This is a genomic window from Streptomyces sp. R818, from assembly GCF_056172735.1.
This window is the reverse complement of sequence record NZ_JAOCNE010000001.1, coordinates 1-57,671: the sequence shown is the minus strand read 5'-3', so window position 1 is coordinate 57,671 and position 57,671 is coordinate 1. Positions and strand designations below refer to the sequence as shown.

The window sequence follows — 57,671 nt, the reverse complement described above, 5'->3', positions numbered from 1 at the left end:
GGCGCGCAGCGCGGACGCGAACTCGGCTTCCCCACCGCCAACGTCGAGACCCTGCCGCACACGGCGATCCCCGCGGACGGGGTCTACGCCGGCTGGCTGCACGCCGACGGCGAGGCGATGCCCGCCGCGATCTCGGTCGGGACCAACCCGCAGTTCGACGGCGCCGAGCGCACCGTCGAGGCGTACGCCATCGACCGCACCGGGCTCGACCTGTACGGCCTGCACGTCGCCGTGGACTTCCTCGCCTACGTACGCGGCATGGCGAAGTTCGACTCCTTGGAGGAGCTCATCGAGGCCATCGCGAACGACGTGAAGCGCTCGCGTGAGCTCATCGAAGGGTATGAGGCGTAGGTCACACCCGGATCTTCCGGATCCATGTCACGAACGGGCCCGCCCGTCTCGTCTGGTCGGTGAAAGCAGCAAGCAGCAAGCAGCACTCACCCCAGCACAGGGAGCCCGTCATGGAAGCTCGTCTCAACATGTTCGCCAGCAAGTCGGCCATGGGGTTCGTGAAGCGGCTCGTCGCGGCGGGCATGACCCTCACGGACTCGGGCCTGCCGGCCGCGACCCAGGAGCTGGTGAAGATCCGCGCCAGCCAGATCAACGGCTGCTCGGGCTGTCTCGACATGCACACCAAGGAGGCCGCGGCCGCCGGGGAGACGGCGCTGCGGCTCCATCTGATCGCGGCCTGGCGCGAGGCCACCGTCTTCACCGAGGCCGAGCGGGCCGCCCTCGAGGTGACCGAGCAGGGCACTCGTCTCGCCGACGGGGCCGGGGGTGTCACGGACGAGGCGTGGGCCGCCGCCGCGAAGCACTATGACGAGGATCAGCTCGGGGCCTTGGTCTGCCTCATCGCCAGCATCAACGCGTTCAACCGCTTGAACGTGCTGACGCGGCAGCCGGCGGGAGGGTACGAGGTCGGCCAGGCGGCGGCGTTCCACAACGCCTGAGCCACGTAGTAGCAGCCGTCTCCATCCGCGGGCCGGCGGTGGCTGGTCGCGCAGTTCCCCGCGCCCCTGAAGGCGTGCGCTGCGCGCAGCCTGTTGTGGTTTCGTCGTGGGCTGCGGCCCGGTGGGGGCTGGTCGCGCAGTTCCCCGCGCCCCTGAAGGCGTGCGCTGCGCGCAGCCTTCACCTGGGGGTCCGCTCAACGCAAGCCTCCCCCGAAGGTCCGCGGGGCGCAGGCTCTCTTCTGGAGGTCCGTTCAGGGCCGCTGCCCCTGGAGGTGGCGCACGTAGTGCGCACCTTCAGGGGCGCGGGGAACTGCGCGAGCAACCACGACGAGAGCCGCGCTCGAAGGCGACGCGAAGGGGCAGACGCTCAGGGGCGCGGGGAACTGCGCGACCAGCCACACACGAGCGGAGGCCGCCACACAACCGGACGGGGCAGAGCCTAAGGCGAACCCTCGGCCCCACGCGCCCGAGCCCAATGACAAGCCACCTGCGCCCCGCCACCCCCCGACAACACACCCAGATCCACGGACCGGCAAGCATCGGCGACGCCAACCCGTTCGGCCTCACCACTGGCCAGCACCTGGCACCGCGCATGAAACCGGCACCCACCCGGAATCCGCGACGGATCCGGCGGCTCCCCGGTGAGCACCACAGGTTCACCCGGCGCCTCCGGCAGCACCGACAACAGCGCCTGCGTGTACGGATGCCGCGGCGAGGTCAGCACCTCCTCCACGGCCCCCGTCTCGACGATCCGCCCGAGGTACATCACGGCCACCCGGTCCGCGATGTTCCACGCCAGACCCAGGTCGTGCGTGACGACCAGCGCGGACAGCCCCAACTCGTCGCGGAGCCGCAGCAGAAGCGCCAGAATCTCACCCCGCACGGACGCGTCCAGCGAGGCGACCGGCTCGTCCGCCACGATCAGCTCCGGTTCCAGGACCAGCGCCCCCGCGATGACGACCCGCTGCCGCTGCCCGCCGGACAACTCGTGCGGATACCGCAGGAAGAACCGCTCGGGCGGCCGAAGCCCGGCCCGGGACAGCGCCCCGGCGACGGCCTCGCGCTCGTCACCGCCGTACCCGTGAATCCGTAGGCCCTCCGCGACCGCGTCGTACACGGTGTGCCGCGGATTGAGCGACCCGCTCGGGTCCTGCAGCACCAACTGCACCCGCTTGCGGTACGCCTTGAGCGCGCGGGACGCGTAGTCCAGCGGCTCACCGGAGAACGTGACCCGCCCCGCCGTCGGCCGCTCAAGGCCGAGCAGCGTGCGCGCCAGGCTCGTCTTGCCGCAGCCGGACTCGCCGACGAGGGCGACGATCTCGCCGGGCGCGATGTCGAGGTCGACCCCGTCCACGGCCCGCGCCTCGGCGGCGCCGCGCCGCCCGGGGAACGTCACCTTCAACTGCTCAGCGGACAACAGGGTCCGGGTCTCCGTCACAACCTGCCCCGTCATGCCGTGGTGCTCCTTGCCTCGTCCAAGCCCGGCGCACCGGAGTCGCCCGCTACGTGTACACAGGCCGCCCGGCGCCCGTCTCCCGCGTCCCGCAGCGGCTGGTCCTCCACCGCGCACACATCGATCGCGCGCGGGCAGCGCGGATGGAACGTGCAGCCGGACGGCAGCGCCGACGGATCCGGCGGATCGCCCGGCAGCCCGCGCGGCGCGAACCGTGACGCCGGGTCGCCGATGGTCGGGAACGCCGCCGAGAGGGCGTTGCCGTACGGGTGCAGCGCGTTCTCGTAGACCTCGGCCGCCGGGCCCTCCTCGACGACGCGGCCCGCGTACATGACGGCGAGCCGGTCGCAGGTGTCGGAGAGGACCGCCAGGTCATGACTGATCATGATGAGGCCGACCTCCTGCTCCGCCACCAACTGCTCGATCAGCCGCAGGATCTGGGCCTGGATCATCACGTCCAGGGCCGTCGTCGGCTCGTCCGCGATGATCAGCTCCGGCTCGCAGGCGAGCGCCATCGCGATCATCACGCGCTGGCGCTGCCCGCCGGACAGTTCGTGCGGGTACGCGGCCGCGCGCGCCGCCGGAAGCCCTACGTGTTCGAGCAGCTCGGCGACCTTCTTCTTGGCGCCCGCCTGCGTCGCCTTCTTGTGCAGCAGGATCGGCTCGGCGATCTGGTCGCCGATGCGGTGCACGGCGTTGAGCGAGTGCATCGCGCCCTGGAAGACGATGGAGGCCCCGGCCCAGCGCACCGCGCGGACCCGGCCCCATTTCATCGTCAGGATGTCCTCGCCGTTGAGGAGGATCTCGCCGGTGACCTTGGTCCCGGCGGGAAGCAGTCGCAGCAGCGCCAGCGCGAGTGTCGACTTGCCGCACCCCGACTCGCCCGCGATGCCGAGCTTGCTGCCCGCCTCGACGGTCAGGTCCACGCCGCGCACGGCCCGCGCCCCGCCCGCGTACGTCACCGTCAGGTCGTTCACCTGGAGCAGCGTCATGACCGGGCCCCCAGTTTCGGGTTCAGGACGGACTCGATGGCGCGCCCGCACAGGGTGAAGGCGAGCGCCACGACCGCGATGGCGATGCCGGGCGGCGCCAGGTACCACCAGTCGCCGGCGCTGACCGCGCCCGCCTCGCGCGCGTCCTGCAACATGCCGCCCCAGGACGTGATCGTCGGGTCGGAGAGGCCGAGGAAGGCGAGGGTCGCCTCCGTCAGGATCGCGGACGAGATGATCATCGTCGTCTGGGCGAGGACGAGCGGCATCACGTTCGGCAGCACGTGCCGGGTCATGATGTGCCCGTGTCCGCCGCCGAGCGCGCGCGAGCGTTCGATGTACGGGCGCGACTCCACGGCCAGGGTCTGGGCACGCACGAGCCGGGCCGTCGTCGGCCACGTCGTCACGCCGATCGCGATGATCACCGTCCACATGGAGCGGTCCATCACCGTGGCGAGCGCGATGGCGAGGACCAGCGTCGGCATCACCAGGAACCAGTCCGTGATCCGCATGAGCACGGTCGCGTACCAGCCGCGGAAGTGGCCCGCGACGATCCCGATGACCGTGCCGATCGCCACGCACAGGAACGCGGCGAGCAGGCCGACGGTGAGCGAGACCCGGGCCCCGTACACCAGGAGCGCGAGCACGCTGCGGCCGAACTGGTCGGTGCCGAGCGGGAATTCACCGCTCGGCCCTTCGAGGGGGCCGCCGGGAGCGTCCGTCACGTTCTGCGAGTCCGCGCCGACCAGGACCGGCGCGAACACCGCGATGAGAGCGATCAGGACCAGCAGGCCGAGGCCCCAGAGGCCGCTGCGGTGCGCGCGGTACGCGCGCCAGAAGCGCGCGAGGGACTGACGCTTGCGGGCCCGTGCGAGCGCCCGCGGATTGCCCGTCTTGCTCACGGGCGCGGTCTCGGTCGTCATCGGCCCACCCTCGGGTCGAGCAGCGGATAGAGGATGTCGGCGAGGGTGTTCGCGAGGATCACCGCGGTCGCGAAGACGAAGAACAGGCCCTGGACGAGCGGCAGGTCGGGCACGGAAAGGGCCGAGTAGAACAGCCCGCCGAGGCCCGGCCAGGAGAAGACCGTCTCGACGAGGATCTGCCCGGCGACCACATGCCCGAGGTTGACGAACATCAGCGTGAACGTCGGCAGCATCGCGTTCGGTACCGCGTGCTTGCGGCGCACGACGTCGTCCCGCAGCCCCTTGGCGCGCGCCGTCGTCAGATAGTCGCTGCCCATCTCATCGAGCAGCGAGGAGCGCATGACCAGCAGCGTCTGCGCGTATCCGACCGCCACGAGTGTGATCACGGGCAGGATCAGATGATGGGCGACGTCAATGACGTACGCGAATCCTGTCTCGCCGCCCGATTCCAGGCCGCCGGTCGGGAACATGCCGGGGATCGGCCCGATGCCCACCGAGAAGACGATGATCAGGAGCAGGCCCAGCCAGAACGACGGGACCGAGTACAGGGTCAGCGCGAACGCCGTGTTGAAGCGGTCGCTGCGCGAACCGTTGCGCCATGCCGTGCGCGTGCCCAGCCAGATGCCGAGCAGCGAGTACAGCACGTACGCCGTGCCGGTAAGGAGCAGCGTCGCCGGGAGCGCGTCGGTGATCTTGTCGATGACCGGCGTGTGGAACTGGTACGAGATGCCGAAGTCGCCGGTGAGCGCGTCCCCGATGTACGACGTGAACTGCTTCCACATCGGCTGGTCGAGGCCGAACTGGTGGCGCAGGTTCTCCAGCTGCTGCTCGGAGACCCGCTTGCCGCCGGTCATCTGCTTGACCGGGTCGCTCGGGATGAGACGGAAGAGGAAGAAGCTGGTGACGAGGACGGCGAAGAGCGAGACGATCGCGCCCGCGATCTTCGCCGCCGCGTATCGGAGATAGGCCGCGGTGTTGCGGGCCCGTGGGCCGTGGGCGCCCGACGTCGCCCCGGCCGGAGAGGCCGGGGAGCCGTCGGACGCGTCCGCGGACTGCACGAGCGCAGGAGTGCTGTCAGCTGTCATGGGTCATGCGAACTCTCGTTACTCGTGCGGGTGTCGACCGTCTGCGCGGGGCTGCCTACTCGCGGTCGTCCGCCGTGGTCCTCCGCCGCATGGCGAAGAAGACGCCGCCGCCGATGACGACGAGCGCGGCTACGACGATCCCGATCACGATGCCGGTGGAGGAACCGGACGAGTCCGAGTCGCCGCTCGACGCCGACGCGGGCTCCGCCGACCACCAGCTCCAGTAGCCGTCCTGGCCGTAGATGTTGCCGGCCGCGGTGGGCATCGTCTGGATGGACTTGATCTGGTCCGTGCGGTACGCCTCGACGGCGTTCGGGTACGCCATGACATTCATGTACCCGGAGTCGTACAGCCACGACTCCATCTGCTTGACGTAACCGGCGCGCTTGGCGGGGTCGTACTCGGCGAGCTGCTTGTTGTACAGGTCGTCGTACGTCTTGTCGCAGATGCCGTTGTCGGTCGCCGCCGTCTCGCGTGCCTTCGTGGGCAGGGCGTCGCAGGTGTGGATGCCGAGGACGAAGTCCGGGTCCGGGTTGACCGACCAGCCGTCGAAGGCGACGTCGTACTCACCCGCGTACCAGGGCACCGAGACGTCGTCGACGCAGTTCAGCTTGAGGCCGACGCCGATCTTGCCCCACCACTCCTTCAGGTACTTGCCGACCGCCTTGTCGTTCGGGTCGGTGGCGTGGCACAGCATCCGCAGGTTGATCGGCTTGCCGTCCTTGCCGATCCGCTTGCCGTCCTTGAGCGGGTAACCCGCGTCGTCGAGCATCTTGCCCGCGTCCGTGGCGTCGTACGTCAGCTCCTGGCTGCCGGTCGGCTCCCAGAAGTACTCCTTGAAGCGCGGCGGGATGTACCCGGCGCCCTGCACGGCGTGGCCCTGGAAGACCTTGTCGACGATGGCCTTGGTGTCGACCGCGCGGAACAGCGCCTGGCGCACCTTCTGGTCGAGCAGCGCCTTGTTGCCGTCGCCGAACTTCTCGCCGTCCTTGGTCTGCCACCCCGGGTTGACCGCGATCGCGTAGAAGCGGCGGCCCGGGCCCTCGTTGACCTTGATGTTCTTCTCGCCCTTGAGGGACGCCGCCTGCGCGGGCGTCAGGGCGGGGGAACCGGCGACGAAGGAGACCTCGCCCTTGCGCAGCGCCGCGACCGCCGCGTCCTGGTCCTTGTACGTCTTGAAGACCAGCTCGTCGAACTGCGGCGTCTTCGACTTCCGCCAGAAGTCCTTGTTGACCTTCAGCTTCACGTACTGGTCGGTCTTGTAGTCGGTCAGCACGAACGGGCCGTTGCCGACGATCGGGAACGTCTCGTCGTTGTTGAACTTCGCGTAGTCCTTGACGTCCTTCCAGATGTGCTCGGGCACGATCGGGACGTCGAGCGCCGTCATCGTCGCCTGCGGCTTCTTCAGCTTGATGACGAGCTGCGTGTCGCTCGGCGCGGTGACCTTCTCGAAGTTGCCGACGAACGAGCCGTTGGCCGTCGCCGCGCCCTCGTCGGTCATCATCTTGTTGAACGTGAAGGCCGCGTCCTTGGCCGTCGCCTTCTGGCCGTCGGACCACTTCGAGTTCGACCGGATGGTGTACGTCCACGTCAACTTGTCGGCCGAGGACTCCCACTTCGTGGCGAACCCCGGGACGACGTGGTTGTCCTTCGGGTCGTAGTTGGTCAGGTACTCGTACATCAGGCGGTGGATGCTGGTGCTGACGAGGCGCTGGGCCAGGAACGGGCTCAGCGAGTCCACGCTCTGCGCGAGCGCCACCGTGAGGGTCTTCTTACCGCCGTCGGCCTTCGCCTCGGCCTGCTGGGGCGCCGGGTTGAGCGGCGTGGCCAGGCCCGCGGTCAGGGTGAACGCAGCGGCTCCGGCCGCGAGGAGCACCCGGGCGCCGCGGCGGACGGGGCGGGCCGTTCTGTCGTACGTGTCTGGCTGAGCCTGTGTATCCATCGGTCGGGGACCTCACGCATCGCTCGCACTGGCGGTTCTCGGGTGGAATGAAGTGTTGGTCTATCAGCGGCAGTTGACGCACGTCAACGGCAGGTGAACCCCATGTGGCCTGCGGAAATAACGAGTTGACCAGAATTTCACGCCCATTGGTCGAGACCTGTGACGCTTTGCAGGCCAGGGGATGGCGCCCAGTTGGGGACGGTACGCGTACGTACCCGCCGGTAAACGGTGGTACACGCGAAAGGCCCGCACCGTTGCACGGTGCGGGCCTGGGACGGAGGTGCCGTCTACTGCTGCGGAGGCTGCTGCTGCCAGTTCGGGGGCGGACCGGGCTGCTGCGGGGGCGGCGGCCCCTGCTGCCAGCCCGGCTGCGGACCCGGCTGCTGCGGCTGGCCCGGCGCCCCCTGCGGCGGATAGGGCGCGGGCGGCTGCTGACCCGGGTAGGGCGGCTGCGCGGGCGCTCCCTGCGGCGGGTACGGCTGCTGCTGGCCCGGGTACGGCTGCTCCGGGTACGGCTGCTGGCCGCCCGGCATCGGCGGGGCCATGGTGGGCGGCGGGTTGCCGTCCGAGGTCCACAGGCCCTGCTGCTGCTGGGCGCGCGAGAAGTCCTCGGCGACCATCGCGGAGAGGTTGAAGTACGCCTCCCGCACCTTCGGCCGCATCATGTCGAGGTCGACCTCGGCGCCCGCCGCCAGGTGCTCGTCGAACGGGACCACGACGACGCCGCGGCAGCGCGTCTCGAAGTGGCTGACGATGTCCTCCACCTTGATCATCTTGCCGGTCTCGCGGACCCCCGAGATGACCGTGATCGAGCGCGAGACCAGGTCGGCGTAGCCGTGCGCGGAGAGCCAGTCCAGCGTCGTACTGGCGCTGGACGCACCGTCCACCGACGGCGTCGAGATGATGATCAACTGGTCGGCGAGGTCGAGGACGCCGCGCATCGCGGAGTACAGCAGGCCCGTGCCCGAGTCGGTCAGGATGATCGGGTACTGCTTGCCGAGCACGTCGATGGCGCTGCGGTAGTCCTCGTCGTTGAACGTCGTCGAGACCGCCGGGTCCACGTCGTTGGCGATGATCTCCAGGCCGGACGGCGCCTGCGAGGTGAACCGGCGGATGTCCATGTACGAGTGCAGATGCGGGATCGACTGCACCAGGTCACGGATGGTCGCGCCGGTCTCGCGGCGCACACGGCGGCCGAGCGTGCCCGCGTCCGGGTTGGCGTCGATCGCGAGGATCTTGTCCTGCCGCTCGGTCGCGAGCGTCGCGCCGAGCGCCGTCGTCGTGGTCGTCTTGCCGACGCCGCCCTTGAGGCTGATCACGGCGATCCGGTAGCAGGACAGGACCGGCGTACGGATCAGCTCCAGCTTCCGCTGCCGCTCGGCCTCCTCCTTCTTGCCGCCGAGCTTGAAGCGCGCGTTGCCACCGCCGGGGCGGGTGCTCTTCGCCTTCTGCTTCTTGTTGTTGAGCAGCCGGTCGGCCGACAGCTCCACGGCCGCCGTGTAACCGAGCGGCGCGCCGCCGACGTTCGTGGGCTGCCGCTGGTCGTGCTGCACGGGCTGCGGCCAGGCGGCGCCCGTACGGGGGTCCGTGGCGGCGGGCGGCTGGGGGGCGCCGTACGGGGGCTGGGCGCCGGGCTGCTGGGGGTGCGGCTGGGCCGGGGGCTGGGGGAAGCCGTAGCCGGGCTGGGGCTGCGGCTGGGCGCCGGGCTGCTGCGGCTGGCCCTGGGCGGGCGTCTGGGGCTGCGCTCCGGGCTGGGCCTGCGCTCCGGGCTGGGGCTGCGGGAAGCCGTAGCCGGGCTGCGGCTGCGGGACGGGGGGCTGGCCCTGGACCGGAGGCTGCGGCTGGGGCTGCGCTCCTGGGTGGACCGGCGGCTGGGGGAAGCCGTAACCCGGCTGCGGGGCCGGGGCGTTGGGCGCGGGCTGGCCGTGCACCGGCTGCTGCGGCTGCGCTCCTGCCTGGGCGGGCGGTTGCGGGAAGCCGTAGCCCGGCTGGGGCTGGGGCTGGGGCTGGGCCGGCTGCGCCTGCGGGGGCACGGTCGGGCCGGGCGCCGCGGCGGCGGGCTGCGCGGGCCAGCCGGGGTGCTGCGGGGCCGGGCCGGTCGCCGGGGCCGCCGGGTCGGTCCACTGCGGGGCGGCGGGCGGCGCGGCGGGCTGGAACGCGGGCGGGAGCGGCGGCACGCCACCGTCCGGGGCCGGCGGGGGAGTCCAGGCTTCACCGGGGGTGCCGGGGGTGCCGGGGGTGCCGGGCCCGGGGGCGCCGGGCGTGCCGGGTGTTCCGGGCTGTCCGGCGAGGGGAGCGGTGGGGGCTGCCGGTGCGGCCGGGGTCGTCTCCGGGGCGGCTGCGAGGGCCGGGTCCGGGGCCTGGGCGGCGACGGGCTCGGGGGCGTCGTCGTGCCCGTCGGTGTCGGGGGTCCCGGCGGCCTCGCCGCTGTCGACGGCGGCGTCGGGGGCGTCAGGGGTCGCGGGGGCGTCAGGGGTCGGCGCGGCGGCTTCCGGGGCGGCGGTCTCGTCCGGTTCCCGCGCTTCGTCCTGGTCGGCGGTCTGCGCGGGCGCGGCGGACGCGGTGGGCTCAGCCGGCTCGGCAGCCTGGGCGGCAGGCTGCGACGCCTCCTCGGCGGCGACGGAGGCACCGGCGCTCGTGTCGACTCCGGCACCCGGACCGACCCCGGCACCCGGATCGGCGGCGGCACCCGGATCGGCGGCGGGCGTGCTCGGCGGCTGCCCGCCCGGCGTCCCCGCCGCTGCCTGCTGCTCGCCAAGAGCGGCCAGCTCCTCGAACTCCCGCTTGAGCGAGGCCGCGGAGAACTTCATGGTCGCGCCGGACTCCAGATCACCGGCACCGGCGTTCGCCTCGGGCGCGACAGGCGCGACAGGCGCGACAGGCGCCACCGGCGCGGCCGGGGGCGGAGGGACCGGCGCGGGTGCGGGCGCCGGCACGGGCGGCACCGGCGGAGCCGCCGGCTCGGGCGCCGCGTTCGCCGACGCGTTCTGCGTGTACCAGGCCGGAGGGGCGTAGTCGATGGTGAACTCGCCCGTCATCTCGACACTGGACTCCGCGTCGGACTGATCATCGACGGGTGAATCCCAGCCCCCGCGGATACCGTCCCGATCGCTGTTCACAATGCCTCCTGGTGTGGTCGCGCACCCTCGTGCCGTGCTGGGGGCCGACCGTTCCTGATCGATCCGCCGGGCTGACCCCCTGGCCCCCTGACGCCTGCGGCACCCGCACACGAGTACTCACAACACGTCCTGCCCCAGCCTAATCACGAAAACCACGTGCACGGCAGGCCCGTCCGCACCGGCGCGGATGTCCACCGCGTCACGTACGGCCCGGGGCCACCCGCGCGCGTGTCGGACGTACACCAAAACGTGACGAACGAGCACCGCTCAGCACTGCTAAATGTCCGGATCGAGCATAAAAGGGCCCATAGTTGACCGGGCGTGCGCCCGCGTCCCCGGACGACCGGCGACGCGCCCGCACACGTCAGTCCATGCGTCGTGCCGTTCCCAACAATCCGGTCTCGGCATCCGTCGCCTGCGTCATCACGTACTGCCTGTCGCGGTCGGTGCACCACAGGGTCACCCCGTCGGCGAGCGTCGGCAGCGACTCGTACTCGCCGCGCGGCAGCCCTATGACGCGGCCGATCTCGGTGGCCTCGTCGGGCGAGACCCGCTGCACCCCCACGAGCCGGGCCTGGCGCATCAGGCGCGGCGCGACCGGGCTCAGGTAGGGCAGCAGCGTCAGAACGGACTGCCAGGGCGCGGAGGCCACCCGCCCGCGCGGGGGCCGCATACCGCAGTCCCGGATGACGAGCACGGGACCGCCGGCCGACGCGCCCTGCGGCGGAACGCGGCCCACGTCGTGCACGGTCATGCCCGACTGCCCGCCGCCGACCGCCTGCACGAGCTGCGCCCACTGCTGCGCGCGGCCCGTCTCGACGGCCACGCGCGCGCCCGTCGCCGCCGCCCGCAGTGCGAGCACCTGCGCCGTCCACAGGCCGCCGATGAGCACGATGTCGTACGGCGTCGGGCGGTTGATGCCCATCACCGCGGGCTGGCCCTCGGCGTCGACGCCGACGACCACTCCGTCGTCCCCGATCGGCAGGGCGAGCGTGTCGAGCTGTTCGGGGGAGAGGGCGTGGCGCTGGTGGCGCGGCCCGAGCAGGCCGAACCCGGCCCGCATGCGCTCACCGATGCCGGAGATCTGGCTGGTCATGGCCATCAGCGGGCACCTCCGAGCGGCAGGGTGGCGAGTACGCCGGGCAGTTGCTCACGGTCGAGGCGGACGAGCCCCGTGCGCGCTTGGCGCGCGGCCCGCTCCAGATCGCGCCGCGCGGTGGTCAGCTCGCTGTCGCTGCGCCCCGTGATCCGCATGTGCCCGGCCACGGTGACGTCCTGCTGGTCGCCCTTGGCCAGGGTCAGACTGAACGTCGTGGCGAGCGCGGGCACGGTCGTCAGCTGGGCGACGAGCTGCGGCAAGGTGGCGCCGCCCGTGCCGAGTTGGGGCCAGCGCCGCACCCAGTACGTGGTGTGCCTGCGGTTGTCGCACCGCCAGCTGCGGCCCGACTCCTCGGTGCGCCGCTGCGGCGTCTCGCTCCGTCCGGCCTGCGCGGTCACCATCGGGTTGGCGCACGCGGACGTGGCGACCGCGGAGATCAGCTCCTCCTCGGTCAGCACGCTCGCCCGGAACCCGGCGCCGGTCAGCCGGCTCGACAGATGCTCGGCCACGCGCGCGAGGCACTTCTGCGCGCCCACCACGCCACCGCCGCGGGCGGCCACGGCCTCCGGGCACAGCTCCGGGTCGAGCTTCAGCGCGATCCAGGTGATGCGCACCGCGGGCGACCCGGTCTGCGCCTGCAGCGGCGCGTAGTTGCTCACCGCCACCGACTGCTGCGGCAGGTGCAGCGCGGGCGCGGGCTGCGTGTGCAGCACGATCTGCGCCGACTCCAGGGAGATGCCGTCCACCTCGAGGGCGTCGCGCACGATGCCGACCGGCAGCGGTCTGCGGCTGCGCTCGGCACGCAGCGCGGTGGCGTCCGACTCGACCTGGAGCACGGCGGTGAGGAACCCGCCGTCCCCGACCATGCCGACCGGCCGCTGGTCCCGGTCGTCCCCGCGGTTGTGGCTGTAGGTGCGCAGGCTCGGGTCGCACTCGACGGCGGGCGCGAGGCCCGGCTCGGTGCCCGGCGGCACCGGGGTGCTCGCGGCGCCGCGCTTCCTGGCCCGCATCGCGAGCACGGTGCCGAGCCACTCCGGCAGGGAGCGCCCCCGGCGTCGTACGAGCGCGAGAAGCAGCAGGATCGCGGCGACGGCGCCGCACACGATCAGCGCGACCGTGCCCGCGACCCAGCCGCACAGGACGAGCGCGGCGGCCAGCTCGATCATCACGAGCCGCTGCGCGCGGAACGAGCCACCGCGGCCCGAGCGCGACTTCAGATGCGGGGTGACCGCTCCGCGCGCGGGAGGTGCGGCTCCTGCGTGCGCGGCAGGTGTGTGAGGCATCTGTGAAGACGGCGGGGGACTCTGCGCAGAACGCTCACTCGATCGTGACCTCGATTGCGACCGTGATCGAGCCCGCGTTGCGGAAGCCATCACTCCAAACCCCCCGAACTCTCCCGAAATGCCGTGCGCCTAGGTCTCCCGGACGGCTCCACAGGCCTGCCCGGAAGGCCTCAGCACCCTACCCGTGCCACACGCACAACGTCGTAACAGGCATAGTAGGGGCCGGGTCTGACAGCCTCGGCGGCACCGGCGATCGCAGCCGCACGCGCGGCCGGCCGTCAGCCGATCGAAGACGGGGGAAGCTGCCCCCACGGCTCCGCACGGGGAGAGAGCGGACACAGATGGCATCACGGCGGGACGAACTCAACGCCTACACCTTCGCGAAGCGCCGCACTCTCGCGGCCTTCGTGCAGCCTTCACCGTCGGGCTCGGAGGAGGGGGCGCCCAGGCCGCTGCGGGCGGTCCTGCCCGGCACCATCATGGGAGTGGTGATCCTGGCGGTCTTCGGCGGCATCGGCCTCTTCAAGCCCACGGCGCCGAAGGACTGGGACAAGGCGGCGACGAACGTCATCGTCGCCAGCGACTCGACCACCCGCTACGTGGTCCTCGAGACGGACAAGCAGAAGCAGCTCCACCCCGTTCTCAACATGGCGTCGGCCAAGCTCCTCCTCAAGGACTACACGGACAAGGTCGTCACCGTCGACGAGGGCGTCCTCGACAACGGCAAGATCCCGCACGGCGCCACCCTCGGCATCCCCTACGCCCCCGACCGCCTGCCCAGCGCCGAGGAGGCGGAGGCCGCCAAGCGCTGGATGGTGTGCGAGCGGCCCAGCGACGGCGGGCGGGCCATACAGAAGGCGGCGTTCGTCTTCGCGAAGAAGGACTGGAACAAGACGACGAAGACAAAGGCCGGCAGCCAGCTGCACGGCGGCGACCTCATGTACGTGGCCGACTCGGTCACGAAGAAGCAGTACGTCGTCGACGCCGCGGGCACCGCCTATCCGATCGCCGACCCGGCCCAGAAGGGCGTGCTCACCGCGCTCGACACCCAGAACCGCGCCCCGCAGCGCGTCTCGTCCGAGTGGCTGAAGACCCTGCACCAGGGCGACCCCATCGCCATCCCGCAGATCAGCGGCCCCGGCCAGACCGCCAACGCCGTCGTGGGCAGCGGCAACGCCAAGTACGACAAGGTCGGCACGGTCCTCAAGTCGCTCGACGGCACGAAGACGCAGTACTACGTGGTGCTCCAGGGCAAGGTCGCGCGCATCTCCGAGTTCACGTCCCGCCTGCTCCTCAACAGCACGCAGCTCGTCGACGTCAACCCGAACGCGGAGGCGCAGCAGGTGAACCCGGCCGCCGTCCCGACCGACGAGGACTTCGACGGCCAGAGCGCCAAGTGGCCCACGCAGCAGCCGGAGACGGTGAACGACGGCACGAGCGCCACCAGTGGCCGCAACACCGTCTGCAACGTCCTGCGGGACGTCGGCGGCGCCGACGGCACCACGCTGACCACCTGGTCCGGCACGAACTTCCCCGCCGACCTGCCGACCGGCTCCTCCAGCGCGTACGTCACCCCGGGCTCGGGCCAGGTCTTCCGGCAGATCCAGGGCACGGCGACGAAGGCGGGCCAGATCTTCCTGGTCACCGACACCGGCCTGCGCTACGCGCTCCAGTCCAACGGCGACAGCATCAGCAAGGACGAGAGCGTCGGCCTCACCGCCAAGGAGCGCAAGGAGCTGGCGAACGAGACCAAGGTGACGCAGAAGCTGCTCGGCTACGACCAGGTGACGGCCCGCCCGATCCCGATGACCTGGTCCACGTTCCTGCCCACTGGACCGCGCCTGTCGAAGCCCGACGCGGGCCAGCCGCAGGGTTCGTGACCGATGCGACTGATGCGCCCGATGCGAACAGAAGGCATGAAGCACGCGACGCGACGGCCCGACAGGGCTGATATGGGGGGTGACATGGTGCGGATCCTGCGGCGCCCGGCCGCCCTGCTCGCGGCCACGGCGCTGACCGCGTCCGTCTCGGTACTCGCCCTCCCGGCTCCGCCGGCCGTGGCGGACAGTGGCGAGTGCACCTTCGGCGGCAAGGAGTACAAGGGGCGGCCCTGGTCGCTGCAGCGCGTCAACCTCGACGAGCTGTGGGAGACCGCGACCGGCAAGGGCGTGCGCGTGGCGGTGATCGACACAGGCGTCGACCCGAGCCACCCGCAGCTCAAGGCGGCGGTGGACGTCAAGGCGGGCAAGAACTTCCTCCCGCCGAAGGACGACAAGGGCGAGAAGATCGCGGACCGCGGCAACGAACACGGCACCACCGACACGGTCGGCCACGGCACGCGCGTGGCGGGCATCATCGCCGCCCGCAAGGCGGAGAAGACGACGGGTTTCGTGGGCCTGGCCCCGGACGCCGAGATCATCCCGATCAAGCAGAACGACGCGGAGGGCCACGGCACGTCGTCCGACCTGGCGGAAGCGATCGACTACGCGGTGGACAAGGCGGGCGCCGACGTCATCAACATCTCGCAGGACACGGAGAAGGCGCTGTCCGCCAACTCCGCACTGGCGCTCGCCGTCCAGCACGCCCTGCAGAAGAAGGTCGTCGTGGTCGCCTCCGCGGGCAACGACGGCCTCGGTGGCAACCAGAAGGAGACGTACCCCGCCTCCTACGAGGGCGTCCTCGCGGTCGCGGCCTCGGACCGCAACAACGAGCGGGCGCCCTTCTCGCAGTCCGGCGCCTTCGTCGGCGTCGCGGCCCCGGGCGTCGACATGATCTCCACCGTCCCCAAGGGCGGCCACTGCTCGGACAACGGGACGAGCTTCTCGGCCCCCTACGTGGCGGGCGTCGCCGCGCTCCTCAAGCAGAACCACAAGGACTGGACGGCGCAGCAGATCGTCGCCCAGATCGAGGAGACGGCCGAGCGTTCGATCCCCGGCCACGACAACCGCGTCGGCTGGGGCGTCGTCGACCCGGTCAGGGCCGTCACCGAGATCGCCGACCCGAAGAACCCGATCGAGTCCCCGCGCCCCGACCGGGCCGTCATCAGCGTCGACCCGCCGGACCAGGCCCCCGTCCACTTCGGCGAGACCGCCGACGAACGCAACGCCCGCCTGGCCACCTACGCGGCGGTCGGCGCGGTCGTGATGGTCGTGGCGCTCGGGGGCGGCGCGGTCGCGGTACGGGACGCGCGACGCAGGCGTACGCGGGTGGAGCGCGGGGCGTGACAGGTCTGTCCCTGACGCTGTTCGTCCTGGCGGCCGTGCTGCTGGCGATGTGCTGCGTCAGGGCGGATTGGATCCGCTCGGTCCGCCGCCGCACCCACCCGTCGGGCGGGGACCTTCCCGCGTCGGCCTTCGTGGCCGCACGCGCGGTGCTCCTGGTGATGGCCGCGCTCTGTGTCTGGCAGGGCGCGCGGGGCCTGGCGACGGCGAACGACGACGAGTGGAGCGACGCCGAACTGACCAGCGCCGTCCGGCAGAGTGCCGACGACCTGGACGGCTACTGGTACCGCGAGTCCTCCCTCACCCACGACACCCCCTACTTTGACGACTACGCAGCGCTCATCGAGGAGCGGGTCGTGCGCTACGGAGGCGGCGGCGCCCCACAGACCGGCGTGAGCGCGTCACCGCTCTCCGGGGACCCCGACGCCGATGGCGCATTCACGGTGTCGGCGGACGGTACGGACCGGGCCTTCTGCCTCCATGTGGAGAGGTCCCGCTGGAAGAAGCACGACTACACACCACCGGGCCTCATGGGCGGCGAAAACACCACCGGAGACCGGGAGTTGGCGTACCGGCTGACGGTTCGGGCGCGGAGCGGGGCCTGCTGAGACGCCTTGCGGACCGGTCCTCGCGGGGCTGTCGGGGCGGAGTCGTGAAGGGCCCGTAAGTGTGTGATGCGTGGCCGGATCCCGATGGTAGCGTGCGTGCACCGAGCGTGATCGCACGTATGTGTACGTGCAGTTGAAAGAGTGTGCAGTGGAAGAGGGGGAGTCACCGTGGCCGGTGATCTCGGCGTGGGTCCTGGAGTCCTGAAGCAGGGTGCGAAGGACGTCATCGAAGTCCTGAAACCGGTCAAGAAGGTGGACTTGGGCGACTCGGCCGACGCGGCCTCCAAGATCGGTGACGACGACGCGGCCGCGGCCCTCGTGACCTTCTGCGCCACATGGGAGTCGGGCGCCGAATTCCTGGCCGACTGCGCGGCGGGCCTTGCGGGCGGCCTCGACAAGGCCAATGGCGACTTCGAGGACACCGACGAGGCGATCCGTGACGCGGTCAAGACCGTGAAGACGGCTCTGGCCTAGACGGCGTCGGCGCCCAGGCGCCAGCACAGGAACAGGAACGGGGATTCCGCACCAATGGCAGCCACACTCGGGTCCACCGACGACCCGAAGGACCTCATCCCGGGGGAAGCCGGCAAGATCGGCGAGATCGAGACCGACCTCACCACATGGTCGGACACGTTCGAGAAGATCGGTGACGGTCTGCGCGACGTGCGCATCAAGGACTGGGTCGGCCAAGCCAGCGATGCCTTCTGGCCCACTCTGGCCAAGGAGAAGAGCAACTGGTACTACGCGAGCGACGCGATGTCCGGTGCCGCCAAGGCCGCGCACGCGTACTCCACCACGCTGACCTGGGCGCAAGGTCAGGCCGGCATCGCGATATCCAAGTGGAAGGCCGGCGACCACGACGGCGCCGAACAGCTCCTCAGCAGCGCGCGCAAGCAGCTCAAGGAAGAGGCCGACAAGCTCACCAAGAAGCTGCACGACCTCGCGGGCGACGCCAAGGACGCCCCCGGCTGGCTGGCGGGCATCCGCAGCGGCGTCGACGCCAAGAAGTGGGCCGAGGACCACGGCGTAGGCAAGAGCGCCATCGCGCCCGAGGCATGGGCCCGGGAGAAGAAGTCATGGTTCGGCACCGCCGACAACCCGCGCCACCGCGAGAAGGAGTGGGGCAAGGGCGAGGACGGCAGTTGGTACCTGCGCGACAAGACCGCCACCGAGCCCGGCGCCGACGACGAGGCGACCCCCGGCAAGAAGGCCGAGTGGAGCATCAAGCTCGCCGAGTGGTCCGGCAAGGCCAGCGTCTGGTCGGCCGGTATCGACGGTGACGGCAAATGGGGCGACGCCAAGTACAAGTACGAGGCGGGCGTCCAGACGCTCGGCGTGGACGGCTCGGTCGGCGCGAGCGTCACCAACGGCCAGCTCCAGGCCGGCGTCTCGGGCTCCGCGTACCTCGCGCAGGCGTCCGCGAGCGGCAGCGTCGAGTACGGCGTCATGGGGGCCGCGGCCGAGGGGAAGGCCTTCGTTGGCGCCGACGCGGGCGTCAAGCTCTCGGCGGGCAAGGACGGCGTGCACGCGGGCGCGGAGGCGTTCGCGGGCGCCAAGGCGACGGGTTCCGCCTCCGCCGACGTCGCCGGCATCGGCGCCGGTGTGAACGGTGAGGCGTGGGCCGGCGTGGGCGCCGAGGCCCACGCGGACCTGGGCATGAAGGACGGCAAGTTCACCATCGGCGGCGATGTCGGTGTCGGCCTGGGTGTCGGCGGCAAGGTCGGCTTCAATGTCACGGTCGACCCGGGCAAGCTGGGCGACGCGCTCGGCGACGGCGCGGACGCCGTGGGCGACGCGTGGGACAGCACGGTCGGCAGCTGGTTCTAGGGCGCGCCGTGCGAGCGGACGTGCGAGCGGGCGTGCAAGCGGACGTGCGAGCGGACGTGCAAGCGGGCCCGAGCCGAAGTACACCTTGAACGATGGGATCCACCATGACGGCCACACTGCCGGTCAAGATCACTTTTGCGCTGCCGGACGGCTGGACGGCGGCCCCGCCGGACGAGGTCGGGGCGCCGAACGTCGCGTTCGTCGCGCTCCACCCCGCCTCGATCGACAGCGGCTTCACCGCGAACATCACCCTCTCCGGGACGATGCGCAACGACGGCGCCACCATGTCGCAGATCGCCGACGAGGCGGTGCCCCGCCTTCAGCAGGGCGGCCCCGTACGCGTCCTGAAGAAGACCGAGATCGGCACGCCCGACCTGCCCGGTCTCACGGACTCCCCGGGCATCGCACAGGACGTCGTGCTCTCCACCACGCTGCGCGGCGAGCCGGTCGAACTGTGCCAGAGCCAGGTGTTCCTCGGCCTGGAGGACGTGCGCAACCCGGCGCAGCGCGCCGTGCTCGAACTCGTCCTCACCGCGAACCAGAACCAGATCCGCGAGGTGATCGGGGACTTCAAGGCGTTTCTGCGCACGGTGCGCCCGGCGGACGAGCCAAGGACGTAGCGGTCAGGCGGCGGCCCAGGCCTGCGCGGGGACCCGGTCGAGCACGTCGCACAGGTAGTTCAGCCGGTCCTCGAGCGCCTGCGGCGACAGCGTGCCGGTGTACCAGGTGAAGAGTTCGTCGTGGCGCACGCGCAGCGGGTTCTTGCGGGCCCGCTCGTCCGCGAGGAGGAACCCGCGCATGTCGTCGCTGAGGAGGGTGCGGGCGAACGCCTCGTCCTCGGTGTCGACGCGGAACGTGTCGTCGAACTCCGGCACCCCGAGCAGCGTGCGGGGCCCGCGCCCCATCACCGTGTCGAACGTGCCGACCTTCCCGACCTGGAGGAACGGCCCCGATCCGGGCGCGGAGACGAGAAAGACGGACTCGAACGTGAGCTTTTTGCTCTCCCCGACCTGGCTGCTGCCGGACAACGGGTTGGAGTACCGGTACTCGAAGCACTTGAAGGCGCGGCCGCGAAACTCGCCGGTGATGTAGTGCCACGCGGTCAGGTTGTCGCCGCTCCCCGGCATGGGGCCCACACCGCAGAACTCGGTGGCCCGGCCGGGCGCCCGCCGCTCGTGCGTCCATCCGCGCTCCGCGGCGACCGTGGCGAGTTCTTCCCAGCCCCGGCGGATCCGCTTGTCCTCCTGGCCGCTGCGCACGAACGCCCTGATGACCAGGGTGAACATGCCCGCGACGAACACGAACAAAAGGACCGGCACGAGGATCTCAACCATGGGTCGAGATTATTGCGGACGCCTCGCGCTGCTGGGAACCGAGGCTTTCCCGCTGTGCGGTGTGCGAAGGCGAAATCGTGAAGATCGTTTGTGCTTGTGGGGGAAGGTTGCGATGGCTCCATGGACTGAGTCGGAATGACCGATTCGCCAAGAACTGCACGGCCGATATCGCCCCCGGCCGCCCCATATGCTGACCCGGCCGCGGACCGCTTGCGGCGTCACCCCACTCCTGCCCGGAACGGAACCCGCCGTGCTCAGACTCCGCCTCTCCGCCGCCCCCCTGTACGCCCTCTCGGCCCTGGCCGCGGGCGCGCTCCTCACCGGCTGCTCGGCCTCCGTCAGCGTGGGCAAGTCGGACCCGGAGCTGTCGAAGGAGAAGCTGGCGGACACGGTCGCCGAGAAGCTGGCCGCCCAGACGGGCCGGCCCAAGCCCGACATCACCTGCCCCGAGAACCCCGCCGGCAAGGTCGGCGCCACCACCCGTTGCACCCTGACGGCCTCCGACGGCAGCACGATCGGTGTGGCCGTCAAGGTGACCTCGGCCGACGGCGATAAGATCAACTTCGACATCCAGGTGGACGAGACGCCCACCCCCGCACAGAGCTGACGGCCAACTGGGCCCGCCCGCGCGGTTGTTGCTCCGAGCCGGGACGAAAACGGGCAATTCGCGACGCCTGATGCAGTCCCGTGACGGAGTTAATGCAAGGCTCGGTTGGAGTAGATGTACCGGGTGACTACAGTGGTAAGTGCGTTGTAGGACGGGACTTGCTTTGCGATCGTATGACGGGCAATCCGGTGGTCTCGGCCGGGTGGCTCTACGGGGAAACGGGGAGGGTGCGTCGTGATTCCGGCGGACATGGGCGGGGGCGTGTCGACTGCCGCGGCGGCAGACCTGAAGGTCGGCGCGGACGTCCTGACGACCTTCAAACAGCGCGTGGACAAGATCCTCAAGGACTTCGAAGGGTCCGAGGGCAGCTCGGCCAAGGTCGGCAACCAGACCTTCACCCAGGACGCGGTGACGAGCTCCGCGGAGTTCCACGAGGCCGTCGGGCTGCACAAGGAGTACGAGACGATCCACGGCCGGGTCACCGAACTCTCGAGGATGCTGGCCATGCAGATCGAGGCGATGGGCATCGCCGCGCACGGCGCGGAGATCGGCTTCGCCAACCTCGAAGAGGATCAGCGCCGCCGCTTCTGGGAGATCCAGACCAGGATCGACCGCGAGCACAAGGCCGCCGAGGAGCGCAGGGACCAGTCCAAGCCCGAGCAGCGCACCGACAAGGAGTCCGTCGAGGGCAAGGGCAAGGGCCTCTACCGATGAGCGACGACAAGCAGAAGCAGCCGGGGGCCGACGCCCAGGACGACCTGCCCGCGTACGAGGACATGCCCACGCCGGAGGACATGACCGACGGGCAGGTCGCGACCACGAATGTCGTCCAGACCATCACCAGCGTCATCCACGACGCCTTCGGGGTCGGCACGGGGCGCGCGTACCAGTACGGCAAGCAGAGTTCGAAGTTCGACGAGGAAGACCTCAACGTCCTGATCAACCTCGTCGACAACACCAAGCCGAGTCACCTCGAAGAGGCCGGGCACGCCCTGTGGCGAGCCAGTAAGGCCATCAACGACGCGGCCGAGGAACTGCGCAAGAACATCAAGACGGCCAGCGACGACTGGAAGGGCCAGGCCGGCACCTCCTTCGAGACGTGGGGCACGAAGCTCGCGGGCACGACGGAGAAGCTGGCCACCTACGTCGAGCTGGCGGGCGTCCAGGTCGCCTCCGCCGCCAGCGGTCTGTCCTCGGTGAAGAGCTCGCTGCCGCCGCGGGACTCCCGCCCCGGACACAAGGCCATCCGGCCCAGGGACTTCCCCGAGGCGAAGAAGACCGAGGACAACCCGGAGTACGCCGAGGCCGTCAAGGTCGAGGGCCACCGCCAGGAAGCCATCAATCAGCTCAACCGACTGGCTTCGTTCTACTCGGTGTCGGCGGAGGGGCTGTCGAAGTTGCGGACCCAGGAACCGTCGTTCGAGATGATGCCGAACGTCGGTGTGCCGAAGCCGACGGGGCGCAAGGAGAACGGCGGCAGCGCGGAGACGGGTAGTACCGGACCGTCGGCGCACCCGACCGAGATCGCCTCGCCGCGGCATGCGGCTGTCGCGGAGCACTCGGTGGGGCATCCGATCGCGTCCGACACCAACGACGTCCATGGCTCCATCACGTCGCCCGCCCATACGGTGCCGATCCCTGACTCCTCGCACGACGTGGGGACGGAGATCGACAGTGTGGGTACCTTGCCGCCCCCGACGACCCAGACGCCCGTCGGTACGCCGCCTTCGGCGACAGCGCCCACGAACGTGACGCCGAACCCGACGGTCCCGTTCGGGCCGACCTACTCCAGTCCGGTGCCGTCCCGCGCGACGCCGGGTTATGGGAACGCCGGTGGCAAGTCGCCCCTCGCGCCGCAGCAGCGTCCGTCGAACACGGGCAACAGGTCGCCCCTCACGTCGCAGGGCCGGCCGACCACCACCGGTACGCCGTCCCCGAACCGTGGCACCACCGCCAACCCCATGGGGCGCGGCGGCACGAGCGGGCAGCCGGGCGGCACGACGAACGGTCGCCCCACCACGACGGGGCGCGGCATCTCCGGCGGCACTCCCCGCGCGAACAACCCCGCAGGAGGACGTGGCGGCCTCGGCAGCGCAGGCGCGGATCGCAATGGCGTCGTGGGCGGCCGTCCGACCAACGGCCCCGGCGCCACCGGCAAGAACGGTGCAAGGGTTCCGCGCGGCACAGTGGTCGGCAGCGAAGGGCCGGGAAACTCCCGCTCCGGTGCCGGACGCATCGGCCAGCGCGGCGTGCTGGGTGCGCCCGCCTCCGAGACCGCAGCCGCGAAGTCGGCCAACGGCGGCCGCCGCGTTCAGGGCGCGTCCGAAGCCGTCACGGGCAAGCCGGCCGGCAGGAACGCCGGAGGCCGTACCGGGCGCGCCGCGTTCAGCGGCGGCGCGGGGCTGGTCCGTGGTCCGGGTGGAAAGCAGCAGCGTCCCGAGGACGAGGAGACGGAGATCTCGCAGCGGCCGGACTACCTGGTCGAGGACCCCGAGACGCACCTTCCCGACAACCCGCGGCGCGACGTGCCGCCGGTCATCAACTGAGCCCGAGCGAGGACGTACATCAGCATGAAGCCAGGGACCGGCCGTCGGGGAACGACGACAGTACGTGCCACGGGACGCGCGGCCAAGCGCCTCGCCGTCGTCGGTGCGGCGCTCGGCGCCGTGATCGGCCTGTCCACCGGCTTGGCGCCGCTCGCGACGGCCGCCGGCGCCGGTCACGAGAAGCAGTGGTATCTCGACGCCATGGCCGCCGAGGACCTGTGGAAGGTGGCGGACGGCAAGGGCGTCAAGGTCGCTGTCATCGACACCGGTGTCAACGCCCGGACGCCCTCCCTGAAGGGGCAGGTCCTCGCCGACGAGGTGACAGGTGACGTCGGCTACCACGCGACGAAGGACTACGACGGGCACGGCACCACCATCGCCGAGATGATCGCCGGTACGGGCGCGGGCGGCGGGCTCCAGGGCATCGCGCCCGGTGCCAAGATCCTGCCCTACCGGATCGTCCTCGAGGGGCTTGACGAGGCCGAGAAGAAGCGGTCTCCCGAGGACGCCGAGGCCGTCCGCGCGGCGGCCGACAGTGACGCCAAGATCATCAACATGTCTTTCGGCAGTGACTACGCCGAGCCCGACCTGAAGGCCGCGATCGAGTACGCCTACTCCAAGGGCAAGCTGCTCTTCGCGAGCGTCGGCAACAACGCCAAAAAGAAGAACTTCGTCGGGTACCCGGCCGCGTACCCGAATGTCGTCGGTGTCGCCGCGCTGGACGAGTCGGGGAAGGTCGGTGACTTCTCCGAACACGGGGAGTACGTCGACCTCGCGGCGCCCGGCCTGGATCTGCCCTTCTGGTGCGACGCCTCGTTCAAGTCGTACTGCGCCAAGGGCCAGGGCACCAGTTACGCCTCGGCCTACGCGTCCGCGACCGCGGCCCTGCTCTGGTCGGCCCACCCCGACTGGACCGCCAACCAGGTCCTGCGCGTGATGATCGACACGGCCGCCCGTGACTGGCCGAAGAACACCCCCAGCAACTACCTGGGTTACGGCGTGGTCCGGGCGGGTCAGAACCTCCTCGACGGCAAGGGCGCACCGGGCGCCGCAGACGTCGACCCCATCACCAACAAGAAGACGGCGACGGCGAGCGATTCCGGCAGTTCCACGTCGGACACGCCGCCTTCCGCTTCTGCATCAGACTCGTCACAGCCCACACAGAACGCTTCAGAAGTTCCCGCCGAAGCGGCAGGATCAGAGGCGAAATCGTCGGCAAGTGACAGCAATACGTTGTGGATTGTGCTCGGCGCCGTCGCCGCGGTCATCGTGATCGGGGGCGGGGGATTCGCTGTGATGCGGGCGCGTCGTAGCCAGTGAGACTTTCAACCGTGGGGATTCCTGCGCCTTTTGAGCGGGCCACGGGGGAGCGGTTCGCCCCCTAGCGGGGGATGAGCCAAAACAGTAGGAACCAGGGGCACACCGAAGGAAAGGCAGGAGCGCCATGGCCGGGCAGCAGAAGCTCGAAGACCAGCAAGTAATCAAGCTCGAGAAGCAGATGTCGGAGAAGTACGACGGCATCCGCCAGCGTGTCCACAAGCTGCAGGGCGTCATCGACGGCCTCGAGGGCAAGTGGCAGGGCATCGGTCGCGCCGAGTTCGACAAGAAGCAGATGGAGATCAACACCTCTCTGCAGAACATCGGCAAGATCCTGGCCGATGTCATCGACTCGATGAACAAGACGCGCAACATCAAGGACAGCACGGAAGACGACGTGCGTTCCTCGGTGGCCAAGATCTCGGCCACGGACGGTGCCTCTTCGCTGAGCGGCTACTGAGACACCAGCGCGGCAGAACGCACCAGTAGTCGGACCACACACGGAATTCAGCGGAGGTAAACGCAATGGTCAGTAACGGCGACGGCCTGCTCGTAACGTACGACGGGCTCGACAGCGCGGCGACCCAGATCGGCAACGAGGCGAAGACCCTCGAGTCCGACCTGCAGGAATTGAAGCAGCTGGTGGTCAAGAGCCAGGAGTACTGGGCCGGTGAGGCGCGGGGCACCTTCGGCGAGAAGCTGGCGAAGTGGGACAAGGAAGCCGCCGACATCCACGCGGCGCTGCAGAGCATCGGCCACGTGGTCGGCGCGTCCGGCGGCCAGTACATGGACGGCGACAAGAAGGCGGCCAGCTACTTCCAGTAGCAGAACCGCTGTAAAAGAATTCAGGTGGGCGCGCGCGGGAGGCGCCCACCTTCTTTTGCGTCGGTGAGTCGGCCGACGGTCGAGAAAGGTACAGCCTGCCATGACGTTCGGGCCGCCGCCCTCTGAGTTCACGCAGTCGCGGCAGCAAGCGCGGGGCCGGAGCCGGCACCGTTCTTACGTACTCGTCGCGTGTTTCGTGGCCGTCGCGGCCCTGCTCGTCGGCGGCTGGCTTCTCTGGCCCAAGGGGTCGGACCCGTCGGTGCAGTTGGACAAGAAGTCCTCTCCGGCTCCTGCGGCGGATGACATCCGGGAAAGCGTGGAGGCACGCCCCAAGGGCGGTGTAGGGCATCTTGAGGCCACGATGATGGCCCGTGGTGTCGCCCCGGGGAAGTTGCAGTCCACTCCTGGTACCTGGGTGACCGACAAAACGTTGGTGAAGGGGAATGGCTCCTCCCTTGTCGCGGTGAAGATCGGCACAGCGGAGGAGGACGCCTGGGCAAAGCATCTGCCGGGGCCGATCTGTGCGACCGCGCCGTATGTGACCGTCGACGGCCGTACCGCTGTCGCGTACAAAGGCGGGACGAACAAGGACCCCGACGCCTGCGACCACCTGGTGATGTTCGAGCTCGACACCGGTGAGCAACTGTGGGACAGCGAAATCCCCTGGAAGGCGTCCTTCGGCGAGCCCACCCGGATCACGATGGTGCGAGGTGTGGTTGTCGCGACGTGGTGGGAGGGCACGGTCGGCGTGGACATGCGGTCCGGACGGACCCTCTGGGAGCGGGGCCGGACGAAGCCGTGCCACGACGACCAGGTCCAAGGTGGAAAAGCCCTGACCGTCAGCGTCGGCTGTTCCTCCGGGACGGACTACAGGGACGTCCGGTATCAGGTCCAGAAGCTGGAGCCGCGATCCGGCCGAGTGGTGTGGACGTACCGTGCCGCTCGCTATGTCCACGCCTACATCGTGTCCAGCGAGCCGGCGGTCGTGGCGGTGGAGGCGGGAGAGGACGAGATCACGGACCTGCTCTCGCTCGACGACCACGGGAAGCACCGGGCGACGATCCGCATGGAGGGGGACCACTACCAGGTGAAGTGTGATCCCGAACGGGGAGACGGCTGCGCCGGCGCCATCGTCACGGATTCCGAGGTGTACGTGCTGAGCGGGGCCACGAGCGAAACGCTCGGGAACAACACGAACTGGCTGGTCGGCTTCGACCTCGCCACCGGGAAGACCGGTGTCAAGTTCGAGGCAGGCCCCAACCAGCAGTTGCATCCGATCCGGATGAGCGGCGACCGGATCCTCGCCGTCAAGGAGGGAACGGATCTGGTGGCTCCGATGAGCCTCGTCGAACTGGACCCCGCTACCGGGAAAGAGCGCCCCTACTACAGTTTCACCATCCCGCAGGGCTCCGCCAGCGGTTCCGCGTCGGGCGGAGCGACCGTCGTGATCGAGGACGGCAGGGTCTTCTTCGGTAATTCCGGGGTGACGGGCAGCGGCAAGGAACGCTTGCCCGACGCGCAGTGGATGGCCGTGGGCGTCGGCAGGGCGGACTGAGCCGCGACAGCTGATGCCTGGCCGCTGCAGCGGCTTCAGTGGGCTCACGCCGCCCGCGCCGATTCCAAAGGAGATGTTGTACGTGCAGAGGGTCGACACCGGTGCCATGGCTGGGCGCCGGGTGCGGACGGTGGGTCCGTACGTCGTCCTGACGGCGCTCGACCGGTCCGGGGCCCGTACCGGTGCCGCCCGGTACATCGCCCGCACTTCCGACGGCGACCACACCGTTCTGCTCAGCATCCCGCCCCGGGCATTGACCCGTCCCGTTTCATGGCCGAGGCCGATGCGTCGCGGTATCTGGTGGGGAGGTGGGCGCTGCCCGCCGCCGAGTGTGCCGGGCCGGGGAAGCGGTGGCTTGGCACGCCAGCCCGTATCTGCCCGTGCTGCCGTTGCCGACAGTTCTCGACGTGCACGGCGGGCCGCTGCCGGAGACGACCGTGCGGGCCCTCGGCGTCGCCCTCGCCGAGACGCTCTCCGTGACCCACGGGCAGAACCTCGTCCACGCCGGGGTCTCACCCGCCGCCGTGCTCGTCGCCCACGACGGACCCCGCCTCGGCTGCTTCGGCGCCGTACGCGCCGCCGCGCCCGCACTCACAGGGATCGACGCGGGCGCGCTCGCCCCCGAGCAGGCCTCCGGCGGAATGCCGAGGCCCCTCGGCGACGTGTACGCGCTGGGTGCCACCCTCGCCTACGCCGCCACCGGCAGCACGGCGCCCGAGCGGGACGAGTTGCCGGCGTGGTTGCGGTCCGTCGTCGCGGGGTGTCTCGCGCGGGATCCGGCGCGTCGGCCGCAACTCGCCGACATGGCACGGCAGTTGGCTCCAGGTGGCGGCCCGGCCGCGTCGCCCCAGGGCTTCGGCGGCACCGAACGGGCCGCCGGTCTCCTCGGCCCCGGCTGGCTTCCGCCCCGTATCGTCGCCGCACTCGCGCACCAGGCCGCGTCCGTGCTCGCCGCGGAGACGGCCGTAGCGGTGGCCGGGCCGCTCCACCAGGGCCGATGACCCACGCCACCACCCCACCTCACTGACCGACACGACGGACGCGACGCCCCGATGCCCAGACCCCTCGCCCACGACGACCCCGCCACCCTCGGCCCGTACCGCCTGATCGCGCGGCTCGGCAGCGGCGGCATGGGCACCGTGTACGTCGCCCGGAGCGCGGGCGGCCGCACCGTCGCGCTGAAGACCATGCATCCCGGCATCGCCGAGGACCCGGCGGCGCGGGCCCGGTTCCGGCTCGAGGTCGATGCGGCCCGGGTCATCGGCGGGCAGTTCGGCGCGAAGGTCTTCGACGCCGATCCGCTGGCGGTGCCGAGGCCCTGGTTCGCCACGGAGTACGTGCTCGGGCCCGCCCTCGACGAAGCCGTGGAGGCGGTCGGGCCGCTGCCCGAACAGGCCGTGCGCGCGCTGGGCGCCGCCCTCTGCACGGCCCTCGGCCAGCTGCACCGCAGCGAGGTCGTGCACCGAGATCTGAAGCCGTCCAACCTGCTCGTCACCGGCCACGGCCCCAAGATCATCGACTTCGGCATCGCCCGCGCCATCGGCGACGACCGCCTCACCCGTACCGGTTCCGCCGTCGGCACGCCCGCCTTCATGTCGCCGGAGCAGGCCACGGGGTTCGAACACGGCCCGGCCGGGGACGTCTTCGCGCTCGCGGGTGTGCTGGTGTACGCGGCGCGGGGCAGCGGGCCGTTCGGGCGCGGGCAGGCCGCCGATCTGCTGTACCGGGTGCGGTACAGCGAGCCGGACCTCACGGGCGTGCCCGCCGCGCTCGTCCCCGTACTCGCGCGCTGCCTGCACAAGGATCCGGCGCAGCGGCCCACCACGGATCAGCTTGCCGCCCAACTGCATGACGGGCGGGGGGAGTTCGTCGATCACCTGCCGGCCGAGCTGCTGGCCGAGCTCGGACGGCGGGCGGCGGACGTGTGGCAGTTGCGGCCCCAGCGGATGCCGTCACCGCAGGGCTCCGGAGAGACGGCGGTGCCCGCGAACCCCGGCACCACGCGGGGCAGGACCTCTCGCCGCGCGTTCCTGAGCGGAGGAGCGGCGGTCGCCGCCGCGATGGCCGGGGGCGGGGCGTGGTGGTGGAGTTCGGCGCGCGCGGACGGCGGCGGTGGGAAGGCCACGGACGGTCCGGCGCAGACGCGCAACCTCGATCCGGTGTGGGTGAACGACGCGGACTCGAACGTCGTGGACGACTGGGGCCCGGCCGCCCCCTTCGCGGTCGAGGGCGACATCCACGTGCCCTACCGTGCGGTGACGAGGAGGTACAACCCGGACAGCGGTTCACGCAAGGAAGACATCGTGTCGGACTGCTGTCCTTGGCAGGCGCAGGTGGTGAACGGTACGGAGTACCGGCTCGGGCGCGCCTTCGACACCAAGGCGCGTACGCCCCCGGCCGCTGTGGCGTGGTGGGACGAGGCGCAGGACTACGTGCATCCGACCGCGGGCGTCCTGACCGGCACCAACGGCGCCCTCGACGGCAATCAGCTCCTCCGCGTGTCCGGCACGGTCGCCTACGTGGCCGTCGGCGCCGGGAAGGAGTCGTCGGAGGGCTTCCTCGCCACGCAGAAGTTCACCCTTCGCGCTGTCGACACGGACTCCGGCGAGCAACTGTGGACGAAGCCGCTGCCGTCACGCCCCGACAAGAGTCACCGGCTGCATTTCCTCGCCGCCGAGGTTGCCGGTGACCGCCTGGTGGCCTTGCAGGAGACCGAGCCGGAGACCGTGCGCGTCGTCGTACGTTCCACGCGGACCGGCGACGTCCTCTGGGACAAGCCGTACGGGCGCGTCGACGACTTCGTCGCGCTCCGGAGCGAACTCGCCGTCGACGACCGATGTGTCTACCTGGGTGGCCAAAGGCTACGGGCCCTGCGTCTCACCGACGGGAAGCAGATGTGGGCGACCAGGGCGGGACGCGCGTACAGCCCGCCCACGGTCGTCTCGGGTGTCGTGTACGCGGTCGGGCAGGACGCCGGTCTCACGGCCGTGTCCGCCGGTGACGGCAGGGTGACATGGACCGAGCGGTCGACCGAGCTCAGCAGGGTCTCCCTCGCCTGGCGCCCCGTCATCGGCAAGCAGTACGGCCACTACCGCAACGGCGTCCAGTTGCACGCGATCGACCTGCGGACGCACCGGATCGCGCGGACGTACAAGACGAGCGCCACCCGCTTCTACGTGGACACCCCGGACCGCTTCGTCCTCGGCATGGGGGACGCCGGTATCAGCGCCTACCCGCTGAGCTGAGTGACGGACCCGTGCACCCTGCTCCCCTCAGAAAGGTCCGCCCATGAAGCCCCTCGGCACCGGCGACCCCCTCCGCCTCGGCCCGTACCGCCTGTCCGGCGTGCTCGGCGAGGGCGGCATGGGCAAGGTCTACGTGGGTCAGGACGCGGCCGGGGCCCTCGCCGCCGTGAAGGTGCTGCGGCCCGAACTGGCGCACGACACGAACCTCGCCCAGCGTTTCGTGCGCGAGGCGCAGGCTGCGCAGGCCGTACGCAGTCCGGGTGTCGCCGCCGTGCTCGGGGCCTGGACGGAGGGCGGGCGTCCCTGGATCGCCACCGAGTTCCTCGCCGGGCTCACGCTCGACCAGGCTGTCGACACGTTCGGGCCGCTTCCCGAGCCCGCCGTGCGTGCGCTGGCCGCGTCGCTCGCCCGTACGCTCGTCGACATCCACGCCGCGGGCTTCGTCCACCGTGACCTCAAGCCGCCGAACATCGTGCTGACGTCGGACGGGCCGCGCGTCATCGACTTCGGCATCGCCCGGCCCGAGCACGGGCTCACGCTCACCACCACCGGGCAGGTGCCCGTGACCCCGGGGTACGGTGCCCCCGAGCAGGTGCTCGGACAGCGCGTCGCCCCGGCCGCCGACGTCTTCTCGCTCGGCGCCGTGCTCGTCCACGCGGCGACGGGGCAGCGGGCCTTCGACGGCACGCACGTCGCGGCCGTGCAGTACGCCGTCGTGCACGATCAGCCGCGACTCGGCGGTATCGCGCCGCAGCTGGCCGAACTCATCGTCCCGTGCCTCGCCAAGGATCCGGCGCAGCGGCCCACGCCCGCGCAGATCGCCCAGGCGATGGCGCCGCCCAAGGGGGCGGAACAGGCGTGGCGGCGGGGCGCCTTCGCCGACGCCATCAAGGATCGGGAGCGTACGGCGCACCAGCTGAGCACCCAGGGGCGGGCGGCGTCCGGACGACGAGGAGCGGTCCGTCCGTCGGGCGCCGCAGGCTGCTCACGGGGCTCGCCGCGGGCGGGGTGGTGGTCGCGGCCGGGGGCGGCGCCGGTGCCTGGTGGTTCGCCGGGCGCGCGAAGGGCGGCGAAGCGCCCCGGCCGGTCGTGAAGAACGATCCCTTCGACATTCCGCCGGCGGCGCGTACACCGCAGCAAGCTCTCGAGACGCACATCGGCAGGACCACCGTCACGAACGGCCGGCCGGGCACCATCTGGAGTCTGGCCGACGAGACGAACGTCTACTCGCCCGCGCTGCTCCCGGTGCGTGACGTGCTCGTCGTCGGTGCGGCGAGCGGCGGCATCGCGGCGTACGACGTCAGGAACGGCCGACGCCGCTGGAGCGCCCCCGGCGCCCGGCCGGAAGCGGGGTACCTGTCCCTGTCGGACCGGCTCGTGGCCGCAGCGGACGAGAAGGGGGTCCTGCGTACGTACGTGGCCTCGACCGGCGTGGCCAAGTGGACGTGCCCCACCGCCGAGGTGGAGACGCTGCTCGCCGCCGACGACGAGGCCGTGTACTTCGTCACCAAGAACGGCCGGGTGCGCAGCGTCGGACGGGCCGACGCGAAGGTGCGGTGGACGGTCCGGGTGCCCGCCCAGTTCCGCGACCAGGGCGTCATGCTGACTGCTGTCGCTGCCGGGCGGCGTTTTCTGTCGGCCACGGAGGACGGCAGAGTGCTCGCCCTCGACACCCGTACCGGGCGCCCCGCGTGGACCCGGACCGAGACCGCCGACGTCACCGTGGCCTTCGCCGTCGACGGAGACACGGTGTACGTCAACGGCAGGACGCTGGACGCCCGCAGACTCACGGACGGCGAGGCCGTCTGGAGCGTCCCGATCAAGGAGCCCGAACTGGACGGCAGGCATTGGGGGCCGCCGACCGTTCGAGGCGACGCCGTCTACGCGAACAAGGGCGGGCGTACACGTCGGTTGAAAGCGCGTGACGGCAGCGAGATCTGGTGGGGTGAAGAGACGGTCGACACCTTCCAGCGCGTGCTCGCACAGGGCCACGGCGTCTGGTCGATGGAGACGACCGTGGAGGAGGGGGAGTACCGGGTCGTCGACCTGAAGACGGTGCGGGCCACCGACGGCGAGCGCATGTGGAAGTACGACATCCCACGGTCCTCCAAGCAGCTGGTGGCCGCCGACGGCAACCGCGTCTTCGTCATGAGCGACAGCACTGTGAGCGCCCTGACAGTCTTCTGACCTCGTAGGACTTACTGACGACACACCGACGCACGGGGGCTCCCACAAGTGAAGCGACGCACCAAGCACACCCTCCTCTGGACCGCCCTGGCCGCCGCCCTCCTCGGCACGGCCACCTATCTCGCCGAACCCACCGTCCGCGACCACCTCGTCGCCCGCGACGTCTGCGACGGGGCCGTCCACGAGTCGGCGGTCGAGCAACTCACCCCTGATGACGTGCACCTGAAGGAGTCGAAAGCACAGCGGTTCCCCGGCCTGGGCAGCTACACCTGCACCCTCACCGTGAAGGCACGCGAACACGACGTCCGCGACTGGCCCCTGCTCCGCATGGAGGCGTACACGCGCCCCGACGACCAGGACCGCGAGATGCGCGTCTCCCTCCCGCACTTCGGGACCGAGTACCAGCAGGCGCTGCCCGCCGGGCTGCCCGGGTTCGTGGACCGGCTGCAGAACATCGTGCTGCGGGTCCCGTGCCGCGGCGAGGGCAAGCCGGACGCGTTGCTGACCAGGGTCGCCGTGGCCGACGACGCCCTGCACGGCGTACCGGGAGCGGCCTACCGCGCGGCCGCCTCCTTCACCGACGCGGCCGCGCGCGAAGTGGGCTGCGACGCCGCGCCGCTGAAGGTGACCGGCGCCGCCGCCCGCGCCGCACTCGCCGACCCGGCCGCCCGCGACGACGACAAGGCGCCCGCCCACGGCGTCCCCGTGCCCGACGCCGCGCGGACCGGCTGCGGCTGGGCGGCGAACGCCGGTCTGCCCCACGCGGAAGAGTGGACGGTGACCAGCACCGGCCGGCCCGAGACCCTGCTGGCGACCTGCGCGCTCGCGGGCCCGGACCCGGAGACCCAGGCGGTCACCCTGCACGCCTGGTACGGCGACTGGGGCACCCGGTTCCTCAGCAGCGACCCGTCCTCCGCGGTGCGCGACCCGATGACCGCGGTCGCCGAGTGCGACGGCGCCCGCGCCAACTTCTCCCTCACCGCCGTGCGCGTCGCGGACAGGCAGAGCCACGAGCACAGCCTCAGCGACAGGGTGCGCGAGCGCTTGCTCCGCGCTTTCGTGGCGGATCAGATGCGCCGGGAAGGGCACTGCACGGGCGAGCCGGACTTCACGTTCTGAGCGTTGTGAGCGGTTCGAGGGGTGCGCGGGGGCTCCGCACCGCGCTTGTCGCGCCTGGCGTCGTACTGTGCTTGCCGCACCTGGTGGCTCACTGCGCCTGGCGTGCCTGGTGTCTTACTGTGCTTGCCGCCCCCGGTGCCTGACTGTGCCTGGCGTGCCTGGTGTCCTACTGCGCCTGTCGCCCCGGAAGCCGCACCGCGTCTGTCGCCCCAAGTGCCTCACCGCGCCTGCCGCACCCGGCGCCCCACCGCGCCTGTCGCCCCGGGTGCCCCACACCCCCTACCGCCCCCACAGCCTTACCGCCCCCACCGCACAGACGCCGACCACAACCCCTCCACATACCGCTCATCCACCAGCTCCCGCAGCTGCGCGGCCCGCTTCGTGTTCACGCCCCGCGCACGCACCCACCCGTCGAGCGCCGCGTACAACTGCTCGCGCCCTTCGAAGAGATCCCCGCGCACGTCGCCCGCCGTGCGCCGCGCCGCGATCGTGTTCATCGGCGGGCGCGCCGTCACGCGCCGCGCGGACGGCAGGTACGCGCCCCGCGTGTGCTCGCGCACGACGCGGTCGAACGCGGCGAGATCCTCGATGTCGCCGTCCGTCGCATAGGCCGTCCGCAGCCCCATCAACGTCCCGATGCGTTCGGCGATGGCGCCGAGATCCGTGTCGGGCCGCGTGAGGTCGTGGCGCCGCCAGTTCGAGCCGGACTTCTCGGCCTCCGCCTTCCGCTCGGCGGTCAGCCGCGCCGCCGGGTCGCCGCCGCGGTCCGTCAGGCGCTCCACGTAGTACGCGAAGTACGCGCGTTCGGCGTCGTAGAGCGTCGCGAACGCCTCCGGGTCCAGGGACAGCCGGGACGTCAGCGCGTCGAAGATCACGGGCCGCGCCCCCGCCGACTGGTCCACGAAACCGAACGACGCGTGCGCCTCGCGCGGGTCGAGGAACGGGCCGAACATCGCGCTGCCCGCATCGTCCAGAGCGGCGGCAGTCGCGCCGGGCTCGACCGGCCCCGTCGCCTCGTGATCGCCGCCCAGCGACGGCGCGCGGGCCACATCGACGACGTACTCGGCCATCACGCGCGCCACCGCCGGCTCGAGCCCCGCGGGGATCCCGCTCCGCCTGGAGAGCACGGACAGCACCGCATAGGAGCTACGGGCCTGCGCCGCACTGTGCGGCTTCCCGGAGTCCGACGACACGGCCGCGACGATCACCCGGCCGACATCCCGGGCACCGTCACCGCAGTACGCCTCATGCTTTAGAAGCCGCCGCGCGCGGTTCATGCGGCTCGTGTCGTCCAGCGGATCGAGGAACCGGGTCGCGGCCGCGGGGTCGTCGGCGAGCGCCCGGGTGGCGGCCGGGACGTGCCAGCAAGGCGTCGCGTCCGCCGAGTCCGCGAGCGTCACCGGCACGACGACCGCCGCCGCCAGAAGCACCGTGGCCGCCGCGCCCGCCACCAGGCGATGGCGGCGCAGCCAGCCACCACCGCGGCGCCACATGGAGTCCAGAGAGCCCATGGAGCCCCTGGGGGACACGGAGGACGGTCGCGACACGGAGGACGGTGTCGACACGGAGGATGCGGGCGACACGGAGGACGGTGTCGACACGGAGGATGCGGGCGACACGGAGGACGCGGGCGACACAGTGTGCGGTCGGTTCGTGGACGAGTCGTTCGAATCCATGGCCATGGCTGCGGGCGTGCGTGCGTGTGTGCGTATGCGCGTGTGTGCGTCGGGTCGCCGGACTACTGAGCCCGCTGCTCCGGTACGGCCTCCTCCTCCGGCACCCCGCCGTTCGCCACCGTCGGCTCCAGGTCGAACTCGCCGTCCCTGGCGCCCAGGACGAACGCCGTCCACTCCGCCTCGGTGTACCGCAGCACCGTCTCCGGCTCCAGCGACGACCGCATCGCGACCGCGCCCTCCGGCAGGTACGCGATCTCGACGCGCTCCTCCTGGTCCTCCGTGCCGGGGGCGCTGTGCCACTCCACGCCCGAGATGTCGAGCGCGTACAGCTCGTTCTTCTCGCGCTCCTTGCGGGCCGCGATCTCCTCGGGGGTCTCGGGCTGCCGAGACTCCTGAGCGGTGTGCTCCTGTGCATCCGCCATGGTGAGCGGCCCCTTCCGGACGTGCGGAGTAGTGCGAAGTACCTGTGCGGTCACCCTACTTGCCGCAGTCCCCGCGGTCCCGGGAGTCCCGGCAGATCACCCCCGTACGCGGGACGAAGGGGGCCGCACTCGTCCTACAGAGTGCAACCCCCTTCGCGGATCCGGCCAGAGAGCCTGGGCCGGAGAGCCGGCGTGCCCGGACGGGCGGGCCTACTGCTCCAGACCCACCTGAACCAATGGCTTGCCCCGCTTGCGCGACACGAACGTGCCACGCCCCGGCGGCATCGCGCGCGGGCGCACGCCGCCGAGCAGGTCGCCCTCGTTCGGGTCACCGGCGAGGACGACGCCCTGCGCGCCGAGTTCCTTGATGCGCTGCATGAACGCCTCGTACCCGGCACGCCCCGAACCGGCCGTCGAGCGGGCGATGATGAAGCGGACGCCGACATCGCGCGCGAAGGGCAGCAGTTCGGTGAGGCCGGAGAGCGGGTTGCCGCTCGACGTCGACACCAGGTCGTAGTCGTCGATGACGACGTAGACCGTGGGGCCGCGCCACCAGCTGCGGTCGCGCAACTGCTGGGCCGTGACGTCAGCCGTCGGCGTGCGGCGCTGCATGAGGTCGGCCAGGGCGTCCATGTGGTGCCCCATCTGGTTCGACATCGGGATGTACTCGGCCAGGTGCGAGGCCGGGGTGACATCGAGCAGCGAGCGCCGGTTGTCGACGACGAACAGCTTGCAGGTGTCGCCGCTGTAGCGCTGGGTGAGCTGACGGATGATCAGCTTGAGCAGGTTCGACTTGCCGGACTCGCTCTCGCCGAAGATCAGGAAGAACGGGTCCTGGTCGAAGTCGACGAAGACCGGCTCCAGGTTGTCCTCGTCCAGCGCGAACGCGATGCCGCGCTCCGGGAAGCGGTCGCCCGGCGGGAGCTGGCGCGCCGCGAACTCGCGCGGGAGGAGGCGGACCTCCGGGGCGCCGGGCTGCGTCCAGTGCCGGGTGACCTCGGCGGAGAGCGCGGCCGTGGCCTCGGCCAGGTCCGTGTCGGAGGACAGGCCGTCGATGCGCGGGACAGCCGCCATGAAGTGCTGCTTCTGCGGGGTCTGACCGCGACCGGGCACACCGGTCGGCACGTTCGCCGCGATCTTGCGGTCGAACTCGGAGTCCATCGTGTCGCCGAGCCGCAGCTCCAGGCGGTTCATGAGGTGGTCCTTCATGTTCGCCCGGACCTCCATGGACCGCGACGCCGTGAGGATCACGTGGATGCCGTAGCCGAGACCGCGCGCGGCGATGTCCAGGACGAGCGGCTCAAGGGCCTCGTAGTCCGAGCGGAAGTTGCCCCATCCGTCGATGACCAGGAAGACGTCGCCCCAGGGCTGGTCCGTCACCGAGATGTCGCCCCGCGCGCGGCGGTTGCGGAAGTCGGCGATGGAGGCGATGCCCGCGGTGCGGAAGTACTCCTCGCGCCGGGTCAGGACGCCGTAGACCTCGGCCGCCGTACGGCGCACCTTCTCGGGGTCGAGGCGCGAGGCCACGCCGCCCACGTGCGGCAGGCCCTGCACGGCCGCCATGCCGCCGCCACCGAAGTCGAGCCCGTAGAACTGGACTTCCTGCGGCGTGTGCGTCAGCGCGAAGGACGCGATGATCGAGCGGAGCAGCGTCGACTTGCCGGACTGGGGGCCACCGAGGATCTGCATGTGACCGGCGGCGCCGCCGAAGTCGATCCACAGCGGGTCGCGCCGCTGCTCGTACGGCTTGTCGACGAGGCCGACGGGGACGACCAGGCGTCCGGCGCCCTCGTAACCGGGCTGGGTGAGCCCGCGGCCCTGCACGGGCGCGAGGCCGGGCAGCAGCGAGTCGAGCGACGGCGGGCTGTCGAGCGGCGGCAGCCACACCTGATGCGCCGCCGGGCCCTGCGCCTCAAGGCGCCGCACGATGACGTCGAGGACGGTGTCGGCGAGCGCGTCGTCCTTGTCGTCGCGCGGCGCCTCCTCCTCGCGCTGCTGCGGCACCGGGATGTACTGCACGGGGACCTCGGCCGCGGTGAACAGCGCGGGGCGCCGGTCCACCGGAAGGGGCCCGCCCGGCGTCGTGACCCGCGCCGAACCGGTGCGGTACACGCCGGACACGTACGCCGCCTTGAAGCGGACCATTTCGTCGGTGCCGAACTTCAGGAAGCCGGAACCCGGCACGTTCGGCAGCTCGTAGGCGTCCGGGACACCGAGGGCAGCGCGGGACTCGGCGGCGGAGAAGGTGCGCAGACCGATCCGGTACGACAGGTACGTCTCCAGGCCGCGCAGACGGCCCTCCTCAAGGCGCTGCGAGGCGAGCAGCAGGTGCACACCGAGGGAGCGGCCGATGCGGCCGATCTGCACGAACATCTCGATGAAGTCGGGCTTCGCGGTCAGCAGCTCGCTGAACTCGTCGATGACCAGGACGAGGGACGGGATCGGCTGCAGGGGCGCGCCCGCCGCGCGCGCCTTCTCGTAGTCGTGGATGTTCGCGTAGTTGCCCGCGTCGCGGAGCATCTCCTGGCGGCGGTTGAGCTCACCGCGGATCGAGTCGCCCATGCGGTCGACGAGCGTGAGGTCGTCGGCGAGGTTGGTGATCACGGCCGCGACGTGCGGCATCTGGGCCATGCCCGCGAAGGTGGCACCACCCTTGAAGTCCGCGAGGACGAAGTTCAGCGTCTCGGAGGAGTGCGTCACCGCGAGACCGAGCACCAGGGTGCGCAGCAGCTCCGATTTGCCGGAACCGGTGGCGCCGACGCACAGGCCGTGCGGGCCCATGCCCTCCTGGGCGGCTTCCTTCAGGTCGAGCATGACGGGCCGGCCGTCGTCGCCGACACCGATCGGCACGCGCAGGCGCTCGGCCTGCGAGCGCGGGCGCCAGGTGCGCTTGGTGTCGACGGTCGCCGCGTCACCGAGGTTCATGAGGTCGGTGAAGTCGAGGTTGGCGAGCAGCGGCTCGTCGTCGCTGTCGCCGCCCGACGCCATGCGCAGCGGCGCGAGCTGCCGCGCGAGCGCCTCGGCGGCGGCGTACGAGAGGACGTCCGGGGTGCCCTCGTAGACCATGCCGTGCGCGGACTCCAGGCGGAGCACCTTGGGGTGGACGACGACGGAGAGGTCGCCGCGCCCGGCCGCGAGGTCGCCGGGGACGACCTCCAGGACGGTGACGCCCTGCAGACCCTCGGGGCTCGCCAGGATCGAGGTGGGCGGCAGCGAGACGCCGTCGAGGACGACCACGAGGTGCGGCTGCTCGGGCACGGGGGCGCCGCCGGGGTGGAAGCGCGGCCGGCCCTCCAGGCGCGTGCCGAGCAGGTCCTCCAGCTCGCCGGGGTCGGTGCTGATGAGGCGGCGGCTGCCCGCGCCGTCGGTCATGCCCGGCACCTGGTTGTGGGGGAGCCACTTCGCCCACTCCCACTCCGGCACGGTCTGGCGCCCGGCGGCGACCGCGATGACGAGATCCTCGGGGGAGTGCATCGAGGCGAGCGAGGCGACGATGGCGCGGGCCGAGCCGCGCACGGTGTCCGGCTCACCGCTCACGGACACGTGGTAGAAGGCGCGCAGCGAGACCGCCATCGGCAGCTCTTCGAGCGTGCTGTGCGTGGCGAGGAAACGCTGCATGGCGCCGGCCGTCAGCGGCTCCAGCTCGTCGACCGGGGCGGTCTGCGGCGGCACCAGCGGAGTGGCGAGCCCCTGCGGGCCGAGGCCGACGCGGACCTGCCCGAAGTCCTCGTCGCCGCTGCGCCGCTCCCAGACCCGGCTGCCCTCGGCGACGAGCGCCCACAGCTGCTCGGGGGAGGGGTGCAGGTAGTACTGCGCGTCGCGCTGCTTGCGGGCGGTGCCGAGCGCCTCGCGCCGGGTCTGCGACAGGTAGCGCAGGTAGTCGCGGCGCATGTCCGCCATCTGCCCCTGGTTGCCCTTGCGGTAGCGGGCCAGCATCGCGATGCCCATCGCGATCGTCGACGCCACCATGACCATGCCCATGATCTTCATGAAGGGCTGGGCCTGGGGGTTGAAGAAGAAGACGACCGAGCCGCCCATGCCGAGCATGGGCAGGATCTGCATCAGCGCGCCCTCTTGCTGCCCGCGCGGCAGCTCCGGCGGCGGCTGGAGCACCACCTCCTGCGTGGGCACCTCGGACGGCAGTGCCCGAGGTGGGCGCTTGACGACGATGTGGCTCACTCTGCACCAATTCCCTTGCCGGACCGAGTTGTTCCGTCCGCCGCCCCGTGTCAGGCGGACGTCGATCGCGGTTCGCGATCCTACTGACAACCACTGACACGGGCGGGCGGTAGGGTGCCGGAGGTACGCGTGAGCAGGTGCGAATCCGCCCGGAGAAACCGGGCAATCCACGCAGTCCGGACCGTGCGCCTTCCCTGGGATCCCGCCGGAAGAGCGCGCGTGACCGGCCCCGCGGTCCGCGCCGCGCAACGTACACAAATTCTTTACAGAGCAAGGGGGAACAGCAGGTGACCATGACGGCCTCCGCGCCGGCCGGCCGAGCCGGCGCACCGGGTACCGGAGCCCCTGCCGCGGCAGGCACGGGCCTCGGCTTCTGCCGCGTCACCATCGTGGCGCCCGACAGCCGCATCGACGTGGCGCTGCCCGACGACGTACCGGTCGCCGACCTGTACCCCGAGATTCTGCGGCTCTCCCAGCAGAGCCCCGCCGAGGGCGCCCCCGTCGGCTACCACCTCGTCCGCCGCGACGGCACGGTGCTCGACAGCGCCCGCTCCTTCACCGCGCAGCGCATCCTCGACGGCGAGCTGCTCACCCTGCGCCCGTTCTCCGAGTCGCTGCCGCCCGCCGTCTACGACGACGTGTCCGAGGCCGTCGCCTCCGCCGTCACCAAGGACCGCACCCTGTGGAGCGGCGACCTCACGCGCGCGGCGGGCCTTGTCGCCGGCGGCGTCCTGCCCGCCCTGATCGCCTTCGTGGCCTGGAGCTCCGAGCTCCGCCACGACATGCACAGCCTCCAGGGCATCCTCGCCGCCGTCGCGGGCGTCCTCCTTGTCACCCTCGCGTGCATCCGCGCGCGGGTCTACAACGACCGCGGCTCGGCGGTCGCCCTCGGCCTCGGCGCCCTGCCCAACATCGCGGTGGCGGGCTCCGGGCTCCTCTCACTCTCGGACGGCCAGGGCATCGGCCGCCTCCAGTTCCTCCTCGCCTGCGCGGCGGTCCTGGTCGCCTCCGTCGTCCTCACCCTGGTCTCACCCGGCGGCGACGGCCCCTTCGTGGCGTTCGTCTTCGCCTCCCTGATCGGGCTGCTCACCACCTTCGTCGCCAACCTGACCGACCTGAAGCCCATCGAGACGGCCGCCATCTGCGCGCCGCTCGCCGTGAGCGCCCTGGCGTTCCTGCCCGGCCTCTCCATGCGCTTCGCCCGCCTGCCCATCGGCTTCGCGGCGCCCAACCAGGCGCGCGCGGGCTACGACACCACGAGCGAGGCCGGCGACCCGCACGAGGCCGTCGACGCCGAGCGCGTCGCCGCCCAGGCGCGCCGCGGCCACGAACTGCTCGTCGGGCTCGTCGGCGGCTGCGCCCTCGTCTCCGTCGGCGCCTCGATCGTCCTCGGATTCTCCAGCAACGTCTGGGGACAGCTGCTCGCCCTGGCCACCGGCATCGCGATGCTGATGCGCGCCCACCTGTTCCGCTACACCGCGCAGGTCGGTGCCACCCTCGCGGCGGGCCTCGCCGCCCTCGTCTTCCTCGGGCTCGGCCTCGCGCTGCACCCCCCGATGGACTACGTGCGTGAGGCGATCATCAAGAACGACACCACCTCGCTCGACATCCGCACGGTGTGGATCGCCGCCGCCATCGGCGCCACCGCCGCCCTGGTCACCGCGATCGGCCTGATCACCCCGCGCCGCGGCGTCACCCCGTTCTGGGGCCGCTTCCTGGAGATCGCCGAGACGTTCGTCCTGCTCACCCTGGTCCCGCTCGCCCTTGCCGTCTTCGACGTCTACGCGTCCGCGCGCGCGATGACGAGCTAGGTTCACAAGGGATGCAGGCACCCGTTCGGGGGCGCTCCAAGCTGCTGGTACGCTGTGTGACGGCCGCTTGTGTATGCGCCCCCGTTTCCATTTAGGGGACAGCGCCCAGCGGATCCCCGCCTCCGAGTTACGGAAGCACCCCTGAGATGTAGACCAGGGGCGCTCGGTGGCCTTGAACCCCTGAAGGAGTACGCGTGTCGCTCGACGCCGCTACGAAGAAGCAGATCATCTCCGAGTTCGGCCAGAAGGAGGGCGACACCGGCTCCCCCGAGGTCCAGGTCGCCATGCTCTCCCGTCGCATCTCGGACCTGACGGAGCACCTCAAGACGCACAAGCACGACCACCACAGCCGTCGTGGCCTGCTGATCCTGGTCGGCCAGCGTCGCCGCCTGCTGCAGTACCTGGCCAAGAAGGACATCCAGCGCTTCCGTACGCTGGTCGAGCGCCTCGGCATCCGCCGCGGTGCGGCCGGCGCCCGCTAAGACAGCGTGAAGGGGAGCGGTTCCCACTTTTAGGGGGCCGCTCCCTTTGCCGTACGTGCGCACTGTCACCGACGCTTTGTAGTCTGGTGACGTACGAAGAGGAGAAGCGCACCATCGCCGCCGCCGGTCCTCGGTAGTGGCCCCCGGAGACGCACGAGGATCCCCGGGAGCTTCGATCGAAGACCGGCCCGCATTCACGGCGCGCTTCTCCGCCCGTCCCGCTGCCACACGGGCAGCAGTGGACAAAAGACGAAACAGACGAAAGTAACGGAGAATTTTTAGTGGAGAACGAGACCCACTACGCCGAGGCCGTCATCGACAACGGCTCCTTCGGCACCCGCACCATCCGCTTCGAGACGGGCCGCCTCGCGCGCCAGGCCGCCGGCTCCGCCGTCGCCTACCTCGACGACGACACCATGGTGCTCTCGGCCACCTCGGCCTCGAAGAACCCCAAGGACAACCTGGACTTCTTCCCCCTCACGGTGGACGTCGAGGAGCGGCAGTACGCCGCGGGCAAGATCCCCGGCAGCTTCTTCCGCCGCGAGGGCCGCCCGTCCGAGGACGCGATCCTCACCTGCCGCCTGATCGACCGCCCGCTGCGCCCGTCCTTCAAGAAGGGCCTGCGCAACGAGATCCAGGTCGTCGCCACGGTCATGGCGCTCAACCCCGACCACCTGTACGACGTCGTCGCGATCAACGCCGCGTCCGCGTCCACGCAGCTCGCCGGTCTGCCCTTCTCCGGCCCGGTCGGCGGCGTCCGCGTCGCGCTGATCAACGGCCAGTGGGTCGCCTTCCCGACGCACACCGAGCTCGAGGACGCCGTCTTCGACATGGTCGTCGCCGGTCGCGTCCTGGAGGACGGCGACGTCGCGATCATGATGGTCGAGGCCGAGGCCACCGAGAAGACCATCCAGCTCGTCAAGGGCGGCGCCGAGGCCCCGACCGAGGAGGTCGTCGCCGCCGGTCTCGAGGCCGCGAAGCCCTTCATCAAGGTCCTGTGCAAGGCGCAGTCCGACCTCGCCGCCAAGGCCGCCAAGCCGACCGCCGAGTTCCCGATCTTCCTGGACTACCAGGACGACGTGCTCGAGGCCCTGACCTCCGCGGTCAAGACCGAGCTGGCCGGCGCCCTCACCATCCCGGGCAAGCAGGACCGCGAGGCCGAGCTGGACCGCGTCAAGGGTCTGGCCGCCGAGAAGCTGCTCCCGCAGTTCGAGGGCCGCGAGAAGGAGATCTCCGCCGCGTACCGCTCGCTGACCAAGTCGCTGGTCCGTGAGCGTGTCATCAAGGAGAAGAAGCGCATCGACGGCCGCGGTGTCACCGACATCCGCACCCTGGCCGCCGAGGTCGAGGCCATCCCGCGCGTGCACGGCTCGGCCCTGTTCGAGCGCGGCGAGACCCAGATCCTGGGCGTCACCACGCTGAACATGCTGCGCATGGAGCAGCAGCTGGACACCCTCTCCCCGGTGACCCGCAAGCGCTACATGCACAACTACAACTTCCCGCCGTACTCCGTCGGTGAGACGGGCCGCGTGGGCTCCCCCAAGCGCCGCGAGATCGGCCACGGCGCGCTCGCCGAGCGCGCGATCGTGCCGGTCCTGCCGACGCGCGAGGAGTTCCCCTACGCGATCCGCCAGGTCTCCGAGGCGCTTGGCTCCAACGGCTCGACGTCGATGGGCTCGGTCTGCGCCTCCACCATGTCGCTGCTGAACGCCGGTGTGCCGCTGAAGGCCCCCGTCGCCGGTATCGCCATGGGCCTGATCTCCCAGGAGATCAAGGGCGAGACGCACTACGTCGCCCTGACCGACATCCTCGGTGCCGAGGACGCCTTCGGCGACATGGACTTCAAGGTCGCCGGCACCAAGGAGTTCGTCACCGCGCTCCAGCTCGACACGAAGCTCGACGGCATCCCGGCCTCCGTCCTGGCCGCCGCCCTCAAGCAGGCCCGTGACGCCCGCCTCCACATCCTCGACGTGATGATGGAAGCGATCGACGTCCCGGACGAGATGTCCCCGAACGCCCCGCGGATCATCACCGTCAAGATCCCGGTGGACAAGATCGGTGAGGTCATCGGCCCGAAGGGCAAGATGATCAACCAGATCCAGGAGGACACCGGCGCCGACATCACGATCGAGGACGACGGCACCATCTACATCGGTGCCGCTCAGGGCTCGCAGGCCGAGGCCGCCCGCGCCACGATCAACGGCATCGCCAATCCGACCATGCCGGAGGTCGGCGAGCGCTACCTGGGCACCGTCGTGAAGACGACGACCTTCGGCGCGTTCGTGTCGCTCATGCCGGGCAAGGACGGTCTGCTGCACATCTCGCAGATCCGCAAGCTCGCCGGCGGCAAGCGCGTGGAGAACGTCGAGGACGTCCTCGGTGTGGGCCAGAAGGTCCAGGTCGAGATCGCCGAGATCGACTCCCGCGGCAAGCTCTCCCTCGTCCCCGTCATCGAGGGCGAAGAGGGCGACGAGGCGAAGGACGACACCGACAAGTGACGTCTCGTACCACCAAGGCGACGGCCCGCACCTCCTCGGAGGCGCGGGCCGTCGCCCGTACCCAAACCCTGATCAAGGGCGTGAACGGCGCCGGGACGGTCCGCAGGACCACTCTTCCGAGCGGTCTGCGCATCGTCACCGAGACGCTGCCCTCCGTCCGCTCGGCGACCTTCGGCATCTGGGCGCACGTCGGCTCCCGCGACGAGACGCCCGCTCTGAACGGCGCGACGCACTACCTGGAGCACCTCCTCTTCAAGGGCACATCGCGGCGCAGCGCCCTCGACATCTCCGCGGAGATCGAGGCCGTCGGCGGCGAGATGAACGCCTTCACGGCGAAGGAGTACACGTGCTACTACGCGCGCGTGCTCGACAGCAATCTCCCGCTCGCCATAGACGTCGTCTGCGACATGCTGACCGGCTCCCTCATCGAGCAGGCGGACGTCGACGCGGAGCGCGGCGTGATCCTCGAAGAGATCGCGATGACCGAGGACGACCCGGGCGACTGCGTGCACGACCTGTTCGCGCACACGATGCTCGGCGACACGCCCCTGGGCCGCCCGGTCCTCGGCACGGTCGACACGATCAACGCGCTCGACCGCGGCCGGATCAGCCGCTTCTACAAGAAGCACTACGACCCGACGCACCTGGTCGTCGCCGCCGCGGGCAACGTGGACCACAACAAGGTCGTGCGCCAGGTCCGCGCGGCCTTCGAGCGCGCCGGCGCCCTGGACGTCGCGCCCGCCGCCCCGGTCGGCCCCCGCACCGGCAGCAAGACGCTGCGCGCCGCGGGCCGCATGGAGGTCATCGGCCGCAAGACCGAGCAGGCCCACGTCATCCTCGGCATGCCGGGCCTCGCCCGCACCGACGAGCGGCGCTGGGCCATGGGCGTCCTCAACACCGCGCTCGGCGGCGGCATGTCCTCGCGCCTCTTCCAGGAGGTCCGCGAGAAGCGCGGCCTGGCCTACAGCGTGTACTCGTACACCTCGGGCTTCGCTGACTGCGGCCTGTTCGGGGTCTACGCGGGCTGCCGCCCGAACCAGGTGCACGACGTTCTGAAGATCTGCCGTGACGAGCTGGACCAGGTGGCACAGGACGGGCTCAGTGACGACGAGATCAGCCGCGCCATCGGCCAGCTCTCCGGTTCCACGGTGCTCGGCCTGGAGGACACCGGCGCGCTGATGAACCGTATCGGCAAGAGCGAGCTGTGCTGGGGCGAGCAGATGTCGGTCGACGACATGCTGGCACGCATCGCGGCGGTGACCCCGGACGAGGTGCGCGAGGTCGCACGCGACATCCTGGGACAGCGCCCGTCCTTGTCGGTCATCGGCCCGCTCAAGGACAAGCAGGCCGCACGCCTGCACGAAGCGGTCGCGTAAGAACTCACAGGTCAAGGAAGTGGACAGAAGATGAGCAAGCTGCGCGTGGCGGTTCTCGGCGCCAAGGGCCGCATCGGCTCCGAGGCCGTACGGGCGGTCGAGGCCGCCGAGGACATGGAGCTGGTCGCGGCCCTCGGCCGGGGCGACAAGCTGGACGCGCTCGTCGACGCGGGCGCCCAGGTCGCGGTCGAGCTGACCACGCCGGACTCCGTGATGGAGAACCTGGAGTTCTGCGTACGCCACGGGATCCACGGCGTCGTCGGCACGACGGGCTGGACGGAGGACCGCCTCGCGCAGCTCAACGGCTGGCTCGCGCAGACGCCGGAGACCGGCGTGCTCATCGCCCCGAACTTCTCCATCGGCGCGGTCCTGACCATGAAGTTCGCCGAGGCGGCGGCCCCGTACTTCGAGTCGGTGGAGGTCATCGAGCTGCACCACCCGAAGAAGGTCGACGCCCCCTCCGGCACGGCCGCGCGCACCGCCCAGCTCATCGCCGCCGCGCGGGAGAAGGCGGGCAGCGCCCCGCAGCCCGACGCGACGGCGACAGCGCTCGACGGAGCACGCGGCGCGGACGTCGACGGCGTCCCGGTCCACTCGGTCCGCCTGCGCGGCCTCCTCGCCCACCAGGAGGTCCTCCTGGGCGGCGAGGGCGAGACGCTGACCCTGCGCCACGACTCGCTGCACCACAGCAGCTTCATGCCCGGCATCCTGCTCGGCGCCCGCAAGGTCACGACGACCCCCGGCCTCACCTTCGGCCTGGAACACTTCCTCGACCTGAACGGCTGACGGGCAGCGATGCGCGCGAAAATCACCTACGCGGTCACGGCCGCCGTCCTGGTCGTCTACTTCGTCCTGGCGGGCGACCGCGGCGTCATGCTCATCGGGCAGGGCACCGCGCTGACGATCACCTTCGGCGTCGCCGTGCTGATCCTGCCCCTGATCGGCGTCTGGTTCCTGTGGGCGAACACCCAGTTCGTCCGCAAGGCCAACCGGCTCGCCGAACTCCTGGAGGCGGAGGGCGGCCTGCCCGTCGACGAACTGCGGCGCGACCAGTACGGCCGCATCGACCGCACTTCCGCCGACGAGGTCTTCAGCCGCCGCAAGGCCGAGACGGAGGACGCGCCGGGGGACTGGCGCTGCTGGTTCCGCCTCGCCGTCGCCTACAAGGACGCGCGGGACACCCCGCGCGCGCGGAAGGCGATGCAGCGCGCGATCGCGCTCCAGGAGGGCCGTCCGGTCAACGCCTGAGGCACGACGCCTGAGGCACAACGCCTGAGGCACGACGTCTGAGGCACGCGGAAGGGGCCCGAACCGCCGTCATCAACAACTCAACGATGATGACGGCGGTGCGGGCCCCTCTTCCATGTCTCCCGCGGCTCAGTCCTTCGGCCGGTACTCGTCCGCCCAGACCTCGACACTGTCGCTGGCCCGGTCGAACGCGGTGGTCCGGCCGAGGAAGTCCCCGTTGTGGCTGGTGAGCAGGGTCGTCTGCTCCCCGCGCCGGTCACGGCGTACGAGGACGAGCGCCTGGCCCTGCACGGTCCGGGGCAGGCCGAGCCAGCGCACGGGCTGCTGCACCGTGCGCGCGGTCACGACGACGTCCCAGGGCGCCGTCTGCGTCCTGAGGAAGCCGACATGGCGCAGACCGCGGGCGCTCACCCAGGTGCCCATGCGCAACAGCCGCATGGCGGCGGCGATGACCAGGACGGCGAGCACACCGCAGACCACGGCGGCTGCGGAATCCCCGGCCGCCGCGATGATCACCCCCGCGAACAGCACGTACGACGCCAGGAGCAGCAGCAGCGCGGCGGCCCCCACCCGGTACGGGCCCGGGCGGTAGGGGCGGCGCCACTGATCGCGGTCGTCGAAGGGCAGCGCGGTCTCGGCGGCCTCGTCGAAAGCACGGTCGGCCGTCAGGAAGGACAGGGGCACGGACAGGTCCTCACTCGATCATCCACGCGGATGGGGGCTGTGCCCGGTGAGGTTATCCGTGCGCGCTCCGGCCTTCCACCTCAGGGGGGCCGGTCGAGTACGACGCTCAGCGGCCGTCGGAGGCTTCCGACTGCTGGGTGTGGCGAGGGGCCTGGTCGGCCGAGAGCGCCGGCATCCCGAACAGCAGGGAGCCGACGAGGCCGGCCACGACGGTCAGCCCCACCAGGGAGCGGCCCGCGATCTGGCCTGCGGAGGGACGCTCACGCCTGGGCGGCGTGACATTGCTGCGGAACCTGTCGGCTTCGGCGATGAAGGCGAACGGTACGGGCTCGCGCCGACGAAACATGGGCGGTGCTTCTCCTCAAGAGGTTCGAACTAAGTGTGTTCATCTACACAGACGATCGATCTCCTCAAATGGTGCCCACTTTCGCCGAATTAACAGATGTTCGCTGCCGTTCGCTCTCGTTCGGCGGAGATCGTCGGGAGAAGCGAGCAGATGAACCGTTGTCAGTGGCGGCCCGTAGAGTGGGCGCCGCCCGAGCGACGTGATGGAAGGACCCCCCCGAGCCGTGACCGAGACCCCAGCCGAAGACCTCAAGCCGACGTTCCGAGGCGACGTCACCGTCGAGTTGGTCAAGCACACCGCGAGCGACTCGGACGTGCTGTTCGCGGCCCGCGTCTCCACGGTGGGCGAGCAGTCCATCGACGAGCTGTCGAAGGACCCGGAGCGCTCCAAGGGCCTCATCAACTACCTGATGCGGGACCGGCACGGCAGCCCCTTCGAGCACAACTCGATGACCTTCCTCATCAGCGCCCCGATCTTCGTCTTCCGCGAGTTCATGCGGCACCGCGTCGGCTGGTCGTACAACGAGGAGTCGGGCCGCTACCGGGAGCTCCAGCCGGTCTTCTACGTCCCCGCCGCCGACCGCAAGCTCGTGCAGGAGGGCCGCCCCGGCAAGTACCGCTTCGTCGAGGGCACGCCCGGCCAGTACGAGCTGACGTCCTCCACCATGGAGGCGTCCTACGTCCAGGCGTACGAGGCGTACCAGAAGATGCTGGCCGAGGGCGTGGCCCGCGAGGTCGCGCGCGCGGTGCTCCCGGTGGGCCTGTTCTCGTCGATGTACGCCACGTGCAACGCGCGCTCGCTGATGCACTTCCTGGGCCTGCGCACCCAGCACGAGCTGGCCAAGGTCCCCTCGTTCCCGCAGCGGGAGATCGAGATGGTCGGCGAGAAGATGGAAGCGGCGTGGGCCGAGCTGATGCCGTTGACGTACGCGGCGTTCAACGCCAACGGGCGCGTGGCGCCGTAGTCCTGCGCCCGCTGCGGACCAGGGCGTCCCTTGATCACTTCAGGGTGGCAGCGGCACACATGTGCGGGTGCGCCGGTTGAAGTGTCCAGATTGCGGCATTTCATAAAGTTCATCTAGCCTGATCAAACGGACCCGGCACTGCCTGAACCCCCGAGCAGGCAGTGCCGGGCTCCACCTTTGTCGTGACTTGTCGGATCCCCCGAGGGGGGACCCGGCGCTGAGCAGCGAGTAGCGTGTTACCCATGGCTCCGACCTCGACTCCGCAGACCCCCTTCGGGAGGGTCCTCACCGCCATGGTCACGCCCTTGACGGCGGACGGCGCACTCGACCTCGACGGCGCGCAGCGGCTCGCCGCCCACCTGGTGGACGCAGGCAACGACGGCCTGATCGTCAACGGCACCACGGGCGAGTCCCCGACCACCAGCAATGCGGAGAAAGCGGACGTCGTACGCGCCGTGGTCGAGGCGGTCGGCGACCGCGCCCACGTCGTCGCCGGTGTCGGCACCAACGACACCCACCACAGCATCGAGCTGGCGCGCGAGGCCCAGCAGGCCGGCGCGCACGGCCTGCTCACGGTCACGCCGTACTACAACAAGCCCCCGCAGGAGGGCCTGCTCCGCCACTTCACGGCCATCGCCGACTCGACCGAACTGCCCGTGATGCTCTACGACATCCCGGGCCGCAGCGGCGTACCGATCAACACGGAGACGATCGTCCGCCTCGCCGAGCACCCGCGCATCGTCGCCAACAAGGACGCCAAGGGCGACCTCGGCCGCGCCAGCTGGGCCATAGCGCGCTCGGGCCTCGCCTGGTACTCCGGCGACGACATGCTCAACCTGCCGCTGCTCTCGGTCGGCGCGTGCGGCTTCGTCTCGGTCGTCGGCCACGTGGTCGCGCCCGAGCTGCGCGCCATGCTCGACGCGTACCTCGCGGGCGACGTGCACAAGGCCACCGAGATCCACCAGAAGCTGCTCCCCGTCTTCACCGGCATGTTCCGCACGCAGGGCGTCATCACGACGAAGGCGGCGCTCGCCCTCCAGGGCCTGCCCGCCGGACCGCTGCGGCTGCCGCTCGTCGAACTCACCCCCGAGGAGACGGCGCAGCTCAAGGTCGATCTCGCCGCCGGCGGGGTACAGCTCTAGCACCGACTTCGTAAGACCTCACAACTGAATCAACAGAACACGAGCAAGACCGAAGCAACACCAACAACTGCTACTGCACGAACGTCACGCGCGCCACGTGCCCACAGGTACGTGGCGCGCGGGCTTAAGGGAGAATCTTTTGAGTCATCCGCATCCTGAACTCGGCGCCCCGCCGAAGCTTCCGAAGGGCGGCCTGCGCGTCACGCCGCTCGGCGGACTCGGCGAGATCGGCCGCAACATGACCGTCTTCGAGTACAACGGTCGCCTCCTGATCGTCGACTGCGGAGTGCTCTTCCCCGAGGAGGAGCAGCCCGGAATCGACCTGATCCTGCCGGACTTCTCGTCCATCAGGGACCGCCTCGACGACGTCGAGGGCATCGTCCTCACGCACGGGCACGAGGACCACATCGGCGCCGTCCCCTACCTTCTCCGCGAGAAGCCGGACATCCCGCTGATCGGCTCCAAGCTGACCCTCGCGCTGATCGAGGCGAAGCTCCAGGAGCACCGCATCCGGCCCTACACCCTCGAGGTCGCCGAGGGCGACCGCGAGCGGCTCGGCCCCTTCGACTGCGAGTTCATCGCGGTCAACCACTCCATCCCGGACGCGCTCGCGGTCGCCATCCGCACCCCGGCCGGCATGGTGGTCCACACCGGCGACTTCAAGATGGACCAGCTCCCGCTCGACCGTCGCCTCACCGACCTGCCGACGTTCGCGCGGCTCGGCGAGGAGGGCATCGACCTGCTCCTCACCGACTCGACCAACGCCGAGGTCCCGGGCTTCGTCCCGCCCGAGCGCGACATCTCCAACGTGATCCGCGGCGTCTTCGCAGGTGCCCAGAAGCGGATCATCGTCGCGTCGTTCGCCAGTCACGTGCACCGTATCCAGCAGGTGCTCGACGCCGCGCACGAGTACGGCCGCCGGGTCGCCTTCGTCGGCCGCTCGATGGTCCGCAACATGGGCATCGCGCGCGACCTCGGCTACCTCAAGATCCCGCCGGGCCTGGTCGTGGACGTCAAGACGCTCGACGATCTCCCCGACAGCGAGATCGTGCTCGTCTGCACGGGCTCCCAGGGCGAACCGATGGCCGCGCTCTCCCGCATGGCCAACCGAGACCACCAGATCCGGATCGTCTCCGGCGACACGGTGATCCTGGCGTCGTCCCTGATCCCGGGCAACGAGAACGCGGTGTACCGCGTCATCAACGGCCTGACCCGCTGGGGCGCCAACGTCGTCCACAAGGGCAACGCCAAGGTGCACGTCTCGGGCCACGCCTCGGCCGGCGAGCTGCTGTACTTCTACAACATCTGCAAGCCGAAGAACCTCATGCCGGTCCACGGCGAATGGCGCCACCTGCGCGCCAACGCCGAACTGGGCGCCCTCACCGGTGTCCCGCACGACCGCATCGTCATCGCCGAGGACGGCGTCGTCGTCGACCTCGTCGAGGGCAAGGCGAAGATCGTCGGCAAGGTCCAGGCGGGCTACGTCTACGTGGACGGGCTCTCCGTCGGTGACGTCGGCGAACCGGCGCTGAAGGACCGCAAGATCCTCGGCGACGAGGGCATCATCTCGGTCTTCGTGGTGGTGGACTCCAGCACCGGCAAGATCACCAGCGGCCCGAACATCCAGGCCCGCGGCTCCGGCATCGAGGACTCGGCGTTCCATGCCGTCGTCCCGAAGATCCAGGAGGTCCTGGAGAAGTCGGCGCAGGACGGCGTCGTCGAACCCCACCAGCTGCAGCAGCTCATCCGCCGCACGCTGGGCAAGTGGGTCTCCGACACCTACCGTCGCCGCCCGATGATCCTCCCGGTCGTGGTCGAGGTCTGACGCCTCGTCGGCAGTACGTACGGAGCGGGGCGCCTCGATTTGCATCGGGGCGCCCCGCTCCAGTAGGTTTACGGCTCCGCCCGAGGGGGAACCCGGATCACTTCGATGATCCGGTGCGTGCCTCGCGGGGCCGGAAATTCCGACTCAGAATCTCTGATAAAGTCGGATCCGCCGAAAGGCAAAGGCCCTCCAATGGCCACCGGAAATGAAATCCGAACCGGAAACGGAACGGAAAACGGATCTGGTAAGGTTGGAAAGGCAAGACAGCAAGACCGAAGGGAAGCGCCCGGAGGAAAGCCACGAGAGAGTCTCTCGGGTGAGTACAAAGGAAGCGTCCGTTCCTTGAGAACTCAACAGCGTGCCAAAAGTCAACGCCAGATATGTTGATTACCCCGTCTCCGGCCGTCACCTGATGGTTGGGACGAGGTTCCTTTGAAACAAAACACAGCGAGGACGCTGTGACCGGACGGGACTATTCCTCCCGCCCGGTCCGCTCTCGTGGTGTCACCGGGATATCCCGGAAACATTCACGGAGAGTTTGATCCTGGCTCAGGACGAACGCTGGCGGCGTGCTTAACACATGCAAGTCGAACGATGAACCACTTCGGTGGGGATTAGTGGCGAACGGGTGAGTAACACGTGGGCAATCTGCCCTTCACTCTGGGACAAGCCCTGGAAACGGGGTCTAATACCGGATAACACTTCCGTCCTCCTGGACGGTGGTTAAAAGCTCCGGCGGTGAAGGATGAGCCCGCGGCCTATCAGCTTGTTGGTGAGGTAATGGCTCACCAAGGCGACGACGGGTAGCCGGCCTGAGAGGGCGACCGGCCACACTGGGACTGAGACACGGCCCAGACTCCTACGGGAGGCAGCAGTGGGGAATATTGCACAATGGGCGAAAGCCTGATGCAGCGACGCCGCGTGAGGGATGACGGCCTTCGGGTTGTAAACCTCTTTCAGCAGGGAAGAAGCGAAAGTGACGGTACCTGCAGAAGAAGCGCCGGCTAACTACGTGCCAGCAGCCGCGGTAATACGTAGGGCGCAAGCGTTGTCCGGAATTATTGGGCGTAAAGAGCTCGTAGGCGGCTTGTCACGTCGGTTGTGAAAGCCCGGGGCTTAACCCCGGGTCTGCAGTCGATACGGGCAGGCTAGAGTGTGGTAGGGGAGATCGGAATTCCTGGTGTAGCGGTGAAATGCGCAGATATCAGGAGGAACACCGGTGGCGAAGGCGGATCTCTGGGCCATTACTGACGCTGAGGAGCGAAAGCGTGGGGAGCGAACAGGATTAGATACCCTGGTAGTCCACGCCGTAAACGGTGGGAACTAGGTGTTGGCGACATTCCACGTCGTCGGTGCCGCAGCTAACGCATTAAGTTCCCCGCCTGGGGAGTACGGCCGCAAGGCTAAAACTCAAAGGAATTGACGGGGGCCCGCACAAGCAGCGGAGCATGTGGCTTAATTCGACGCAACGCGAAGAACCTTACCAAGGCTTGACATACACCGGAAAACCCTGGAGACAGGGTCCCCCTTGTGGTCGGTGTACAGGTGGTGCATGGCTGTCGTCAGCTCGTGTCGTGAGATGTTGGGTTAAGTCCCGCAACGAGCGCAACCCTTGTTCTGTGTTGCCAGCATGCCCTTCGGGGTGATGGGGACTCACAGGAGACCGCCGGGGTCAACTCGGAGGAAGGTGGGGACGACGTCAAGTCATCATGCCCCTTATGTCTTGGGCTGCACACGTGCTACAATGGCCGATACAATGAGCTGCGATACCGCAAGGTGGAGCGAATCTCAAAAAGTCGGTCTCAGTTCGGATTGGGGTCTGCAACTCGACCCCATGAAGTTGGAGTTGCTAGTAATCGCAGATCAGCATTGCTGCGGTGAATACGTTCCCGGGCCTTGTACACACCGCCCGTCACGTCACGAAAGTCGGTAACACCCGAAGCCGGTGGCCCAACCCCTTGTGGGAGGGAGCTGTCGAAGGTGGGACTGGCGATTGGGACGAAGTCGTAACAAGGTAGCCGTACCGGAAGGTGCGGCTGGATCACCTCCTTTCTAAGGAGCACTTCTTACTCGGACTTGTCCGGGTCAGGGGCCAGTACATCGGCGCACGTTCGATGCTGGTTGCTCATGGGTGGAACGTTGACTATTCGGCACACTTGACCGTCTTCTCCTTCCAGTACTGCTCTTCGGAGCGTGGAACGTTGAGGGGAGCGGCGAGGGTGTCGGGCACGCTGTTGGGTATCTGAGGGTCCGGACTTGTTCCTGACCTCAATGCCGACCCCGGTGAAGATCTGCGTGAGCGGGTTGTGACGGGTGGTTGGTCGTTGTTTGAGAACTGCACAGTGGACGCGAGCATCTGTGGCCAAGTTTTTAAGGGCGCACGGTGGATGCCTTGGCACCAGGAACCGATGAAGGACGTGGGAGGCCACGATAGTCCCCGGGGAGTCGTCAACCAGGCTTTGATCCGGGGGTTTCCGAATGGGGAAACCCGGCAGTCGTCATGGGCTGTCACCCGCTGCTGAACACATAGGCAGTGTGGAGGGAACGCGGGGAAGTGAAACATCTCAGTACCCGCAGGAAGAGAAAACAACCGTGATTCCGGGAGTAGTGGCGAGCGAAACTGGATGAGGCCAAACCTACGACGTGTGAGACCCGGCAGGGGTTGCGTCGTGGGGGTTGTGGGATCTCTCTTTCACAGTCTGCCGGCTGTGAGACGAGTCAGAAACCGTTGATGTAGGCGAAGGACATGCGAAAGGTCCGGCGTAGAGGGTAAGACCCCCGTAGTCGAAACGTCAGCGGCTCGTTTGAGAGACACCCAAGTAGCACGGGGCCCGAGAAATCCCGTGTGAATCTGGCGGGACCACCCGTTAAGCCTAAATATTCCCTGGTGACCGATAGCGGATAGTACCGTGAGGGAATGGTGAAAAGTACCGCGGGAGCGGAGTGAAATAGTACCTGAAACCGTGTGCCTACAAGCCGTGGGAGCGTCGCGCAAGGAACTTGTTCCTTGCGTCGTGACTGCGTGCCTTTTGAAGAATGAGCCTGCGAGTTTGCGGTGTGTTGCGAGGTTAACCCGTGTGGGGAAGCCGTAGCGAAAGCGAGTCCGAACAGGGCGACATAGTAGCGCGCTCAAGACCCGAAGCGGAGTGATCTAGCCATGGGCAGGTTGAAGCGGAGGTAAGACTTCGTGGAGGACCGAACCCACCAGGGTTGAAAACCTGGGGGATGACCTGTGGTTAGGGGTGAAAGGCCAATCAAACTCCGTGATAGCTGGTTCTCCCCGAAATGCATTTAGGTGCAGCGTCGTGTGTTTCTTATGGAGTTTCTAGCTCAGGGTAGGGCCCATCGCCTATCCAGTGCTCTACCTCCGGCAAGAAACACACGACGCTGCACCTAAATGCATTTCGGGAGAACCAGCTATCACGGAGTTTGATTGGCCTTTCACCCCTAACCACAGGTCATCCCAGGTTTTCAACCCTGGTGGGTTCGGTCCTCCACGAAGTCTTACCTCCGCTTCAACCTGCCCATGGCTAGATCACTCCGCTTCGGGTCTTGAGCGCGCTACTATGTCGCCCTATTCGGACTCGCTTTCGCTACGGCTTCCCCACACGGGTTAACCTCGCAACACACCGCAAACTCGCAGGCTCATTCTTCAAAAGGCACGCAGTCACGACGCAAGGAACAAGTTCCTTGCGCGACGCTCCCACGGCTTGTAGGCACACGGTTTCAGGTACTATTTCACTCCGCTCCCGCGGTACTTTTCACCATTCCCTCACGGTACTATCCGCTATCGGTCACCAGGGAATATTTAGGCTTAACGGGTGGTCCCGCCAGATTCACACGGGATTTCTCGGGCCCCGTGCTACTTGGGTGTCTCTCAAACGAGCCGCTGACGTTTCGACTACGGGGGTCTTACCCTCTACGCCGGACCTTTCGCATGTCCTTCGCCTACATCAACGGTTTCTGACTCGTCTCACAGCCGGCAGACTGTGAAAGAGAGATCCCACAACCCCACGACGCAACCCCTGCCGGGTCTCACACGTCGTAGGTTTGGCCTCATCCAGTTTCGCTCGCCACTACTCCCGGAATCACGGTTGTTTTCTCTTCCTGCGGGTACTGAGATGTTTCACTTCCCCGCGTTCCCTCCACACTGCCTATGTGTTCAGCAGCGGGTGACAGCCCATGACGACTGCCGGGTTTCCCCATTCGGAAACCCCGGATCAAAGCCTGGTTGACGACTCCCCGGGGACTATCGTGGCCTCCCACGTCCTTCATCGGTTCCTGGTGCCAAGGCATCCACCGTGCGCCCTTAAAAACTTGGCCACAGATGCTCGCGTCCACTGTGCAGTTCTCAAACAACGACCAACCACCCGTCACAACCCGCTCACGCAGATCTTCACCGGGGCCGGCATTGAGGTCAGGAACAAGTCCGTACCCTCAGATACCCAACAGCGTGCCCGACACCCTCCCTCCGGTCACTTTCCACGCCGAAGCAGTACTCGCGACCAGAGCAGGTCAGGTGTGCCGAATAGTCAACGTTCCACCCATGAGCAACCACCGTCGAACGTTTGCCGACGTTATGGCCCTGGACCCCAAGCAAGCTTGGCGGCCTAGATGCTCCTTAGAAAGGAGGTGATCCAGCCGCACCTTCCGGTACGGCTACCTTGTTACGACTTCGTCCCAATCGCCAGTCCCACCTTCGACAGCTCCCTCCCACAAGGGGTTGGGCCACCGGCTTCGGGTGTTACCGACTTTCGTGACGTGACGGGCGGTGTGTACAAGGCCCGGGAACGTATTCACCGCAGCAATGCTGATCTGCGATTACTAGCAACTCCAACTTCATGGGTCGAGTTGCAGACCCCAATCCGAACTGAGACCGACTTTTTGAGATTCGCTCCACCTTGCGGTATCGCAGCTCATTGTATCGGCCATTGTAGCACGTGTGCAGCCCAAGACATAAGGGGCATGATGACTTGACGTCGTCCCCACCTTCCTCCGAGTTGACCCCGGCGGTCTCCTGTGAGTCCCCATCACCCCGAAGGGCATGCTGGCAACACAGAACAAGGGTTGCGCTCGTTGCGGGACTTAACCCAACATCTCACGACACGAGCTGACGACAGCCATGCACCACCTGTACACCGACCACAAGGGGGACCCTGTCTCCAGGGTTTTCCGGTGTATGTCAAGCCTTGGTAAGGTTCTTCGCGTTGCGTCGAATTAAGCCACATGCTCCGCTGCTTGTGCGGGCCCCCGTCAATTCCTTTGAGTTTTAGCCTTGCGGCCGTACTCCCAGGCGGGGAACTTAATGCGTTAGCTGCGGCACCGACGACGTGGAATGTCGCCAACACCTAGTTCCCACCGTTTACGGCGTGGACTACCAGGGTATCTAATCCTGTTCGCTCCCCACGCTTTCGCTCCTCAGCGTCAGTAATGGCCCAGAGATCCGCCTTCGCCACCGGTGTTCCTCCTGATATCTGCGCATTTCACCGCTACACCAGGAATTCCGATCTCCCCTACCACACTCTAGCCTGCCCGTATCGACTGCAGACCCGGGTTAAGCCCCGGGCTTTCACAACCGACGTGACAAGCCGCCTACGAGCTCTTTACGCCCAATAATTCCGGACAACGCTTGCGCCTACGTATTACCGCGGCTGCTGGCACGTAGTTAGCCGGCGCTTCTTCTGCAGGTACCGTCACTTTCGCTTCTTCCCTGCTGAAAGAGGTTTACAACCCGAAGGCCGTCATCCTCACGCGGCGTCGCTGCATCAGGCTTTCGCCCATTGT

43 protein-coding genes, 2 rRNA genes and 4 other annotated features (1 of these 49 running past the window's edge) are annotated in these 57,671 nt (G+C 69.4%); of the genes, 30 read left to right on the top strand and 15 right to left on the bottom strand.

Annotated features, from left to right (window positions below):
• On the top strand, positions 1–351 hold the 3' end of the coding sequence (locus tag N5I75_RS00225; protein ID WP_476673001.1) for a bifunctional riboflavin kinase/FAD synthetase. Its footprint begins 600 nt before the window's first position; only the last 351 of its 951 coding nucleotides appear in the window; its start codon lies beyond the left edge, outside the window; it ends in the stop codon at positions 349–351.
• Between the two features lie 110 nt (positions 352–461).
• The gene (locus tag N5I75_RS00220; protein WP_476672999.1) at positions 462–950 is read left to right on the top strand and encodes a carboxymuconolactone decarboxylase family protein; all 489 of its coding nucleotides are present in this window, start codon (positions 462–464) and stop codon (positions 948–950) included.
• Positions 951–1,389: 439 nt separating this feature from the next.
• Here the strand turns inward: N5I75_RS00220 and N5I75_RS00215 are convergent, their stop codons facing one another.
• The 8 genes from N5I75_RS00215 to eccE form a co-directional block, all read right to left on the bottom strand.
• The gene (locus tag N5I75_RS00215) at positions 1,390–2,403 is read right to left on the bottom strand and encodes an oligopeptide/dipeptide ABC transporter ATP-binding protein (RefSeq protein ID WP_476672997.1); all 1,014 of its coding nucleotides are present in this window, start codon (positions 2,401–2,403) and stop codon (positions 1,390–1,392) included.
• Positions 2,400–3,395 carry an ABC transporter ATP-binding protein gene (locus N5I75_RS00210; protein WP_476672996.1) on the bottom strand — a complete coding sequence of 332 codons (996 nt, stop codon included), beginning with the start codon at positions 3,393–3,395 and terminating at the stop codon, positions 2,400–2,402. Before N5I75_RS00210 ends, N5I75_RS00215 begins: the two co-directional genes overlap by 4 nt.
• Entirely contained in the window at positions 3,392–4,315 is a 924-nt protein-coding gene (locus N5I75_RS00205) for an ABC transporter permease (RefSeq protein WP_476672994.1), read from the bottom strand. The genes N5I75_RS00210 and N5I75_RS00205 overlap by 4 nt, the downstream gene beginning before the upstream one ends.
• Positions 4,312–5,400 carry an ABC transporter permease gene (locus N5I75_RS00200; protein WP_476672992.1) on the bottom strand — a complete coding sequence of 363 codons (1,089 nt, stop codon included), beginning with the start codon at positions 5,398–5,400 and terminating at the stop codon, positions 4,312–4,314. Before N5I75_RS00200 ends, N5I75_RS00205 begins: the two co-directional genes overlap by 4 nt.
• A 55-nt stretch (positions 5,401–5,455) precedes the next feature.
• Complete coding sequence (locus N5I75_RS00195; RefSeq protein ID WP_476672990.1) at positions 5,456–7,342, bottom strand: ABC transporter substrate-binding protein; 1,887 nt, start codon at positions 7,340–7,342, stop codon at positions 5,456–5,458.
• 287 nt (positions 7,343–7,629) lie between these two features.
• Positions 7,630–10,461, bottom strand: a complete 2,832-nt coding sequence (locus N5I75_RS00190; protein WP_476672988.1) for an SCO5717 family growth-regulating ATPase — start codon at positions 10,459–10,461, stop codon at positions 7,630–7,632.
• 364 nt (positions 10,462–10,825) lie between these two features.
• The gene (locus N5I75_RS00185; RefSeq protein ID WP_476672986.1) at positions 10,826–11,563 is read right to left on the bottom strand and encodes a hypothetical protein; all 738 of its coding nucleotides are present in this window, start codon (positions 11,561–11,563) and stop codon (positions 10,826–10,828) included.
• Entirely contained in the window at positions 11,563–12,933 is a 1,371-nt protein-coding gene (gene eccE, locus N5I75_RS00180; RefSeq protein WP_476672984.1) for a type VII secretion protein EccE, read from the bottom strand. The genes N5I75_RS00185 and eccE overlap by 1 nt, the downstream gene beginning before the upstream one ends.
• A gap of 251 nt (positions 12,934–13,184) precedes the next feature.
• On the opposite strand from eccE, the gene eccB reads away from it, so the two are divergent.
• The 6 genes from eccB (at position 13,185) to N5I75_RS00150 (ending at position 19,119) form a co-directional block, all read left to right on the top strand.
• A complete protein-coding gene (gene eccB / locus N5I75_RS00175; RefSeq protein ID WP_476672982.1) occupies positions 13,185–14,723 on the top strand; it encodes a type VII secretion protein EccB in 1,539 nt (512 codons plus the stop codon).
• Between the two features lie 84 nt (positions 14,724–14,807).
• Entirely contained in the window at positions 14,808–16,067 is a 1,260-nt protein-coding gene (gene mycP / locus N5I75_RS00170) for a type VII secretion-associated serine protease mycosin (protein WP_476672980.1), read from the top strand.
• Positions 16,064–16,672 carry a hypothetical protein gene (locus N5I75_RS00165; protein WP_476672978.1) on the top strand — a complete coding sequence of 203 codons (609 nt, stop codon included), beginning with the start codon at positions 16,064–16,066 and terminating at the stop codon, positions 16,670–16,672. Before mycP ends, N5I75_RS00165 begins: the two co-directional genes overlap by 4 nt.
• Before the next feature lie 168 nt (positions 16,673–16,840).
• A complete protein-coding gene (locus N5I75_RS00160) occupies positions 16,841–17,146 on the top strand; it encodes a hypothetical protein (RefSeq protein ID WP_476672976.1) in 306 nt (101 codons plus the stop codon).
• Positions 17,147–17,200: 54 nt separating this feature from the next.
• Positions 17,201–18,499, top strand: coding sequence for a putative T7SS-secreted protein (locus N5I75_RS00155; protein ID WP_476672974.1), 1,299 nt, complete (start codon positions 17,201–17,203; stop codon positions 18,497–18,499).
• A gap of 104 nt (positions 18,500–18,603) precedes the next feature.
• The gene (locus tag N5I75_RS00150; protein WP_476672972.1) at positions 18,604–19,119 is read left to right on the top strand and encodes a hypothetical protein; all 516 of its coding nucleotides are present in this window, start codon (positions 18,604–18,606) and stop codon (positions 19,117–19,119) included.
• Positions 19,120–19,122: 3 nt separating this feature from the next.
• Here the strand turns inward: N5I75_RS00150 and N5I75_RS00145 are convergent, their stop codons facing one another.
• Entirely contained in the window at positions 19,123–19,833 is a 711-nt protein-coding gene (locus tag N5I75_RS00145; protein ID WP_476672971.1) for a hypothetical protein, read from the bottom strand.
• A gap of 250 nt (positions 19,834–20,083) precedes the next feature.
• On the opposite strand from N5I75_RS00145, the gene N5I75_RS00140 reads away from it, so the two are divergent.
• The 12 genes from N5I75_RS00140 to N5I75_RS00085 all read left to right on the top strand — a co-directional run bounded on the left by N5I75_RS00140 (position 20,084) and on the right by N5I75_RS00085 (position 33,234).
• Positions 20,084–20,440, top strand: coding sequence for a DUF4333 domain-containing protein (locus tag N5I75_RS00140; protein WP_476672969.1), 357 nt, complete (start codon positions 20,084–20,086; stop codon positions 20,438–20,440).
• A gap of 261 nt (positions 20,441–20,701) precedes the next feature.
• A complete protein-coding gene (locus N5I75_RS00135; RefSeq protein WP_476672967.1) occupies positions 20,702–21,154 on the top strand; it encodes a hypothetical protein in 453 nt (150 codons plus the stop codon).
• Positions 21,151–22,986 (top strand): WXG100 family type VII secretion target, encoded by a 1,836-nt coding sequence (locus N5I75_RS00130; protein ID WP_476672965.1) that lies wholly within the window; start codon positions 21,151–21,153, stop codon positions 22,984–22,986. The genes N5I75_RS00135 and N5I75_RS00130 overlap by 4 nt, the downstream gene beginning before the upstream one ends.
• A gap of 24 nt (positions 22,987–23,010) precedes the next feature.
• On the top strand, positions 23,011–24,306 hold the full coding sequence (locus N5I75_RS00125; RefSeq protein WP_476672963.1) for a S8 family serine peptidase: 1,296 nt from the start codon (positions 23,011–23,013) through the stop codon (positions 24,304–24,306).
• Positions 24,307–24,430: 124 nt separating this feature from the next.
• Positions 24,431–24,763, top strand: coding sequence for a WXG100 family type VII secretion target (locus N5I75_RS00120; protein WP_476672961.1), 333 nt, complete (start codon positions 24,431–24,433; stop codon positions 24,761–24,763).
• A gap of 65 nt (positions 24,764–24,828) precedes the next feature.
• Entirely contained in the window at positions 24,829–25,128 is a 300-nt protein-coding gene (locus tag N5I75_RS00115) for a WXG100 family type VII secretion target (protein ID WP_476672959.1), read from the top strand.
• Positions 25,129–25,228: 100 nt separating this feature from the next.
• A complete protein-coding gene (locus tag N5I75_RS00110) occupies positions 25,229–26,683 on the top strand; it encodes an outer membrane protein assembly factor BamB family protein (protein WP_476672957.1) in 1,455 nt (484 codons plus the stop codon).
• A 350-nt stretch (positions 26,684–27,033) separates the two neighbouring features.
• Positions 27,034–27,684, top strand: a complete 651-nt coding sequence (locus N5I75_RS00105) for a protein kinase family protein (protein ID WP_476672955.1) — start codon at positions 27,034–27,036, stop codon at positions 27,682–27,684.
• Between the two features lie 51 nt (positions 27,685–27,735).
• Positions 27,736–29,928, top strand: a complete 2,193-nt coding sequence (locus N5I75_RS00100) for a protein kinase domain-containing protein (protein WP_476672953.1) — start codon at positions 27,736–27,738, stop codon at positions 29,926–29,928.
• A gap of 43 nt (positions 29,929–29,971) precedes the next feature.
• Entirely contained in the window at positions 29,972–31,021 is a 1,050-nt protein-coding gene (locus N5I75_RS00095; RefSeq protein ID WP_476672951.1) for a serine/threonine-protein kinase, read from the top strand.
• Positions 30,937–32,115, top strand: coding sequence for an outer membrane protein assembly factor BamB family protein (locus tag N5I75_RS00090; protein ID WP_476672949.1), 1,179 nt, complete (start codon positions 30,937–30,939; stop codon positions 32,113–32,115). The genes N5I75_RS00095 and N5I75_RS00090 overlap by 85 nt, the downstream gene beginning before the upstream one ends.
• A gap of 48 nt (positions 32,116–32,163) precedes the next feature.
• Positions 32,164–33,234 carry a hypothetical protein gene (locus tag N5I75_RS00085; RefSeq protein WP_476672947.1) on the top strand — a complete coding sequence of 357 codons (1,071 nt, stop codon included), beginning with the start codon at positions 32,164–32,166 and terminating at the stop codon, positions 33,232–33,234.
• Between the two features lie 296 nt (positions 33,235–33,530).
• On the opposite strand, the gene N5I75_RS00080 is transcribed toward N5I75_RS00085, so the two are convergent.
• From N5I75_RS00080 to eccCa, 3 genes are all read right to left on the bottom strand, one after another.
• Entirely contained in the window at positions 33,531–34,745 is a 1,215-nt protein-coding gene (locus tag N5I75_RS00080) for a hypothetical protein (protein WP_476672945.1), read from the bottom strand.
• Positions 34,746–34,972: 227 nt separating this feature from the next.
• Positions 34,973–35,332 (bottom strand): DUF397 domain-containing protein, encoded by a 360-nt coding sequence (locus N5I75_RS00075; protein WP_476672943.1) that lies wholly within the window; start codon positions 35,330–35,332, stop codon positions 34,973–34,975.
• A gap of 210 nt (positions 35,333–35,542) precedes the next feature.
• Positions 35,543–39,511, bottom strand: coding sequence for a type VII secretion protein EccCa (eccCa, locus tag N5I75_RS00070; RefSeq protein ID WP_476672941.1), 3,969 nt, complete (start codon positions 39,509–39,511; stop codon positions 35,543–35,545).
• A 293-nt stretch (positions 39,512–39,804) separates the two neighbouring features.
• Here eccCa and eccD point away from each other — a divergent pair, with 293 nt between their 5' ends.
• The 6 genes from eccD (at position 39,805) to N5I75_RS00040 (ending at position 46,926) form a co-directional block, all read left to right on the top strand.
• On the top strand, positions 39,805–41,322 hold the full coding sequence (gene eccD, locus N5I75_RS00065; protein ID WP_476672939.1) for a type VII secretion integral membrane protein EccD: 1,518 nt from the start codon (positions 39,805–39,807) through the stop codon (positions 41,320–41,322).
• Between the two features lie 194 nt (positions 41,323–41,516).
• Positions 41,517–41,804, top strand: coding sequence for a 30S ribosomal protein S15 (rpsO, locus tag N5I75_RS00060; RefSeq protein WP_394429744.1), 288 nt, complete (start codon positions 41,517–41,519; stop codon positions 41,802–41,804).
• A gap of 281 nt (positions 41,805–42,085) precedes the next feature.
• Positions 42,086–44,302, top strand: coding sequence for a polyribonucleotide nucleotidyltransferase (locus N5I75_RS00055; protein WP_476672936.1), 2,217 nt, complete (start codon positions 42,086–42,088; stop codon positions 44,300–44,302).
• Positions 44,299–45,678: a M16 family metallopeptidase gene (locus N5I75_RS00050; protein ID WP_476672934.1), complete on the top strand. Its 1,380-nt coding sequence runs from the start codon at positions 44,299–44,301 to the stop codon at positions 45,676–45,678. Before N5I75_RS00055 ends, N5I75_RS00050 begins: the two co-directional genes overlap by 4 nt.
• A 30-nt stretch (positions 45,679–45,708) precedes the next feature.
• Positions 45,709–46,464 carry a 4-hydroxy-tetrahydrodipicolinate reductase gene (dapB, locus tag N5I75_RS00045; RefSeq protein ID WP_476672933.1) on the top strand — a complete coding sequence of 252 codons (756 nt, stop codon included), beginning with the start codon at positions 45,709–45,711 and terminating at the stop codon, positions 46,462–46,464.
• Between the two features lie 9 nt (positions 46,465–46,473).
• The gene (locus N5I75_RS00040; protein ID WP_476672931.1) at positions 46,474–46,926 is read left to right on the top strand and encodes a hypothetical protein; all 453 of its coding nucleotides are present in this window, start codon (positions 46,474–46,476) and stop codon (positions 46,924–46,926) included.
• A gap of 129 nt (positions 46,927–47,055) precedes the next feature.
• On the opposite strand, the gene N5I75_RS00035 is transcribed toward N5I75_RS00040, so the two are convergent.
• Complete coding sequence (locus N5I75_RS00035) at positions 47,056–47,610, bottom strand: hypothetical protein (protein WP_476672929.1); 555 nt, start codon at positions 47,608–47,610, stop codon at positions 47,056–47,058.
• Positions 47,611–47,716: 106 nt separating this feature from the next.
• Positions 47,717–47,956, bottom strand: coding sequence for a hypothetical protein (locus N5I75_RS00030; protein ID WP_476672927.1), 240 nt, complete (start codon positions 47,954–47,956; stop codon positions 47,717–47,719).
• A 223-nt stretch (positions 47,957–48,179) separates the two neighbouring features.
• Between N5I75_RS00030 and thyX the strand changes: the two genes are divergently transcribed.
• The 4 genes from thyX (at position 48,180) to N5I75_RS00010 (ending at position 53,939) form a co-directional block, all read left to right on the top strand.
• Positions 48,180–48,920 carry an FAD-dependent thymidylate synthase gene (gene thyX / locus N5I75_RS00025; protein WP_476672925.1) on the top strand — a complete coding sequence of 247 codons (741 nt, stop codon included), beginning with the start codon at positions 48,180–48,182 and terminating at the stop codon, positions 48,918–48,920.
• A gap of 242 nt (positions 48,921–49,162) precedes the next feature.
• Positions 49,163–50,062, top strand: a complete 900-nt coding sequence (gene dapA / locus N5I75_RS00020; RefSeq protein WP_476672923.1) for a 4-hydroxy-tetrahydrodipicolinate synthase — start codon at positions 49,163–49,165, stop codon at positions 50,060–50,062.
• A 139-nt stretch (positions 50,063–50,201) separates the two neighbouring features.
• The gene (locus N5I75_RS00015) at positions 50,202–51,887 is read left to right on the top strand and encodes a ribonuclease J (RefSeq protein ID WP_476672921.1); all 1,686 of its coding nucleotides are present in this window, start codon (positions 50,202–50,204) and stop codon (positions 51,885–51,887) included.
• Between the two features lie 526 nt (positions 51,888–52,413).
• Positions 52,414–53,939 (top strand): 16S ribosomal RNA (locus tag N5I75_RS00010).
• A gap of 322 nt (positions 53,940–54,261) precedes the next feature.
• Positions 54,262–54,858 (top strand) — a sequence feature (23S ribosomal RNA rRNA prediction is too short).
• 79 nt (positions 54,859–54,937) lie between these two features.
• Positions 54,938–55,161, top strand: a sequence feature (23S ribosomal RNA rRNA prediction is too short).
• Between the two features lie 139 nt (positions 55,162–55,300).
• Positions 55,301–55,522, bottom strand: a sequence feature (23S ribosomal RNA rRNA prediction is too short).
• A 79-nt stretch (positions 55,523–55,601) separates the two neighbouring features.
• Positions 55,602–56,196 (bottom strand) — a sequence feature (23S ribosomal RNA rRNA prediction is too short).
• A gap of 316 nt (positions 56,197–56,512) precedes the next feature.
• Here the strand turns inward: N5I75_RS00010 and N5I75_RS00005 are convergent.
• Positions 56,513–57,671 (bottom strand): 16S ribosomal RNA (locus N5I75_RS00005); the annotation flags it as partial.

Excerpts from the sequence above, each read along its gene's own strand:
- eccB (WP_476672982.1), top strand. The coding sequence starts at position 13,185 with ATGGCATCACGGCGGGACGAACTCAACGCCTACACCTTCGCGAAGCGC.
- dapB (WP_476672933.1), top strand. The coding sequence starts at position 45,709 with ATGAGCAAGCTGCGCGTGGCGGTTCTCGGCGCCAAGGGCCGCATCGGC.
- N5I75_RS00095 (WP_476672951.1), top strand. The coding sequence starts at position 29,972 with ATGAAGCCCCTCGGCACCGGCGACCCCCTCCGCCTCGGCCCGTACCGC.
- N5I75_RS00145 (WP_476672971.1), bottom strand. The coding sequence starts at position 19,833 with ATGGTTGAGATCCTCGTGCCGGTCCTTTTGTTCGTGTTCGTCGCGGGC.
- N5I75_RS00080 (WP_476672945.1), bottom strand. The coding sequence starts at position 34,745 with ATGGGCTCTCTGGACTCCATGTGGCGCCGCGGTGGTGGCTGGCTGCGC.
- N5I75_RS00115 (WP_476672959.1), top strand. The coding sequence starts at position 24,829 with ATGGTCAGTAACGGCGACGGCCTGCTCGTAACGTACGACGGGCTCGAC.
- N5I75_RS00125 (WP_476672963.1), top strand. The coding sequence starts at position 23,011 with ATGAAGCCAGGGACCGGCCGTCGGGGAACGACGACAGTACGTGCCACG.
- eccD (WP_476672939.1), top strand. The coding sequence starts at position 39,805 with ATGACGGCCTCCGCGCCGGCCGGCCGAGCCGGCGCACCGGGTACCGGA.
- N5I75_RS00220 (WP_476672999.1), top strand. The coding sequence starts at position 462 with ATGGAAGCTCGTCTCAACATGTTCGCCAGCAAGTCGGCCATGGGGTTC.
- N5I75_RS00030 (WP_476672927.1), bottom strand. The coding sequence starts at position 47,956 with ATGTTTCGTCGGCGCGAGCCCGTACCGTTCGCCTTCATCGCCGAAGCC.
- N5I75_RS00185 (WP_476672986.1), bottom strand. The coding sequence starts at position 11,563 with ATGGCCATGACCAGCCAGATCTCCGGCATCGGTGAGCGCATGCGGGCC.
- N5I75_RS00040 (WP_476672931.1), top strand. The coding sequence starts at position 46,474 with ATGCGCGCGAAAATCACCTACGCGGTCACGGCCGCCGTCCTGGTCGTC.
- N5I75_RS00150 (WP_476672972.1), top strand. The coding sequence starts at position 18,604 with ATGACGGCCACACTGCCGGTCAAGATCACTTTTGCGCTGCCGGACGGC.
- N5I75_RS00130 (WP_476672965.1), top strand. The coding sequence starts at position 21,151 with ATGAGCGACGACAAGCAGAAGCAGCCGGGGGCCGACGCCCAGGACGAC.
- N5I75_RS00205 (WP_476672994.1), bottom strand. The coding sequence starts at position 4,315 with ATGACGACCGAGACCGCGCCCGTGAGCAAGACGGGCAATCCGCGGGCG.
- dapA (WP_476672923.1), top strand. The coding sequence starts at position 49,163 with ATGGCTCCGACCTCGACTCCGCAGACCCCCTTCGGGAGGGTCCTCACC.
- N5I75_RS00110 (WP_476672957.1), top strand. The coding sequence starts at position 25,229 with ATGACGTTCGGGCCGCCGCCCTCTGAGTTCACGCAGTCGCGGCAGCAA.
- N5I75_RS00120 (WP_476672961.1), top strand. The coding sequence starts at position 24,431 with ATGGCCGGGCAGCAGAAGCTCGAAGACCAGCAAGTAATCAAGCTCGAG.
- eccE (WP_476672984.1), bottom strand. The coding sequence starts at position 12,933 with ATGGCTTCCGCAACGCGGGCTCGATCACGGTCGCAATCGAGGTCACGA.
- mycP (WP_476672980.1), top strand. The coding sequence starts at position 14,808 with ATGGTGCGGATCCTGCGGCGCCCGGCCGCCCTGCTCGCGGCCACGGCG.
- N5I75_RS00200 (WP_476672992.1), bottom strand. The coding sequence starts at position 5,400 with ATGACAGCTGACAGCACTCCTGCGCTCGTGCAGTCCGCGGACGCGTCC.
- N5I75_RS00195 (WP_476672990.1), bottom strand. The coding sequence starts at position 7,342 with ATGGATACACAGGCTCAGCCAGACACGTACGACAGAACGGCCCGCCCC.
- N5I75_RS00075 (WP_476672943.1), bottom strand. The coding sequence starts at position 35,332 with ATGGCGGATGCACAGGAGCACACCGCTCAGGAGTCTCGGCAGCCCGAG.
- N5I75_RS00100 (WP_476672953.1), top strand. The coding sequence starts at position 27,736 with ATGCCCAGACCCCTCGCCCACGACGACCCCGCCACCCTCGGCCCGTAC.
- N5I75_RS00215 (WP_476672997.1), bottom strand. The coding sequence starts at position 2,403 with ATGACGGGGCAGGTTGTGACGGAGACCCGGACCCTGTTGTCCGCTGAG.
- N5I75_RS00210 (WP_476672996.1), bottom strand. The coding sequence starts at position 3,395 with ATGACGCTGCTCCAGGTGAACGACCTGACGGTGACGTACGCGGGCGGG.
- N5I75_RS00155 (WP_476672974.1), top strand. The coding sequence starts at position 17,201 with ATGGCAGCCACACTCGGGTCCACCGACGACCCGAAGGACCTCATCCCG.